We start from the raw sequence: 46,313 nt of genomic DNA on the forward strand, positions 1-46,313 counted from the left end.
TTGGGGAATCCCTGCGGCGCGAGTTGGAGATCTCGCTGGAAGAAAACTTGACTGAAGCCTATGCAGAAGAGATTTTTGGTTCGATCGCCCAGTCTACGCGGGACTTGGACAAAGCGGCCAAGGGCGCGGCAGAGTTGCGCGACGGCACCAGCAAAGCCCTGTCGGCTAGCGGCCAGTTGGCGGCGGCGCTGGGCAAATTGGAAGACGGGTTGTCGCAAATCACCAGCGGGTTGCAATTAGCTTCTGGCAAAGTAGATGCGACCAAAGTGAAGGTAGCGCAAGCAATGCCGTATTTGGAAGCTGCAGACCGGGTATTGAGCCGATTGGAGCAAGTGCTGAACCAACCTTTGGGTGAGACGGGTCGGCACATGGCCGATTGGGTAAGCCAATTGCGCTCCAGTCAATCGAACCTGGCACAATCAGGGGTTCAACTGGATCGCTCACAGGCTGCGTTAAATCGTCTGTTGGCGCGTCATCCCGAGCTTGCCGGTGATAAAGATATAGAAGCCATCCGCTCGGCGCTGGGGAATGCGGAAGGGTTGCAAGGACAGAGCCATCAAAAGATCGGGCAACTCGCTATTCAAGCGCCGGGGATCAAAGATAAGTTGGATCGGTTGGAACAGGCACGCCAACAGGTCGTAAATGAAGGGAAAGTACGTGAGCTGCATGCCAAAGTGAAGCAAGTGCAAAAAGATTTGAATCAAATCAATGTGCTTGCGTCAGGACTGAATCAGTTGGAAAATGGAGCGAATAAAGCCCTGTCAGGTACGCGCCAGATTCATGACGGGCAAAACGCCCTGCGAGACGGCCTGAAGAAAATCCACGCTGGCCAAGCTGAATTGGCGAAAGGGCTGAAAGAAGGTGTGACCAACGCCCAAGAGAAGCTCAAAGGCGTTGAACTCAAGGAAAATATGTTGGCTGATCCGATTGTGGTCAAAGAGAAGAATTTCCATGCTGTTCCCAACTACGCAACCGGTTTTGCGCCATACTTCATCTCCCTGTCATTATGGGTGGGAGCGATGTTGCTGTTTACGGTCGTCGACCTGTACCGCGCGATCAAGCGCCCCGGTGGAGAGCCGCTCAGCTTGGCGACCGGTGGCTTGATCGGCTCGGCACAAGCAGTCATCTTGTGTGGGATATTGCTTGTCGCCCTTAATCTTCAGCCGAAATTGACCGGATGGCTGTATCTGTTTACGATCATCATGGCGTTTACGTTTATTGCCATCAACCAGATGCTGGTTGCGCTCTTTGGCAATGTAGGCCGCTTTTTGGCCATCATTGTGCTGATGTTGCAACTTGCTTCCAGTGGCGGTTCGTATCCGGTGGAATTGCTACCTGAGTTTTTCAAGGCGCTACACCCTTATCTGCCGATGACGTACACGATTCACGGCCTCAGAGCGATCCTGTCCAATGGAAATGTGCAAGCGGTGTTGCATGACACCGGGATATTGCTCGGGTTCATGGCCGGGGCATACATGGTGACGCAAACCTTCCTTCTGGTTGTGCGACCATGGATGCAAAGCCTGTCTGCCAAATTGAAAACCAGAATGGCACAATCAAGCTGATGCTGTACAAAAGCCGTTTTAACTCCGATTTGGGGTAAAACGGCTTTTTTGTTGCACACAGCTACACTCAGGGTTGTGAAAGAGTGGAAATCGCTTCTCGTACCGCATCGACGAAGGTGTGGAAGCGTGGAGTGGGCCGTTTACGCCCTGCAAGCCCGCTTCCTTGGAAAAAGGTGCGGCGGAGTCCGCTGGTCAACTCCAGTTGCACCCCTTGCTTGCACCGACCGCGGTTGACGATGTTCTCCGGTTCTTTTCCGCCCAGGCGGGGAGGGGGATCGATAGCGGTGAATCCTTGCTGGGCCAGGCATTTTTTTATTTGTTGCCGCCACGTTTCATCCAATCCGCCTACATACACCTTTTCCTCGTTTCCTGCCGCTCCGTGCAGGGTGAGAATCCGTTCACACTGGCCCGCCAACAGGATAGCCAAGGGCTCATCAAAGCGAGTGGATGTCAGGTGCAGACAGTGGTTGCCCCGTGGTTTGTCACCACTGAACAGATAACAACTCCAGTCTCTGCCGGCGATTGCTAGGGCCAACTCACTCGTTCCTGTTTCGATTCCGCCGCCATGGATGGCAAACACGCCGAGTTGAGGCGAACGGACATGAAGGTGAATGGAGTAATCTTTTCCCACTTGTTCATGGCGGGATAAATCCTTGTAATTGACATAACGATCTTTCATGACTCGCTCCTTTTAAGCAGGATTGTTCACCGGACTTCCGGCGTTTTCCCCGTTCAAAGACGGAAACCGCCGTTAATTCTAGATGGAGAAGGATAAACTAAGATAGATACAAGAGATCAGACAACCAGAAAAGGGGATAGGTGAACCGCCTGGCTTAGAACAGAACATGTAGAACCCTCATTCCCCCTACTGGTCAAATCGTAATATTTACGATTTACAAGTTTGACAGCTGGGGCTATAATGAGTAGTAGAATCTTATGAAACGAAATCAATCTATTGTAGGTGATTAGAAGTGAACAAAGGGTTGATTTTTCTTGCGGCAATATTGCTGCTGTTGACTGGGTGCCAGCCAGGTAATGCCGCAAATCCATCAAGCAACGACCCCGGCAAGTTACAAGTATATACCAGTTTATTTCCGTTTGAGGATTTTGCCAAAAAAATTGGTGGCGACCATGTGCAAGTTACCAACTTGATTCCGCCTGGCGTAGAGTCACATGATTTTGAATTGACGGCAAGGGACATGACTGCCCTCAGCCATGCTGACTTGTTTATTTACAATGGTGCTGGCATGGAAGCGTGGGCTGAAAAGGCCGCAAAAAATTTGGATACCAAGCGGACATTGGTGGTGGAGACGACCAAGAAGCTGCCTCTGTTGAAAAGAGAAGAGCATGGTGATCAACATCATGGGAAAGACCACGGTGATCAGCACGACCATGGCGACATCGATCCGCATGCCTGGTTGGATCCTGCTTTAGCCAAAAAACAAGCGGAAGCGATCCGTGATGCGTTGATTAAGAAAGATGCCAAGCATGCAGCGGATTACCGCAAAAACTTTGAACAAGTGGCGGCGGAGTTGGACAAACTGGACAATGAGTTTCAATCCATGGTCAAACAAGCGCCGAAGAAAGAGTTTGCCGTTTCCCACGCCGCTTTTGGATATTTGGCGCATCGTTATGGCTTGAAGCAGATGGCGATCAGCGGATTGTCTCCCTCCGATGAACCGAGCCCGCAAGAATTGAAGCGCATCATTGAAGAAGTACGTGAACATGACATTCAGGTGATCTTGTTTGAGACCCTGGTAAGTAGTAAAATTGCGGAAGTGGTAAAACGGGAGGTCAAAGCGGAAGCGCTTGTCCTCAACCCATTGGAAGGTTTAACAGAGGAGGAAAAGGCCCAAGGCATGGATTATTTCCAAGTGATGCGTAAGAATAAGGAGCATCTTGCCAAAGCGCTGGGCGTGACCCAATGAAAGAACATGTGATTGAGATTAAAAATCTGCATTTTTCATATGAAGAGCAACCGGTTTTGGACGGGATCAATCTGGTGCTTGACCGCGGGCAATTCCTTGGCTTGGTGGGCCCCAACGGCTCTGGCAAATCGACGCTGATCAAATGCGTATTGGGCATGTTGAAGCCGGAGCGCGGGGAGATTCGCCTATTTGGCCAGCCTGTGCGCCATGCCCGATTGGGAGGCCGTATCGGCTATGTGTCACAAAAGGCGAACAGTTTCAATCTGGGCTTTCCGGCTACGGTCAAAGAAGTGGTCGCTTCCGGTTTGTACGGGCAACTTGGACTGCTGCGCCGGATGGGTCGTTCAGAATGGAGGAAGGTGGATCAAGCGATTGCCAAGGTTGGGCTTAGTGCGTTCCGTGACCGCAATATTGGCAAGCTATCGGGCGGGCAACAACAACGGGCATTTATCGCCAGAGCTTTGGTGGCCGATCCGGATCTGCTTATTTTGGATGAGCCAACGGTGGGGGTAGACGCAAAGTCGACCGAACAATTTTATGCGTTGTTGACGGAGTTGCATCGCCATCATGGCTTGACGTTGCTCTTGGTCACGCATGACATCGGCGTGTTGTCCACTTCTGTAGATCAAGTCGCCTGTTTAAATAAGCGTTTGTTTTTCCACGGTGACCCGGACGAATTTGCCCAACGGGAACAGGAGATTTTGACTCAAGCCTATGGGCATGACATACAAGTCGTCAGTCACCATCACCATTAAGACAGAGTGAGATGGGAGGGAGGCGCCATGTTTTGGGGCGCCCTTTCGTATGTTTGATTTGCTGATCCAATATGAGTGGATGAGAAATGCCCTGTACGCGGGCGTGATTATCGGTTTTATTTCACCCTTGGTGGGGGTGTATTTGGTGGTGCGCCGCCTATCCCTCATTGCTGATGCGTTGGCGCATGTTACGTTATCGGGTGTGGCGGCCGGTTTGCTGTTGCAAAAAGAAATCGCCTGGTTCCAAGGGGTAAATCCCCTATACACGGGCATGTTTTTTTCTTTGGCGGGATCGATGTTTGTTGAGAAGGTGCGCAGTTTATATCGATCTTATCAGGAGCTTGCCATTCCGATTCTTTTGTCTGGGGGGATCGGTCTGGGAGTGGTGCTGATCAGCGCGGCTGACGGATTTAATGTGGATATTGCGGGCTATTTGTTTGGTAGCATCCTGGCCGTGGATGAGGGCGAGTTAACCCTGATCGCGGGGATCGGCGTACTGGTTGTCTTGTTTTTCCTCTTTTTTTACAAAGAGATGTTCGCTTTATCTTTTGATGAGGAGCATGCCGTGTTGACGGGGATTTCGCGCAAAATCATCAATCTGTTGTTCATGCTGGTCGTAGCGCTGGTGATCGCCGCTTCGATCCGTGTGGTGGGGATTTTGCTGGTGTCGGCCCTGATGACGATCCCTGTCGCCGCCAGCCTGCAATTTACCAACAGCTTCCGCCAGACATTGATCTGGTCTGTAGTCTTCTCCCAATTGGCCGTGTTCAGCGGGTTATTCGCCGCATATTATCTCGACTGGGCCTCTGGGGGAACGATTGTCCTCGTTTCGGTGGCGATTCTGTTGCTGATCTTGGCAGTGAAGAGAATCGTTCGCATTTTCCGTCGCAACCCAGTATCATAGAAAAGTAAGGACCAGGCGATATAGGAGCGATAGCGATGGATATCAAACAAGCGCTTAATCTGTTGAAACAAAACGGATACAAGTATACCGGCAAGCGGGAAATGATGGTGCAGCTCTTCTTTGAAGAAGGACGTTACTTGACGGCCAAAGAAGTTTTGGATTTGATGCAGAAAGATTATCCAGGTCTTAGCTTTGATACTGTGTATCGTAACTTGGCCTTGTTTGAGCAGTTGGGGATTGTCGAAGGGACGGAATGGAATGGCGAGCGGCGCTATCGCATTCATTGCGGGGGCGATTCGCACCATCACCATATCATATGCACTGAATGCGGTCGCACGCGCGCGATTGAACTCTGTCCCATGAAGGCGATTTTTGGCCAACCGGAGAATTTTGAGATCACCGGCCACAAGTTTGAGATATATGGCATATGCGTGGAGTGCAAAGAATACGAGAAAAATGCGTAACATCTGGTTCCATACGGCTGATCGCCCTGCTTTCCCGGGCCGGGGAACGAACAGACACAATCGACGCATGATTGAGGCATGTCCACCCTTGTCGAGGGGAGCGGCATGTTTTTTTTGACGTCTGGTATGTATCCGTTCTTTCCTCCGGCAAATTGTTCTTGGTGAAAAGGAAAAAGGTAACCATTGTAGAAATTAACAATTCGCCCTGGTGGACGCAAAGGTCATGGCACGGTGAATATTTCCAGGGAAATAAACATAATGGCTTGGCAAACGCTTGGTATCTGAATATTCGGATCGAGGTGGCCGGAGATGAAAATAAAGGAACATATGGAAGGAAAGCGGTTGTTGCAAGCCTGCGATTATGTGATGGATTATGGGAAACAGGTTGCTGACCAGGTTGCTTGTGCGATTTTAGGCCAGTCGCATTATCTGTCGCGCCTTGATAACAATCAGATTGTGCAACATGTACGCAAACGTGAGTTGCAATTGGTCGTGCGGGTTATATTGGATGGCCGGTTGGGCATGGCCTCTTGCAATCAGTTGGATGAGGACACCCTGCGGATGACGGTGGAACATGCGGTGCGATTGAGTCAATATGCGGATGTTCAGCACTTGCGGACGAGCTTCGTCAAGCCGGAGCCGATCCCTCAAATCATCGGCTTTGACGAGGCGACAGAGCAAGTGTCACCGTTGGAAATGGCCAAAAAGGTGTATGTCATTGCGGAAGCGGCTAAAGCGAAGGGACTGATCGGCGCCGGTTCTTGCCAGGTCTCCATCCAAGATCATGCCGTTGTGAACTCAAAGGGCGTCCGTCTTTATGGACGGCGTAGCAAAGCGGAATTACATGCGGTTGTGACCGGGGAATCCGGCTCGGGATACGACTCGGACACCAAGCGTTCTTTCTATGAGCTGGAGGCGGAGCGTGTGGCGGAAACAGCCAGAAACAAGTGCTTGGCGAGCCGTCATCCAATCGTGGTGCAGCCGGGGACGTATCAAGTATTGCTGGAACCCAAAGCGGTGGCCGATCTGGTGACCAATTGGGCTTGCTACAGCTTTAACCCCGTTCTTTATCATGAAGGACGCAGCTTCGCTTCTACGCGTATGGGTGAACCGTATCTGTCTCCACTGTTGACCATCAAGGAAAATCCACTGGACGAGACGGGGTTGCCTTTTCCTTTCGATTGGGAAGGGCAGGCGAGGCGGCCTGTCACCTTGGTTGACCGGGGCAGAATTAGCGGCATGGTCTACGACGATTGGACGGCGCGGAAAGTGGGAACCCAGTCAACGGGCAGCGCTGTATTTCCCCTTGAAGATATGCGGGGAGTGGCACCTTCTTTCTTGGAAGTCGAAGCCGGGACCTGCTCATATGAAGAGTTGATTAAACGCATGGACAAAGGAATCGTGGTGACTCGATTCGATTATTTGGCCACTGTCCATCCCAAAGAGACGGTCATGACGGGAATCACCCGGGACGGCACCTTCCTCGTTGAAAAGGGAAAAGTGGTGGCGCCAATCAAGGACTTGTGCATGAGGGAGAGCGTCGTTCAAGCTTTGCAACGGATTGTGGCAGTAGGGCGAGAAAGCCGAATGATCAGCCATGCGCGGGGATATTGCCGCACGCCCGCGCTTTTGATCGACCGGTTTCGGTTTACTGATACGGCTGATCACTGATGGAGTCGGGAGACCTGACAAGGTTCCATGTGTTATAATCGCCGCAGAGGTGAATAGCGCATTGGAACATGAACATTGGATGGATGAAGCATTGCAGGAAGCCAAAAAAGCTGAAGCGATTGGGGAAGTCCCGATTGGGGCGGTTATTGTCAAAGATGGGGAAGTGATTGGCAGAGGTTACAACTTGCGTGAGACGCAACACGATCCCACCGCCCATGCAGAGATGATTGCCATTCGTCAAGCGGCGGAGCGCGTGGGAGGATGGCGACTGAATGACTGTGATCTCTATGTTACGTTGGAACCGTGTCCCATGTGTGCGGGGGCGATTCTGCAAGCACGCATCAGACGGGTGATATATGGAACGGAGGACCCCAAAGCGGGTTGTGCCGGTACGTTGATGAATATATTGACGGATGGACGGTTTAACCACCAGACAGAAGTGATCTCAGGTATAAGGAAAGATGCTTGCGGCGCCATTCTGACCGAATTTTTTCGGGCGCTCCGCCGGCGGAACAAAGAGAGAAAGCGACAACGGCAACAGGAAACCTCTTAAGCGGAACAAGAGGTTTCCTGTTTTTCAGTTTGCGGGAATCAATAATGTTAGATTATTCGGATGATTCGTGTATAATGTGTTTGCGTCTGTATGTGAGGAGGTGGATAAGCATGCAAAGGAGGATGGATTGGTTGTGGCTTATTGCCGTTGTCCTCGCAGTTCCGCTCGCGGGCGAATACAATGTGCATCCATTTCAAGATGATTATCGGGTGAGCATGAGCATTCCTATTTATTTTTTCGCCATCTTGTGGATTCGACGGTATTCCCCGTTGACGATTGGGCTGGCGGTCTCCATAGCCGTCGTGGCCTGGCGAAGCGGATTGCATGCTTGGTTTTATGGCGGAGTGGATTTGGATGTGTTCCTCGGTGACTACATGCCGTCTTTTTCCTACTATTTGACATACGCAGCTCTTTTGCATTGGGTGCGGGTGCGGGATTACCACGACCAACCCTTTGTCATTTTATTGATCGGCTTCGGCACTGAAGTGATGAGCGGCATGGTTGAATTGATGTTGCGCAAGCAATTTGGCCCCGCGGAATTCGAACTGAGGCGATTCACTTACCTGTGGATCATTGCTATGATTCGCAACCTGACTGTGATCGGTGTGTACGCGATGATTATGTTTAAGCGGGAACGGCAGGAGAAACAGCAAAAATTGATGATGCTGGCCGGTTTGTACGAAGAGGCGCATTACATGGACAAGTTGCTTGACCAAGCCAAACAGGTGTCTCATGACGTCAAGCAAGTGCAACAACTGTTGCAGGACGGGAATGCGGACCGGGATGAGATGATCCAGCAATTGCGGCAGATTTGCGTGCAATGCCACGAAATCCACAAGCATTTGGAAGTGATTGATGTGGGGTTATCCCGCTTGATGAAACGGGAGCATGTGCCAGATGAAGTAAATGTGCATGAACTGTTGGAGATTGTTTTCTTGGCGGGGCGCAACTATGCCGAGCGGAAAGGGCGGAGGATTGAGTTTATGCGCCATGTCTATGGGGAACATCCCCTTTATCCGACCAACATGATGCTGTCCATATTAACCAATCTTGTCAGCAACGCGGTTGAAGCGATTGAGCGGAGCGGGGTGATTAAAATCACCGCCATCTATGACAAAGATTGGGTACATTTTCAAGTGTGGGACAATGGGCCTGGCATCCGCCAACCGGTGGAGCGGGTGTTTGTTGAGGGCTACACGACCAAATGGGATGAACAAGGGAAACAATCGACGGGCATCGGCTTATTTCATGTAAAGGGCTTGGTTGAAGACGCCGGGGGTGAAGTGAAGGTGTGGAGCGATCAGCAAAAACGGGAAACCGAGTTCACCGTCTCCCTGCCCCTCCCCCTGCGTCGTCCGGAACGAAAGGAGGAGAACCATGCGCATTTACATTGTGGATGACGATGAGGCTGTTCGCTTGATGCTGACCGATCTGATTGAGGACTATGATCTGGGTGAAGTGGTGGGGGAAGCGGATGACGGGAAAGCGATTTCGACAGAGTTGATGATTAACAAGAGAGTGGATGTCTTGATTATTGATTACATCATGTCGGGGCGCGATGGTTTGGAAACGGTGGAGCGGTTGAATGCCGACGGATTTGACGGCAAGATCGTGATGATCTCCCAAGACCATCATATCGAGAGTATCTCGTTGACCAAAGACGAGATTTATTACCATTTTGAAAAGCCGCTGAACCGCCTGAAAGTGCAACGGGTCTTGAAAAACATCAAACGGGAGTTGGAATACGAAAACAAGCTGAAGAGCATCTACCAAATCATGTCCTCTTCGGAAGCCCCCGCGCCCCAAGCCGCATCCAACGCAGTGGAACGATTGCAGCGCGCAGGCAAGACGATTTTGACCGAGCTGGGCATCTGGGATGAGAGCGGAAGGGCCGATTTGATGGAAGCCCTATTGACCCTCCATGAGCGGGAACAGAGCGATCCTGGACACGAATTGCCGCAACTTAAAGAAATATGCCAAGCGCCGGTGATGAAGCGGATGGGAACGCAGGTGACGGAAGAGGAATTGCGCAAATTGGAAAAGTCTGTGCGGCAACGCATGCGGCGCGCCATCCGGGTGGCTTTTGGCAATCTGGCGGCGACGGTGGTGCATCAAGGATATGCGCATGAGCATGTGGTTCGGTATAGCGGGTTTTTCGGTGGGGCTGAACTGAGCAAGATGGTTCAGCATATGCGCCAAAACCAAGAGTACCATGTGCGGCTGGATACGCGAAAGTTTCTGATCGCCTTTTATGAATTGGCCAAAGAGGACAGCCAATGATTATCCGTATCCTGCTTAGTTTCTCTCGCCCTTTTTACAAAAAAGGGCATTTTTTTTGCCAACCCCTTGATTCTTTTTGAAGTTTTTTGAAGTGCACCAGTTACGATAAGGATACATTCCGGAAAAGGGGTGGATAAGATGGGAATCCTTACGCAATTGGTGCAATGGGTGCTGGGGTTGGGCATTGGGATGTTGGGATTGCAGATGATGGAAGAGGCGCAAGGGAAAGCTGCATCGTCGCCGCTGGAGGCATTGTTGTTTCAATTCTTGTCCGTCGTGTTTCCCGTCGTTTGGATGAGTGCCGTCGTGTGGTTTACCCGCCCCACGATAAACAAAAGATTGCGCCGCATTCGTCACGCCATCATTCTGGGATTGCAACTCCTGGTGATCATCGCCATCTTGATTGGTTGTGCCATTCCTAAGACAGTGGACACAATTGACCAATGGGAACCGATGTTCAAGGCGCAACTGCAGATGCAGGAATATGATAAGCCAATGAGAAAAAGGACAAGAGTGGAGAAGGGCTCGCATCAGCTCTTCTTTGCTTTTGTGTCGACGGGCAAATGAAAAGTGGGAGCGAAGGCTTGATTTTTTTTGGCATTTCGATATAATATATTAGTGTTAGTGTTTAACTTATGGAGAGATGTCCGAGTGGTTGAAGGAGGCGGTCTCGAAAACCGTTGTGCGGGAATTACCCGTACCGTGGGTTCGAATCCCACTCTCTCCGCCAAACTTGAGTGTTAAGGGCGTTATTTTAAACGTGTGCATCACGTTAAATTTAACGTAAACCGCGTGCAGGCGTTACTAATTTCCGTGTGCATAACCGGAAAGGGGTAACGCTTTTTATTATGCCTAAAAAGCCAATATTAGAACGCCGTGGGAAGACGCACATTAAAGAGCGTAAGGTTAGTAAATAGCGCAGTTGTTATGGATTTAACGTTTAAGGAAGCCCTTGCGTTATTTGTACGGGCTAAGGAAGCCGAAGGAATGCGGGCGCGAACGATACATGACTACCGCAAACACATCGAATGGCTAACTAGGTATTTAAGCGAACACCATCCAGACGTTAAGGTTATACGGCAATTAACGGCAGACGTTATCCGCGCTTATGTAGCGTATTTGAAAAACGAACGCAAGCCGTACCAAGGCGCGGGCAAAAGGGAACGGCAGACAAAGGGCCTATCCGTTAACACGATTAACATTCGATCAGCCTGAAAATAGGTAGCACTGCCCAAAAATTTACGGGGCAAAAAACAAAATTAAACTAACAGTGCCCAAACCGGGCAGGAGTGTTTTATGTGATTGAAAATGGGTTGGTAAAAGTTGAACAAACGGTTAAGGAGGCAGCAGAAAAGATTGAGGATGAGAAGGAACGGACTGTATTGGAATGTATCTTGGATGGAGAGCGAATAGGGATGATTGCTCATCATGTAGGATTATCCTGGCAAAAGGTAAACGAGATAAAGAGGAAGATTCTTAAAAAGATGGCTTGGGAAATTTATTGTGATGGGATTACGTAATTAGCATTCAGTCGATGTTACTTTTTAAAGTAGCATCGTTTGCTTATATACTTTAAGTTTCAGAAGCTGATTCACTAACACAATAAGTACATTGGCAAGTGTTTCTGTTGATATTAGGGGGATTAAATGTGTATGTTTTTTAAAATGAAATTGATAAAACTACAAATATATACAATCATATGAAAAATATTTGTAAAAATTCGTTGTTACTTTTGTAACGATTCGTTTTTACTATTGATAAAAAATAACTAAAAGTGATAGGAGATAAATATGAAAAAGAAGTTAATCCATTTTATATTAACAACCACTTTAACGGTAACTAGTGCATTTGGATTTGGTTCCATTGGTACATATGCTGCTGAGGAGCAACAACAGGAGTTAATAGAAAAAAATTTAACTAATTATAATGTATTAGATGGAAGCAAGCTTGTAGGGAACGAACCATCACCAAAAGAAAAATTAAATCAAGAACAAATTAGTTCCAAATATAATCTTCAGGATGTTAAAAATTTGCCTGAAGGATCGAATGTCATTAAATTTGATAAACTGGAAGACCTGCAAAAATTTCTGGAAATGGTTAATCGTGATGCCCAAATAGAAGACATCCAAGAACAACCTGTTACAAGAGGATATGGAACTCGACAGGTTAGATACCAAAGATTTGGATTTGGAAAGATTGGGTTGTGGGCTGATATTAAATGGAACTCTAGTAAAACGATTACCAGTTGTGATGCTTGGACTACACTGACGGGAATTACTTTTGCGGTTGATTGGCAAGAAAACGGAAAAGCAACAAAATGTGAAAAAGTTTCTCGTAACTCCACTATGATTAAGGGTCAAGGACAAGCTTCTTGGGTTTTGTTTTTTGAAGGAGCAGGGAAATTATATACTCAAACAGTAAATATGCATTACAAATATACTGTAAAGTGAGAGTGAAATAATGTTTTCAATTGGTACGATGATATGGCAAATTATAGCGTTTGCTGTTGTGATTAGTGTTGTATTTTTGCTTGTTCGTTTGTTGATAAAGAAGAGACGTGGCTAAGGTTTAAATATATCTAGTTAACAGATCTGACAAAACGGACAAAATGGACAAGCTATACATTTGTTGTATCAGCTTATAGTTACCTGCTAAAATAGGGGTATGCGAGTTTTATAGGAGGCTTCCTCCTTTTTGGTGAGCTACGGCTCGCCTTTTTTTATGCAATCGATTCATAAAAGATTAAATCATGTAGAACGAGTAAGTGCAGAAGTTAGTGGTGGGCTTGATTCTACTACTCTTGCTCTCGTGGCGGCTGATAAGCTGAAGGAAAGTAAGCGTAATTTAATTGGAATTACTTTAAAAGGTCTCTCACCACATGAGTTTGAAGATGTTAATTTAGCAATGGAATCCTGCCAAAGCCGAGACAATATTTATCATCTGATATTGGAACCTGGTGAGTATCCTCTCCCTTATGAATCAATGGACGAAGTTTCACTAACGGATGAACCAATTATCTTTTTAACAACATATGGATGGATTAACTCTCTTATAGAAAAAGCTTGTTCATTTAGTTCAGAATTGCATATAAGTGGAGATGGTGGAGATAACGTTCTTACTGACAGGAGATTTGTATTCCTGTGGTATAGGCTTTAATTCACGATTTTCTTTCATCTAGCAATTACCCCTCATGGGTATTAACCTTTTACGTTCACAATAGTTTAATTTAGTTTTAAACCATAGGACACTTATCTGTCAATTTTTAATAAATGTATTATTTAAAACTACTTTTAATATAATGTTAAAAGGTTGGCCTATGGCTAGCCTTTATTATAGTCATTTTTTTATGTAGGTAATTACGATGAATAAAAAAATGATTTATCAAGATATAAAAAATCTTTGGATTTAAACTTCCAAGGTTTTTTGTTGAGTGGCTGGACTACGTTGTTTTTGTATTCTGTTCCTTTAGTTTCTTTTCTTTTATTGATACTAATATTTGTGGCAATCACCGTTAATATCCCAGTTACCTACGAAAATTAGGCCATAGAATGACACTGATCCCGGTTCGATAATTAATACACGACATCCACTTGGACGTCAGACCATATCTCCTCTAAACGTTGATCATCTATTCTTATTTGATCTAATAGGTTCGATAGCGTTTGGAAATTTTCCGACTGATCACTATTAGATTTACAAAATGAAAAACCATCTGGTGTTACCGTAATGGAGTATTGTTCACCCTTGTAGGTAAACTCAACTTCTCTACCCATATTTAAGTAATCAATCAGTTTTTTATAAGTCAGTTCCACATGATTCACTCCAACTCTAATCAGTAACAGGGTCCACGGGAGAGCTTTCCATGTCCAATCATGGCGATGTGGTACTTTGGAATGTTGTTTGGGATTCCCATGATTAGTATAATCGATATCTAAATCTGCGTTACCATTTTCGTCATAGTTATTCGCTATTTCCGGTTGACATACAATGGGATAGTACACAAATCATCATTTGAAAGGTCGCTTTTTGAAAAGATTCTTAAGTAGAATGGCCAAGGTTCTACAGAGTCGTAAAGGGTCGCCAACAATGGAATATCTCATCATAATCGCCTGTGGTGTTGTATTGTTAAACCAAGTGATGGCCATTTAAACGGTGGGGCGTAATTAAAGAATTATGAACAACAATAGGAGATGTAAATTTTTTTAATCTACAAGGAGCACATGGCAGAAAAGGATCTACAAGGGCTCATAATAAATTATTAGAGATTATTGATTCTTCAACGGATTATAATATATTCAAGAGACGGCTCCAAAACTGGGCTAATTATAGGTTAGAGGGTGGGGCTCAATCATTACCAAGGGGACTTAGGCCGTAAAAGCTAAGGAGAGAGCATGATGGAGAAAAAAGGATTTGTATCATTGTTTATTGGTAACTCAAATTCTTATGAGGAACTTCAAAAATATGTTTTGGTTAGCTATACAGAAGACGGAGATTCAATACCTTCCAAATTTGAAAAGGACTTTGGTATTGAATACTATAATGAGGACTTTAGAGAAGTTGAATTTTACAGCCAATCATCGAATGACTTACGTTTTTTGCTTGAAGGCTTTTCTTATAGTGAGGAGATAGTTCCGGAATTTATTAATATTTGTGGTGAACGTTTAGATCAAGAAGTGAACTCAGTCATTTTGCTTTATGATTTTCAATACGATGGAAAGGTAGATAAAGCAAATCAGTTTAAGTTTTTGGGGACTGTACAATACAAATAGTAAAAACGAGCCAGAGGTGGTGCTTTTTTTTTGAGCTCTAGAAAGAATCCTAGCTATCTTTATGTTTTCACTTAGATGCCCCGGGGCATTATATGTTACACAACACTTTTTACAGGATAAAGCAGAAGTATTGCCATTGGCTCATCCTGAAAGAAATTTTTTTGCTATCCATGTTACAAATGCAATTGATGCTATTGATTATGATCGAGCAGTTATTAAAAAATTATCTACAGGATTACGCTTGGAATTTGAAAAATATGAAACATTTGTAAAAGAAAAAGTGGAAAGAGAGAATATCTTTCGTGTATATCTGGATGAGAGTTTAATGTGGATGGTTTTTGTATCTGATGCATTTAAAAAAGTAGTAGAGTCTCATAACCTGAGTGGATTTAAGTTTATCGAAGTTTGGGATTCAGAAATTTAATTTTTAATGTTTAACATTAATTTAGTTAAAGGGATACCATGAAAGTTTGGCAATTACAGAGCTTACTTAATGAGGATTTCCAATCTTTTCAACTAGGGTGTGTCAGGCAAATCAAGTTGGTGGGAAAGAAGCGGCGGAAAAACCTTTTCTCGAGGAGCGCCGATGCACAAGTGAAGCGAATGAGAAAATGGTTTTGGAGACGCTGGCCTAGGGCGTTAGGTGTTTTAGAGGACTTAGTTAAAGAGAAAGTAGAAGCATTACCTTTGGTTAAAAAGGGCTCCGCGATTACGGAGACCTTTTTCATTTTACAGAAATCGGGTGGCGTTTGGTTTCTTGCCGTTTCTTCCTGGTTTTCGCTGGCATACAGTGAGATGAATTTAGATTGAAAGGAGGAATCATTATGAAACGCAGTAAAACGTTATGCGATCGGTTTGCTAAAATTCTGGGAGGGACGGGGGAGATTGTAAACGGGGTTTGCGTGGTCACCCGTTTGCGCAATTTGTCACCCACGATTTTGGGGCGTCGGACGCGTTCCCCATTGGCTATTGCGGCACTCTTTTCCTTTGAAGGGCTGGATAATAGAGGAAGGGCGTTAAACTTGGGGGAGACGGTCATCTTGCAGAGAGAGATCAATCCGTTCATTAGTGAGCTTCGCAAACGGGGTCTTATCGTGACGGCAGTGCACAACCATTGGTTATTTGACGATCCGCGCTTGATGTATATCCACTGGGAATCGGTTGATCGCCCGCTCGATTTCGCGAGAAAGGTAAGAGAAGCGTTCCGAGTGCTGGAAAAATAGAAATGATTAAGGGTTCCGCGACTGCGGAACCCTTCTTTGTGCAAGCAACCTGATTAAGACATCGAATTTGTTTTGCGGGCTTTCAGCGGAAAAGTGACGCGGTTTCTTAATACGGGGCGGCCCTTTCTCAGTTTCTTGGGCATGGTTTTGGGCATTTGCCGCGGCACGGGCTTTTTGTTTGTAGGGTTTGTGGGCAAGGCGATTGTTACATTCTCCGATGATTTACGTTGACTACTGCTGACTCCGATCAGGTTTACTGTGTGGTTGAAGACAAAGTTGCCGACATCGACCCGGTTCATCCCTACATTTCGGCAGGTGGTGCACCCTACGTTCCAACACCAATGGAAAGCTTGAAAGGGGACTTGGGTGAAGTATGGACCTGACCACACCAGCCTGTCACTCTCAGCGTAGTAAAAGAAGGTGCGGCCCCCGGCGTATCCGCTCCACACTTCTCTGAGTTGTCCCGGGTCCAACCGGAACCAGCCAATCTTCGCATAGGTGACAGGCCGGCAGTCTGAATTTTGATAGGCGTAGGCTACATATACGGTAGAGTTGGTGCTGTTGCGAAATAAAAGACCCATCGTCTCACTCCTTTGTCATGATTTCAGCACTCAGATCATTATATGAACCAGATGAAAAGGGGTATTGGACGGCTCACCCGCGAGAGGCTTGATTAACAAAAGAAATGGCGGGAGCCCGGTTTTCCTCCAGTAGCACTCATCGGGGAAAGATGTTCTCGCCTCCTCAAACGTGTCCATATGCATGAAAAAAAGGAGCTGTCCGTTGTCGGAAGCTCCTTTTGCGTTGAAGTTCTTCATTTGCCTGCACATTATGAGGTTGTGTTCATCGGCTGCGCACTGGGCAGGCTTGAGTGTAGTGATCGGTTTTGCTTGGCTGGGTTGCGCCGTCCGATCTTTGAAAGCAACAAGTACATGATGGGAACGATGTACAGCGTGAGCAGAGTGGAGGAGATCAGCCCTCCAATGACCACAACGGACAAGCCTTGGGTGATCGCATTCCCTTCGCCAATTCCCAATCCGGCCGGAATCAAGGCAAACACGGTGGCGCAAGCCGTCATCATGATTGGGCGCAAGCGAGTGCCTGCGGCTTCCAACAACGCGTCTTCCAGTTCCAAGCCGTCTGCCATCTGTTGATGAACCCGGTCAAGCAACACGATGGCATTGGTAACAACAATTCCGATTAGCATCAAGGCGCCGATCAGAGAGGCGACACTGATAGGCAAGCCGGCGATCCATAAGCCGACCAATCCGCCGATCACCGCGAACGGAAGGGAGAAAAGGATAGTGAACGGGGTTGTCGCTTCCTTAAAGGTGGCCAGCATGACCAAATAAACAAGAAGGGTCGCGCCAGCGATGGCGATGCCGATCTGTTGGAAGCTATCACTCATTTGTTGGGCGTCACCGCCAATGGTCACTTCCACTCCGGGCGGCAATTTTATTTCGCTGATGATGTTGCGCAACTCTGCGGAGAGGGCACCGGTGTCTTGCGTGACAGCATCTCCGGAGATGGTGGCGTACTGTTGGCCGTTTTCTTTTTGGATTTTGAGAGGGCCATCGATTTCTTTGACAGTGGCGATGGAACCGAGCTTAACCATTCTGCCGGATGGGCTTAACAATTGTAGATCTTTCAACTTCTGTACGAGATTGATTTGTGGTTTTTCAAGGCCCAACCGAATTTCCAACGACTGGTTGCCTTGTGTGATTTCGTTCACTTTGTCCGCTTTTAGCAAGGCGCGCACAGACATCGCCACTTGGCTGGCGGTCAAACCCTCGCTGGAAGCCTTTTGTTGGTCAATATCCACGTTCAACAATTTTTTTTGTTCGCTGAGATTATTGGAAACATTGGTTAACCCTTTCATCTGTTTCATACGTTGGGTTAATTCAGCTGCCACGGCTTGGATGTCAGAGATTCGCTCCCCTTTCACTACACTGGTGATCTGATTGGTAGAGGGGCCAAGGTTTTTTAGTTCCAGCACTTGAAGCTCGGCGTTTCCTTTGTGCCGCTGAAGCCTATGTCGGATGCGTTCGGCCATCGCGCTTGTGTCTGTGTCAGGCCGGAGGTTGACGAGCATGGAGATGTGGTTGGTATCTCCCGCCATCGGACTGTTTAGATTGCCGATCGAAGCTGACACCATTTGCACTTCGGGATGCGACTTTAGCTGGCTTTCAATCTCTTTGGCCTTCTGGTTGGTTGCGGACAGGGATGTGCCAGGAGGCAATGTCAGATTCACTTGCAAGGTTCGGTTTTGATCTGCCGGAATGAAGCTGGTGCCCACAACGGGGATCAAGCACAAGCTGCCTGCAAGCAAAGCAGCAGCGGAGATGAGGATGATGGCTTTATGCTGGAAGGCCCAATCCAGACTCGCTTGGTAGAATAGTACCACTTGGCTTTTTTTTCGGCGTCGGCGCGATCGCTTCTCTCCTTTGAGCAGATATTTGGCCATCAGCGGCACAACCGTGATGGAAACCACCAACGAACACAAGAGAGAGAAGACAATGGTCAAAGCGAAGGGGGTGAACAGCTTGCCGACCACGCCATCGATGAACCCCAGCGGTATAAAGACGATGACAGTGGTAAATGTCGACGAGGTGATGGCTGAGGCCACTTCTTTGGTCGCCGTTTGGATGAGAGAGACGGTCTCTCCGTTTGACTGCAATCGATGGCGGTGAATGTTTTCGATGACGACCAGACTATCATCCACGATCCTGCCGATGGCGACAGCGAGTCCCCCCAGAGTCATCACGTTTAGGGTGAGATCCGCTTGATCCAGGAAAATCAATGTCGCCATAACGGACAGTGGAATGGAGACGATGGAGATCACCACAGTACGCAGGTTGCGTAGAAACAACAAAATCACAAGCATGGCAAACAAGGCTCCCAAGAGACCCTCGCGAATAATGGTGTGAATCGAAAGCTTGACCATCGCCGATTGGTCGAGTAAGACGGAGATCGCCAAACCGGGGTGTTGTTTCATGAGAGAGGCAGTTTTTTCTTTCACCTTGTTAGCCGCATCGACGATGTTCCCATCAGGGTTTTTAAGCAATTCGATGTTGACGGAGGGTTTTCCGTTGACACGCGTGATCAGCGGTGCATCTTCAATTGATTCCGTCACGTTGGCAATTTGTGAAAGCTTGATGGTTTTGAGACTTTGTGATTGGGATGGAGCGGCCGTCTGAGCAGGAGTGGCCTGTCCTTTGCCCGGCTGAAGTTTGCCCGTGTTCTGTTCAGGTTTTGGCATGCGGTTTTGCAGTTGCTTCAGCTTGTCGTTCATTTTTTCCAGCGTTTTGGTCTCCGCGTCGACTTTTGGCTTCAATGTGGCGACGGTGGCTTTGGCCTTCTCGTCTTCAGGATGTTGTTTAAGCCAGAGCTGGGCGGCGTTTAACGCCAGTTGATCAGCCAATAATTTTGCTTGCAACTGTTGGGCGGCTTGCATCAGTTGCATTTGAGCCTGAAGCAGTCCCAGGCCTTGGCCCACTTGCCCTAATCCTTGGCCCAATTGTCCGACTGATTGCCCCAATCCCTGAAACCCTTGATCGATTTGCTTCATTGATTTCTGGAGGTTTTCCTGTGGATTGGGATATAGGGGGATGCGCAGGTTTTTCAATTGTTCCACGGAAGTGATTTTCTGGTCTATTTGTACAGGGCGGATGACGTCTTCCGCATGCACATCGCCGACGGGAATGGTCACGTTGTTCCCCTGCAATGCTTGTTGCACTTGTTGCACGGACAAATTGTACTTTTTGAGTTGGTCTTGCTTTAAGCGGACATAGACCGCTTTGGAGCTTTGCCCCTGGATTTCCGCTTTACCAACCTCTTTAATGCGTTTGAGGGCCGGTGTCATGGTTTGTTTGACCCATTGTTCCAATTCGGTGATCGATTGGGTTTTGCTGGTGACGCTCAAAATCATGAACGGTTTGGAGTTAAAGCCAAAGCGATTAAAGCTGGTCGGAGTCGTTTCTTTGGGCAGGCGTGTCTGTTCGATGGCGTTCTGCATCTCTTGTTTGGCTTGATTCAAATCGGTGTGAAAACCGTATTCGACCGCAACCATGGACACACTGTCAGAAGACATGGAAGTGACTTTTTTGACACCTTCCAGATCCTGCAAAGCTTGCTCAATCGGCTTGGTCACCTTTTCGTCCACTTCTTGCGGGGATGCGCCGGGATAGCCGGTGACAGCAGCGATGACCGGGATATCAATGTCGGGCATTGACTCCATTTTTAATTGAGTTGCAGTATAGACTCCGCCGGCGGTGATGAGAACAACCAACAAAAAAACCATGGCTGCGTTGCGTAACGAAAACTGGGTCAGTCCATCCACAATACGCACATCATTCTCTCCTTTATGTTGAACGGCCAGTAGCCTCTTTAAGATTAAGCAGGTATGTGCGCAAACGGTCACATGGCCCATTTGCGTTGATGGGAGGGAAATTTTTATGTTGGAAAAGGGACTTGCTACCGGTGGGAGGGGATCACCGTGGATTGCATTGAGGTGGGGTGGACCAAACCGGCGGATAATGGCAAAAGGTATATACTCTCATACCACCAATCTGACCATATCAAACCGTCCGGTTTATAAATTTGCCCATTTTGTTGTATTTTACAAAAATACCACCTTGCCGAAAGAGAGTTGTTTCGGTAAGCTTGCTTTATAAAAAGGGTTTTATTCCTTTTGTATTTTAGATTAACATGAACAGACTAGGAGAATCATTATTTAATATTACAGTCATCTTACACTTTTGAAAGGAAGCTTTCCGGTTGGGGCCGAAGGGGCGCCACATCTGCCGTTTCCCATATTGGAGAAATGAATTTGTCAATATCTATTTCCTAAATCTTTTTCTAAAAAAGTAAAAACATTCGAAAACAATTTTGAAAACAACTCCCTATCATAGCGCAACATATCATATTCTAAAGTTATGATTTTATCACACCTTAGAAGGAAGGGAACACCGTGAAGAACAGAATCATGATTTCTTCTATTATGATTCTTGCATTGATCGCCAGCGGATGTTCATCGACTGATGCGCAACAGGGCCAGGAGACCAATAAACAACCAGTGGCTAAAACCACCCAGTCGAATGAATCCGAGTTGAGCCCAGTAGATGTAGTGGAAACGGCTTCGCAAGAGGTGGCCAAGAAAAGCGCACCCGTGAGCCAAAAGACCAAACCAAACAAGGAAGACCTAAAGCATTTGGAGAAAGTGAACTATTACCAGAAATCGATCAAACAAAAGCCGTCGGCTGAGCAAAAAGCGTTGGCAGCCATCGACCGTGTGGCTAAACAGCATAAAGTCAATGTGAAACCGGACGTAAACAACAGCAAGTTCCGCGAGATGGTAGTGGCGGCAGCCACGAATATCCAGTCTCTCACCCCGGACGAAGCGAAAGCGGTGATTGACTATGCTAAAAAAGTGGACGCCTATGAGAATAGCAAAAAGAATGAAATCATTAAGCAAATGAAGGAAAAGGTCAACATGGGTGTGCCGCTGACCCAAGAAGACAAGGCATTGTTAGACGCTGTTACTCCCATTAAGCCGGGGCAAAAGTTGCAAGGGCCTCCGCCATCGAAAGACAAGCCAGGACAAGGTGGCCTGGAATTTCCGGGACCACAACAACCCAAAGAAGAACAGTCTGACAAACCGGTGCCGCAAGAGCCTAAACCAGGGCAACCTGATCAGCCAGCACCGCAAGACCCCAAATCCGGTAACCAGTACGATCCTATCAAGGCTAGGGATTATGCTTACCAATGGTGGAACAAGCGTAATAATGAACAATACAATTATTATTCCCGAGTGAGCGGCGGTTGTTATGATTGCTGGGCAGACTGCACCAATTTTGTGTCACAAGCGATCAAAGCAGGCGGCATTGAGGAGAGAAGAAACGGCACGTATTGGTATTACAGCGATACAAAACCTTCATACGCTTGGGGAGTAGCCAACAGCTTCTACAAGCATTTTAAAGAGAGAGCACAAGAGGTGAAGAGTTGGAAAGACTTGTCGGTGGGGGATGTGGTGAATGTCGACTTTGACCATGACGGCGACATCGAGCATTCTGCTATTGTCACGAAAGTCGACATGTGGGAAGTCTATATCACCCAGCATACCAGCGATAAAAAAGATGCTCCTCTGTCTCCTTGGCTGAGAGCCGGGTATGATGTGTATGCTTGGAAGATGAGCACGGCAAATTTGAAATAAATGACAAGATATTAATGTTGCGAGATAGTCTTTAATAGATGTTCAACTATATGACGATCGGTCCTGATTTACAGGACCGATCGTTTTTAGGTTGTGATGTGTGTCAGTCTCTGCACCGGAACAAATTCCAAATAGAAGGCCGGCAAGCAGGGGGATTGTCTCCGGCAGGTGGCGGATCGTCTGGCTGGGGCGTGGTCGGCGTGGATGGTTCCTGTGGATTGGGCAGCTCCGTCGGTGTGTCAGGTGTTGTAGATGCCGAGGGCCCATCCGGTGTATTGTCAGCAAAGGGTAGGGGAGTGTCCGCCGTTGTCGACTGTTGCTGAGGCTGGTTGTTGGCATTGCCAGCAATAGCTACTAACGTATGTGGTTTGGATGATTGCTGTTCGTCAAGCTCTATTGCGATGTTCGGTTTGCTCCGAGAAATAAACATCCCTGTTGGAGAGGGTGACGCTTGGTAAGAAGCGGCGGAAGTCCGTTTGTCCTGGAGGAGGATGATCCAACAAACGACACCGACAAGGGACAAGGAACAGACCGCTATTAAAACAAACTGAGTTGTACGAGGATTCTGCCTTTTTGTGGCGGGGTCTTCTTTTTGTTTCTCTATATAATGGCTTTCCAAAAGGGTGTGCTTGATGGGTTTGCGATGGGGCGACAGCAAATGACTGCGCTTTCTTGAATGATTGTCCATGCGAACAAGCTCCTTCAGATGGTCTCTACGCCACCACATGGTAGCATAATTACACCGCTATTCCAATCATGTTGCTTATGTTTAACAATATCGTTATCTTATCAGTGGTCAAAAAAGGGTAATTTTGCTGTCGTTTGACGATTAACAAACAAAATGGCATATATTATTGACTGATATCTAATCATCGTAGTAAAATATTATATTTATTTGTAATCGATCCTCAGATGTGCTATGATTAATCATAGCGTTGAATTGGGGGTGGTTGCATTGTTTCAGGTTGGTGACAAAATCATGTATCCGATGCATGGCGCAGGTGTGATTGAAGCAATTGAAGAAAAAGAGATTTTAGGTGTGAAGCAAAATTACTACGTGCTCAAAATCACGACAGGAAGCATGCAAGTGATGATTCCGGTGGAGAAAGCAGAGGAATTGGGTATCCGAGCTGTTGTCGATGCATGCGAACTGGATGATATTTTGCGCAATGCAGCAAAACCGGATTCCGACCCATCCACCCAGTGGAATCATCGGCATCGTGTGTTCCTGGATAAAATTAAAACGGGCAACATTCATGACGGGGTGGAAGTAATTTGCGAATTGGCTTCCCGCAGTCTGACCAAAACATTGAGCCGCGGTGAAAAAGCAGTATTGGATCAAGCAAGGCAAATCTTCATCAGCGAGATGATGTTGGTGAAGGGGATTACTGAAGATGAAGCTAATGACTTGTTGGATCAAATGGTCAGCTGTTGATCAAGGCTGATGGGGAAAGCTGTTAGCTAAAACGCCAACAGCTTTGAACCATGGATGAGAAGGGGGAATTTTTATAATTTTTCTACGTTGGCAGCTTGCATCCGTCCTTGGTCGTTTTCGACGATGTTGAAGCTGACGCGCTGGCCTTCATCTAATGTTTTGAACCCTTCTCCCTCGATTGCGGAATAATGCACGAAAACATCATCATTTCCGGGAACCTCGATGAACCCATATCCCTTTTCAGCATTAAACCATTTTACTGTGCCAGTTGTTTTACCCATATGAATAACCCTCCCAAAAACAATCATGCGGACGATGAAATCTACATGTCTTAGGGTCTTTCCATCATCGCATGTTTAATATAAGTATCTCCTGATGAAAAGCGATTAACCCGAGAATTATTACCAATCTACAGCGTTACCTTGGTTAGACAATTGGTTTGGGTGCATAAAACGGAATATTCGGTCTTTTTATATAAAATGTTTACAAAAATCAAATACGTAATTTTCCTGATGAAAGTCGGGATGATGGACAATGGGAGAGAGAACGGGGGTTACCCCGGGATGCGAAAAGGAGATGAGCAAAGTGAAACGATGGCTGAAATGCGGTGTCATTGCAGTGTTGACAGTCGGCCTGATCAGCGCACTCCCTTTGGAGGGGCAAGCCATGACAAAGAAGCCCAATCCGTCGGATTCAATCTTAAACATTGCGCATCGGGGAGCATCCGGGTATGCTCCGGAACATACGATTCCCGCATATGCCTTGGGCCAGAAAATGAGAGGCGATTATATTGAAATTGACTTGCAGATGACCAAGGACGGCCATCTCATTGCGATGCATGATGAAACGGTGGATCGCACTACCAACGGCACCGGCTGGGTTAAGGATATGACGCTGGCGGAAATTAAAAAGCTGGATGCGGGATCTTGGTTCAATGAAAAATACCCCGCCTTGGCCAATCCTGCCTATGTTGGATTGAAAGTGCCTACTTTGGAGGAAGTGATTCATCGGTTTGGCCGCAACGCACGGTATTATATTGAAACAAAAGCGCCAGAAGTATATCCAGGAATGGAAGAGGAGTTGCTCCGAGTGCTTAAACAGACAGGACTCATAAACGGGCGCGGGCGTACGAACAAGGTGATTATTCAGTCGTTTAGTCAGGAAAGCCTGTTGAAAGTGCATCAGCTCAATCCGCGAATTCCGCTGGTTCAATTGCTCTGGTACGAAACGGCGGGCACGGCGCAAATCACGGATGAAGAGATTAAAAACATCAAACGGTACGCGGTAGGCGTGGGGCCAAACTACGACAAAATTGACCAAGCCTACGTTAGCAAGGTGCGGCAGGCCGGTTTGGAAATCCATCCATATACAGTGAATGAACCGTCGGAAATGAAGAAATTGATTCGCTGGGGCGTCACGGGCATGTTCACCAACTATCCAGACCGCCTACATCAGGTGTTATGCGAAGAGCAGAAAGACTAAAGTCCAATAAAGCTTCCGGGCCACTCCACTACAGGATTAAACCGCCGTTATGGCGGTTTTTTTGATGGAGGAGGGATGGTTTCCAAATGTAAAAATTTGTTCGCATTTTATTCTTGAAAATAGCAGTAATCTATTTTAGTATATAAATCATTCGTGAGACGAAGTATTAATAAGCCTAATGATTATTTAGAGGGTGGAAACCGATGGACGATGGCAAGATCGGGGAGCACCTGCTAAGACTGGTGCAACTGTATCGAGATGGCCTTTATCTTTATCACCAGATATTGCAATACCAATATAAAGAGATGGGCCTCACCATGTTGCAAGCGAAGATCATTCATCTGTTGAAGCGAGATGGTCCCCAGCCATTGGGCCAAGTGAGTCGAAGGTTGGATATGCCCAACAGCTCACTTAGTGAAATTGTTGACCGGTTGGAGGATAGGGGATTGTTGTGTCGCGAGCGGGATCAAAAAGACCGGCGGGTGGTACGGGTTCATTTGAGCCCGGCTTGCCTAAAGTGCTTAGAAGCGCTGGAGGAAAGGGAGGTCCAAATGTTGCGTCAGATGTGGCCTCATGCGGAGTTGGATGATATCTTCCTGTTGACTGAGAAATTGAGTCGGTTTGTGAAGATACTAAGCAAAACCATAGACAAGGGAGTAACAGTGAGATGAAACGCCTGACGATCCATTTGGTTATATGGACTTTTGTGCTTGTGGCGTTTGGCGGCGGGGGGTATTACTTTCAACAGCAAGCGCGATATGTGATTACCGATCGTGCGCAAGTGTGGACGGATACCGTTCCCGTGGTGCCGCCGGCGGTTGGCAAGCTGACGGAGTGGACGGTTCACACTGGGGACCGGGTGGAGCGCGGTGCCCGGCTGGGCATGCAAGAAGCGACCCAACCGGGCGTTGCTGCCACTCCTATCACCTCACCCATTTCTGGTGTGGTGTTGCTGACGCATGCTGTGCCGGGGCAAGTGGTGCCAGCTGGCCGTCCCCTGGCAGTGGTGGCAGATTTGTCCCAAACCCATGTGTTGGCCTATGTGGATGAAAAAGATGTGACTGACATCCGCCTAGGGCAATCCGTGGAGATCAAATTAGCCTCTGATAGAGGGCAAACAATGACCGGCCGTGTCGCAGAAATAGGCAAAAAGGCTGGCGACGATTCGGCCGGTAGATCAGAGCAAACCGAAGGAAAAACCGTTCAGTACGTGCCGGTTAAAATCACGGTGGATCAAGCCGTGGCAATGAAATTGATTCCAGGCGTGAATGCCAGCATCAAGCTGGAGCGCTCTTAAATATTACAAACGGAAGGTGAACAGATTGAAAACCGGGAGATTATTATTATTGAATGCCGTAATCTTCATTGTGATCGTGGCATTGGGCATTGGTGGATACAACTATTATTATAACGCCACCCATTTCATTGACACTGAAGACGCTCGGGTAGCGGGAGATATTGTATCGGTAGCAGCTCCGACCAGTGGCGTACTTGCGAATTGGAAAGGGAAAGAAGGAGAGCAAGTCACAAAAGGACAAGTGCTAGGCAATGTAATGGTAGGGAATCGGGCGACGGAGATTGTTTCTCCGATTGCAGGCACGATTGTGCAAAGCAAAGGAATCGATGGACAAATGGTAGCCCCAGGTCAAGTGATGGCTCAAGTCGTTGATTTGGGTCAACTGTATATTCAAGCCAATATTGAAGAAACAGAGATCAAAGATATACAGATTGGGCAAGAAGTAGATATTGTAGTCGATGCAGAAAAGGAAACGGAAATCGACGGGAAAGTCGTGCAAATTGGGAAAGCGACCAATTCGCTGTTTTCTTTGATGCCGCAACAATCGGCCAGTGGTGACTACACCAAAGTGGTACAGCGAATTCCGGTGAAGATCGAGATGGAGCGGTATCCGGATTCGTTGGTTCCAGGCCTGAGTGCGACGATTCGTATTCATAAGTGATATGGCCAAACGGTGCAGAAAGGAGGGAAACGATGGAAGACAAAAATAAATCAGGAATTGCCCAACATATCCCTTTGTTGTCGGTGTTAATGTTGGGGATGTTTTTGGCAGTGTTGAACCAAACCCTGCTCAATGTGGCGATCCCGCATTTGATCAATGAGTTTCATGTAGAAGCGACGACGGCGCAATGGTTGTTAACCGGATATATGTTGGTCAATGGGATTTTGGTTCCCTTGTCCGCGTATTTGATTGAGCGCTTTGGAGTTCGCGTCCTGTTTTTGGCAGCCATGGTGTTTTTCACTGGAGGTGCGCTGTTGTGCGGGATTGCCCCCAACTTTTCGACCATGTTGTTAGGGCGTTTGATCCAAGCCGTGGGCGGTGGGATTTTGATGCCGCTGGTCATGGTGATTATCTTGTCTGTCTTTCCTCCCGAAGCACGGGGGAAAGGCATGGGGATTTTTGGTCTGGGGATGATGTTCGCCCCCGCGGTGGGCCCCACATTGTCCGGTTGGGTGATTGAACACTACAGTTGGCGCATTTTGTTTAATGGCATGGTGCCTTTAGGGACGCTGGTAATTGTGTTGGCGGCCTTCATGTTGCGTGATCCCCGCAAGCGGGAAAAACCGCGTTTCGATTTGTGGGGAACGCTTACCTCTTCACTCGGATTTGGTTTGTTGCTGTATGGGTTGAGCGAAGCCGGTACCAAGGATTGGGATCATCCGCTGGTGGTGGGATCGCTGGCGGTGGGGGCTTTTTCGATCTTTTTGTTTGTGGTGTTCCAGTTGAAATCCTCAACACCTATGCTTGACTTTCGCGTGTTCACATACGATATGTTCACGTTGTCTACGGTGATCAGTGTGATTGTCACGATCGCGATGTTCGCAGGGATGTTTCTGTTGCCGATCTATCTCCAGAATCTACGCGGCTTCACACCCCTGGAATCCGGCCTGCTCATGTTGCCGGGGGCGATCATCATGGGTGTTATGTCCCCTATTTCGGGATCGATGTTTGATAAGATTGGACCACGGCCCCTGGCGGTGTTGGGACTGTTCATCACCACAGTCACCACCTATGAATTTACCCATTTGACGTTGCAGACGAGTTATACCTTTATTTTGATTCTCAACATGGTGCGTTCGTTTGGGATGTCATTGTTGATGATGACGATCATGACTGCCGGATTGAATCAGTTGCCACCACAGTTGAACAGTCACGGAACGGCGATGTCCAATACATTTCGGCAAATAGCCGGTTCGATGGGGATCAGTGTGATGACCACCATTTTCTCGATGCGCACCCATTTCCACTTGGGCAAGTTGGGCGAGCAAATGAATGGGATGGATCCGGTGTTCAGCCAGGCTTTTTATGATAAGGCGAGTGAAGTGGCTAGCGCGACAGGTTTGCCGATCGCTAATGCTCAGGAAACAGTCGCCTCGCTTTTGGTGGGGAAAGCCAACCAGATGGCGGCGGTCATGGGAATCAACGACGCTTTTTGGTGGGCAACTGGATTTGCTCTGATTGGAATGATTTTGAGCTTTTTTATGAGGGATGTACGGAAAGATCAGCACAAGACAACATAGTCACATCAGAGAAAGGTAAGCGGCGGATAAAGAGAAAGACCGCATTTACAAAATGCGGTCTCAGTAAGAGAGGCTGACTGAGGTGTCTGGGTGAATCTGTTCTAGACAAACGAATTTTATATAAAACTTGTTACAAATGTTATACAAAAGCTTATAAAAATGTGCATAAATCAAGAAACCTACCCGTTTATTGGATGGGGGCTTGTGTGTTTACATCCTCTTCATTTGCCGGTTTCAATGGAAAGATGAGTCGGATCACGGTCCCCTCCCCCACGCGGCTTTCCGCTTTCACTCGACCCCCCATGGCTTCCACCATGTTTTTGACCAATGCGAGGCCTAGTCCGGCGCCTTGTGAGTGGCGCCCGGATTTTCCCCTGTAATACCGCTCAAAGATGTAAGGGAGATCTTCCTCGGGGATTCCGCTTCCTGTATCGATCACTTCAATTGTCAATTCGGTGCCGTTTGTCTGGCAGGACAGCATGATCATCGCTCCTTCTGGGGTGTGGCGCAAAGCGTTGCGCAACAGGTTTTGCAGGATTTGTTCCAGAATCTTGGCATCGGCTTGGATCGGTGGAAGATTTGGTCCCAGATCCAATTCCATAGCGATTTTCTTTTTTTGCCAAGCGATACGGGAAAATCCGGCGTGCAATTGCTTTAAGAGAGGCGGAATCTCGCACGTTTCGATCTCCAACGTTGATTCCAGTGATTGTTTGTCATCTTGAATCGCAGCAGAAAACAGTTCATCAATTAATTGTTTTAGGCGAATGGTTTCCCGTTTCAACAGGGCGATGTCCACCGGCTCATTCCCTTCCGGTTGCTGATCCAGTAGCTCCAAGTAGCCGAGCAGGATGGCAATAGGATTCCGCAATTCATGGGAGACATCAGCTACAAATTCCCGTTTCCCCATCAATAAATTTTCCACTTGCCGTTTCTCTTTTGCCAAATGGTTCGTCGTTTCTTCCAGGCTGGCGGCCACTTGATTAAGTTGCTGGCTTAACACGCCTAATTCGTCTTGTTGTTGGTCTTTGATCCGGGCTGATAATTTGCCAGTAGACCAAGCGTGTGCCGCCAACGCCACCTCGCCGATGCGGAGTGTAAGCGGTTTGGCACGCAGATAGGCGAAGGGCAGCGCAAGCAGAAAAGCGACGCCGATCGTCAACAAGATCAATGGAATAGAGAGCAATAAAAAGAGAGACATGACCAATACTACTGTGTCCACATAAAAGAAATCATCAAACTTAATGATTTGGCACACCACGCCGACGACGGTTCCTTTATCGCCGCGCACGGGTGCTCCGGTCATATGTATGCTCCCGCTTTTGATGGGAATGCTGTCCATCTTCCCTTTGCGCACAATTTGTTTCACAAATTTCTTTTCTTCATCGGAAACAGGCGGAACTGCCGGTTCTTTGGATGGTTTGTGGTGGCAGTTTGAGGCTAACAATCGGCCTTGCCTGTCGTAAATTCGCCAGTGCCGTTCCAGTTTGTACGTGGTGTACTTGAAGATCACCTGATCCCAAGCGGTTTCCGGAACGTGTTTGATCCACTCGGGGAGTTGGGCGATTAAGCGAGTTGAACTCATCATGGGTGCTGCCATGGTTGCCATTTTTTCCGTTTCTTGCTCGCCGCGGACCACTTGTGGAATGAAAAAAGAAAGGATGTAGAACAAAACCACGCAGATCAACAGGATGACCAGAAACAAGAATAACGAAATGTGAGACAATGTCATCTGTCTGACTAAGCGGTTGGAAGCCCATTGCCACAGCCGATTGAGCAACAGGAATAAGAGTCGAAATGTAAGAAACATAGCAAATGCTAAAAACAACACAAATAGAATATCTTCAAGCGGCTCCTGGTTTTGGTAGAGCAACTCGGAGTATTGCCGGTAGATGGAGGAGCGGGCCAACAGCTGTTCCATGATCCATTCGGTGACGATGACCATCCCCAAGTAGGGCAAGAGGAAGTTCAACCATTTCCGCGCGCCGTCCAGCCCTCTGCCCCCGCTCCGCAGGCGGTAAGCAGGCCACATGCTCATCCATAATTCAGGTATGAAGGTCAGTACATAGACAATAGCTAATTCGTTCAGCGTATCGATATTCCATATGATTAAAATGAGATATAGCAAAATAAAAGGGCAAAAAGCTTCGATCAGCGTGCGCTTGACCGTGGCTGTTTTAAATCCTCTCGGCTGCAAAGGGTTCCCTCCCTTCGGGCTGTTTGCGTCTCTGGTCATTCCTTGGATCAAGAATCGTTTTTGTCGGCAACGAATTTATACCCGGTTCCCCATACAGTTTGTAATGAAGCAGAGTAAGGTTTCAATTTGCTTCGCAGACGAGAAATGTGCGTGTCGACGGTGCGGTCGAATCCCTCATATGTAATGTCCCACACTTTCTCCAACAAGTACTTGCGGCTGAACACACGTCCTGGATGCTTGAGGAAAAGGTAGAGGAGCTCGTATTCTTTAGGAGTGAGATCAAGCAGACGTTGATCGATGGATACTTCTCTTTTTTCCGGATCAAGTTGGATGAACCCATAGTCCAATTTCTGCGGCGTATGAATAGGAGAGGTTCCTGGCTGGTGCATCATGGCCATCCGCCGCAATAAAGACCGCACCCTTGCCCGTAGTTCCCCCATGCTAAACGGTTTTGTCATATAATCATCCGCTCCGACATCCAGTCCCCAAATTCGCTCCATTTCATGTCCCCGCGCGGTGAGCATGATCACGGGAACGACCGAAGACTCACGCATTTTCCGGCAGATTTCCACTCCTTCCATATCAGGCAGGTTCCAATCCAAAATCACTAAATCAGGCTGTTTCTTCTGCCACAACTCCATTCCCGCTTGACCATCGGAGGCAATGAGGGTGTCATGCATATCCAGATGCAAATGCCGGGCGATCAGATGGGACAAATCGCTTTCGTCTTCCACTATCAATATGGTCGCCATTTGTTTCCACCTCCTGTAAACCGTGATCGGTCAATTAATTTCAGAAAATTGGACAAAGGGGTTTGCCGAGTCATTAAAGTTTGTTTCTTTCCTCATGGTACCGGAGCAGAATCGGATATTCAATCATTAATGGTATGTTTCCCTTTTTATACAACAGTTTCTATAAGCATTAGAAAAAGTTTTGTAATATGTAATGAATATAATGGGTTGGTTACGCAAGGAGGGCAAACTGCCCACATTTAGATAGATATGGGAGGGAAGCCTAGTGCAGTTTATCGGCTGGGCATTGAGCTTGATCTTGATTTCAACCGCGTTATCGCCTGTGCCGCAACAAACGTATGCAGCGGGAAAGGATGACTACACCCTGATGGTGTACATGGTGGGGTCTGACTTGGAAAGTGGTAGCGGTTTTGCAAGCAAAGATCTGCAGGAAATGATGAAAGTCGGATCGACACAAAAAACTAACGTGATCGTAGAAACCGGAGGTTCCAACCAATGGAGACAAAAGGGGATCAGCAATAAATACAATCAACGTTGGTTAGTCAACAAAGGGAAGCTTCAACTCTTAAAGAAATTGGAAAATCGGGACATGGGGAAATCGAGCACATTGAGCGATTTTATTACATGGACGGTAAAAAATTATCCAGCTAAAAAGTACGCCATCGTCTTTTGGAACCACGGTTCAGGAGCGGTGCAGGGGTATGGTGCGGATGAATTGCACAATTACAACGCGCTGAGGCTGAACGAATTGCGACAGGCATTTGAGACCGCCCGCAAAAAAACAAATGTCCAATTTGACTTGATCGGATTTGATGCTTGCCTGATGGCCAGCTTGGAAATCGGTCAATTGCTACAGCCGTATGGAAAATATTTGGTTGCTTCTGAAGAGTTGGAACCGGGCCATGGCTGGAACTATACTCCCATTGCTAATGCCATTGCAAAAAATGGTGCCATCACTGGGGACCGATTGGGAAAAGTGATCTTGGACGGCTTTAAAAAGCAGGCGCAAGCAGAAGAGACGGTGGAAGATATCACTTTATCAGTGGTTGATTTGGCCAAGCTAAACCCGGTGGTCACTGCGTTCAGAGACTTGGTAAAAGCGATGAATGCAGATGTTGGGAAAGTGGAGCAAGTGAAATGGATCGCAAAGCAACGTTACATCACTGAGGACTATGGGGATGTGGGAGGAGAGGGCAGTTCTGATATGGCTGACTTGGCCGATCTGGCGGCTAATTTGTCCGCGCGGTATCCGAAACAATCGGCTGCGGTGGCCAAGGCTATCAAGAATGCGGTGAAGCATAACCTCAACAGTCCGGGAAATGCCAAAGCTAAAGGCATTTCCATCTATTTTCCGTCCAAAGACAAGACACATTTCAAACGCAATCTGAATATATATGACAAATATGACATCAATCCCACTTATGAGACGTTCTTAGGCTCTTACATCAACCACTTGTTGAAAAAGAAGAGTGGTATCAAATTCAACAACGCCACCCCGCGGGCTAAGAAAGAGGTGTCTCCGGCCGGGTATGGGCCCACAGTGGAAGTAAAAGTAAACCAAGAGCAAGCCACTTCCATTGTGGATGTGCGGGGTGTGCTGAGCCTAGCGGTGTCAGGTGCAAAAGACAAAGTGCGCCTTTTGGGGATCCAGGGAGATCAAGTTGGGTTGGATGACAAATCAGGAACCATCCGTGGGCGCTGGGCGAATGCTTGGCCTACGCTGGGTGGGGAGTATGTGCCCATGAAAGAGTTGAATAAACAAGGAAACTATGTCATTTATGCGATTCCGGCCGAATTGAACGATGAGGACATGGAGCTGATTGTTCTGTTTAACCAATCGGGACAATCATATGAAGTGTTGGGTGGATGGCGCGGCATTGACGCGGAAACAGGCGTGGCCGACCGCAATTTGACCCCCATCCAATCAGGAGACAAGTTGACCCTCATGTATCTAGAATATGATAAGAAGACAGCCCAAACCAAAATGGTGGCAGGCAAAACATTTGTTGTGTCGCAAGGTTTGCAGGTGGAGACCAAGCCATTGCCCAAAGGGAAATACGCCTACGGGTTTTATCTCACTGATTACACGCAACAATCAGTTTTGTCCGATCTGACGCCAATCAAATAAGTGAGCGATGGAGATAAGCTCCCTGATAACCCAGGGAGCTTTTTATATGGTTATAAGTGATCATCGCGTGATTTGGGTAGTGGCCCAATTGACTTTACATTAAGTAATCGGTCCAAGCCTATTTATCCCTCGCCCATGGCACGTTGCCCCATCTATCCCTTGATACTTAGGGGATAAAACCGGGTGTTGCCTTTATTTCTGCCACCCAAAATATGGAGGGATATTTCCTGTTTAATTTACCTTATTAAGGTATCAATGTATTATTTTCGGCACCTTTCATCCTCATTTGCTCGTTTTTCAGGGTTAATAAGCACAATAAAACACCAAATAACAATCATAAAAATATACATATTATTTAGTTATTTTATCAAATAGTATACTTTTCATATTTTAAGTTGATAGTTTTGTCATCAAAATGGGGAGATCAAGTTGGAGACGAACCCATCGCGAGCGATATGAAGCGGGTAACGTTCTTAATTTATATGGTTTTTGTAGAGATAATTCAGATGAGATTTTCTCAGGTGGTGAGTTCGCCTCAGGGTGGGTATTCAGTTGAAGTTCGTGATGTATTTAAAAATTAATTTTATTATTAAATAGCATATTTTATCCAAGGTGCTTTATAGAAGTGATGGAAATTCATTTCTTAAAGTGTGTATTTTTCCTTATCAAAGCAGAATGTTGAAAAAGCCACGGATGTTAAGTATCCGTGGCGTCATGATTTAGATGTGTGTAGTGAGGGTTGTTGGGCGGCAATGCCGCTATGTGGTTAAAAAGGTGTCTGATCAAGTTGCCGCGCCTGGGCACCGGAAAGGCACGGAGACAGCTCGACGAGGTCGATTGCGATGCCCAGTTTTTCATATAAGCGCCGGAAGTAGGATGCCGCTTGTTGGACGTTTTCGCAGGCGGCCAAGAGTGTTGGCCCGGCACCGCTCAAGGCCACGCCATACGCCCCGTGATGCCGTGCTTCTGCAATCGCTTCTTGCAATCCAGGCACGAGCGGAAGCCGATAAGGCTGATGAAACAAATCATTCATCGCTACGGAAAGGAATTCCCATCGTTTTTGTAACAAGGCGGCTACCAGCAGATTGGCCCGGCTACTTGATAGGATGGCATCTTCTTTGGAATAGGACTCAGGCAACACGCGGCGAGCCTGTTCGGTGAAGAGCATTTGTTGCGGGATGACGGCTAAAAACGGCAAATCAGGGGGAGGGCAAGGGAGGATGTGAGCCTGTTCTTCGTCCCAGGTGCCGACCACCATTCCACCGTAAAGGGAGGCCCCCACATTGTCGGGATGCCCCTCCCACCGTATGGCGCGTTGTAACAACTCCTGTTTGGACCACTTTTCACCTAACATCCGGTTGGCGGCCAGGTAAGCGCCGACGATGGCTGCCGCGCTACTGCCGAGTCCCCGTGCCAAAGGGATTTCGTTTTCGATCTCCAATGTGAAGGGGGGAAGTTCTGTCTGGGCTTCCGCAAATGCCTGTTTCATCACGTTGATGATCAGGTTGTTCTCATCCAGGGGAATATCCTTTCCTGCTCCGGAGACGACACGAATGTGTAAGTGGGTGGCAGGCGAAAAACGCAAACGCAGATAACGATTAAACGCCAACCCGACTGAGTCGAACCCGGGACCTAGATTGGCGGTGCTACAAGGAACAGATACTTCAAAAGGAGCGAACGACATCATCGCGTAAGACCCCTCTCCATGACGACATGCTGAAGAATCGCTTCTTTGCTACAGGGGATGACTTCCAGTTTGACATCGAGTGATTCCAAGGCGGTGGTAGGATCTTTCAATCCATTTCCGGTCAAGACGCATACAACGGTAGATCCAGCGGGCAAGCAGTCTTGACGGTGTTGTTTTATCACCCCGGCAACGGAGGCGGCGGAAGCCGGTTCGCAAAACACTCCCTCCATGCGGGCGATCATACGGTAGGCGTCCAAGATTTCCTCATCTGTCACACTGCCGATCAATCCTTTGGATTCTGTTGCGGCGGCCACGGCTGTTTGCCAGCTGGCGGGATTGCCGATACGGATGGCGGTAGCGATGGTTTCCGGATCTTCAATCGGCACTCCACGCACGATCGCGGCGGAACCTTCGGCTTCAAAGCCCCACATGTTAGGCAGATGTTGGATGCGACGCGCTTGGGCGTATTCGTTAAAGCCTTTCCAGTATGCGGTGATGTTGCCGGCGTTGCCAACCGGGATGGCCAAGATGTCCGGGGCTTGTCCCAGTTGGTCGCACACTTCAAAAGCAGCCGTTTTTTGCCCTTCGATGCGATAAGGGTTGATGGAATTCACCAAGGTGATGGGATATTCATCAGTAATTTCGCGCACAAGCTCCAACGCCTGATCAAAATTTCCTTCCATCGCCAACACTTTGGCTCCGTACATGACAGCTTGGGATAGTTTCCCTAAGGCAATATGTTGATGGGGAACCACAACGTAACAGTCAAGCCCCAACTTAGCGGCATAGGCAGCGGCCGAAGCGGATGTGTTGCCGGTAGAGGCGCACATGACTGCCTGACTCCCTTCTTCTTTGGCCTTGGCTATGGCCAGAACCATGCCGCGGTCTTTAAACGAACCGGTGGGATTGGCCCCTTCAAATTTAAGGTACAGTTGAACACCGAGTTCCTGGGAGAGTCGGGCCGCGTGATAAAGCGGGGTTTCCCCTTCATATAAAGTCAAAGCGGGCGTCTGCTCTGTGACTGGCAAAAACGGACGGTATTTTTCCAAGATTCCTTGTCTCATTGCATCGATCCCCTTTTTTGATTGTGATCTGGTTGACATGGGCGATGTGACAATGTTCTTCTAGAAAATACATATGTTCATTCGTTGCGAACATTTTACCTTTGCTTGCATACTTCTTCAAGATATTTTTTGATAAAGATTTGTTGTGTTGTTGTTGCGTTTGGGGATAGGATAAGCAGCTTTTTATATTTGGGAACGTGTTACAAATAAGCGGGGAAGGAGTGCAACTTAGACCGGTTGAAAGGAGTCATATGAGGAAAGGGATAAATATCTGTTAGTAATTAGAAGTATGCGGAATAGAAATGGAATAAAGACTTATTGAATGAACAGGCAGAATTAGGGTTTTTACTGGGAAAATAGGGATGGTTTAGTGAGTGATTCCACATTAGGGTGTAAACTGGGCACAATATATTGTGGATAATGTGGATAAGTATGTGGATATGTTGATTGAGCTGGGGATAAAGTTATGTTGTTTGTGGATGAATTTATTCTTTAAAGAACAAAACCTTCGGCTGGGGGGCAGGGAACATGGAGTCGGACGCAATCATTGAAAAAACGGTTGACTATGTGAAGGAAACACTGCGGCAACAAGAGGGAAGCCATGATTGGTTTCATATTGAACGGGTGTGGAAAAATGCGATCCGGTTGGGAAAGGCGGAACAGGCGGACATGTTGGTGGTTCAGTTGGCGGCACTGTTGCATGATATCGCTGACCACAAGTTTCACGGTGGAGATGAAACAGTGGGGCCCCGTATGGCTGAGGAATGGCTGACTGGATTAGGTGTGGATGAGGAAGTAGTAAGGCACGTTTCGCAGATCATCGCTGATCTCTCTTTTAAAGGTGCTCATGTTCAAACGGAGATGAAAACCAAAGAGGGCATGGTTGTCCAAGACGCGGATCGGTTGGATGCCATTGGGGCTATTGGGATCGCCCGCGCTTTCGCTTATGGGGGGTACAAGGGACAACCCCTGTATGATCCGGAGATCCAGCCGACACTCCATGCCTCGTTCGCGGAATACAAACAGGCTCAAAGCACATCAGTCAACCATTTTTATGAGAAACTCCTGCTGTTGAAAGACCGGATGAATACGGAAACGGGAAGGAAGTTGGCTGAAGAGCGCCATGCGTTTATGGAACGGTTTTTGGAGGAATTACAACTGGAATGCGGAGTGTCTTTCGTTCAGCCGAAGAGCGAAAGATCAGGCTTGGTTTGATGAAACGGGCCGCACGTCGGCCGATCGGGAGGGATCACCTTGAAAAAAGCGGTTTTGTTTTGGAGTGCAGGCATATGCGCTGTCGGGCTGTTGCTGTGGTGGGGGAATGAAGCGTTGCGTCCCTCGAAGCGGGGAATTACTATCATGGCGGAACCGATTGTAGCACAAACTCTGAAACAGATGACTCAGGATGCCGCCCTGATCGTGGTAGCAGTGCATCAAGGCGAGGTGGAGCGGCCATCGACTGGTTCTTCCATGCAGACCAAAGTATTTTCGTTTGAGGTTCGGGATACATTGAAGGGGGATGCGCCGGATAACATTTATGTGCGCGTGCCTTATCGCCATGTCGAGACATTGAGTGTGGATGGGGAAAAAGTGCAGGTGGCGCTGAAAAGACCGAAGTACATCGCACCCAAGACTGGCGAATCGATGGTATTGTTTTTGTCCCGGCGCGATGCTGACGGAACTTACTTACCGGCTTTTCAACCATTCATGATTGCACGGGATGGGCGAGGAGTGGCAAATCTTATGATCGGCAGAAACAACCAGTCCACTGTAGAGCTTTCAGATGGCACCCGTGTGACATTAAAAGAAGAGGTGCAGATTAAGGATGAGATAACGGGCCGATCCTTTGCAGAAGTGATCGAGGAGATTGAACAGTTGACAAAAAAACAGCCTGGTTCATAAAAACCAAGCCGTTTTTTGTCTTTAATCATCAAATTCTACTTCGAGCTCGAGGCCGTCTTCGTTTAGTTCCAACTCCACTTCGACACCGCCGATTTCAATTTCCAACTCGTTCTCATCCACTTCAATTTCAACATCGAACGGTTCAAATAAGCTCATCTTGTCGGCTCCTTCATCGTTGGAATTTGATACACTTCTATTATAGGTGATCAGTAGGGCGAGAGAAGAGGAGAATATTTAAAAATAAGCGAAAAGAAGCAGGCGGCGTATGACGGATATTACGCTACCAGTGAACGGTGATAATTTACGGCGTTAGGCTGTCCTAGTATAATAGGAAAAGAAATGAAACCATACTAATAGGGAGCCCTTCGGCCTGGGCTCCCTATTAGTATGAACAAGAGGGGGAGAGAAACGATATGAGCCCAGCGGTGATAGCGGTTACGGTCTTTTTAATTGTTTATGCATTTATTATCACTGAAAAATTGAATCGGGCTGTTGTGGCCTTGCTTGGTGCTTCTGCCGTCATTGTGTTGGGGATCTTGGACACGGAAAAAGCGTTTCACGAGTACATCGACTGGGAGACGATCATCCTTTTGATCGGGATGATGATCTTAGTGGGGATTATCAATAAAACGGGGATATTCCAATATCTCGCCGTGAAAACCGCTAAGCTGTCTGGAGGCAATCCGGTGCGCATCATGATTATGCTGTCGGCACTTACGGCGCTATTGTCAGCCTTTTTGGACAATGTGACCACCGTGCTGTTGATTGTTCCGGTGACGTTCTCCATCACTCGCATGCTGAAAGTGGATGTGATTCCCTTTTTAATCATGGAAGCGGTTGCGTCCAATATCGGGGGTACCGCTACGTTGATCGGCGATCCGCCCAACATCATTATCGGCTCTGCCAACAAGCATTTGACCTTCAATGATTTTCTGTTGAACTTGGCGCCGGTCGTGATCGTGATCATGGCGGTGGTGCTGTTGCTGGTGTACCTGATTTACCGTCGCCGGATGAAGGTAGATCAAGCGATGGTGACTGAGTTGATGAAATTGGATGAGAAGGCTTACATCACGGATCAGAAGTTGTTGACCAAATCCCTGATCGTGCTGGGCTTGACCATTTTGGGGTTTGTGCTTCACTCGGTCATTCACATCGAGGCGGCTGTGGTGGCTATGACTGGTGCCACGCTGTTGTTGCTGATCAGTGTGAAAGATGAAGATGTAGAAAAGGTGTTTGAATACGTGGAATGGCCCACCATCTTCTTCTTCGCTGGATTGTTTGTGCTGGTGGGAAGCTTGCAAGAAGTGGGTGTGATCAAGTTATTGGCTACCGAACTCTTGCGAGTGACTGGCGGAGATGTGTCGGTTGCCTCAGTGTTGATCTTATGGGTATCTGGTATTGCTTCCGCTTTTGTTGACAACATTCCGTTTGTGGCTACGATGATTCCGCTTATTCAAGATATGATTTCTGGTCTTGGATTTGCCATCGACGGTCCGCAAGCTGACGCCTTGTGGTGGTCTTTGTCCTTGGGTGCTTGTCTTGGTGGGAACGGAACGATTATCGGCGCTTCCGCCAACGTGGTGGTGGCGGGCCTTGCCGCTAGGGAAAAACAGGGTTTCAGCTTCTGGCAGTTTATGAAAATGGGTATGCCCATCATGTTGCTTTCCTTGGCTATTTCGCATCTGTATATCTATTTGCGTTACCTGATCCATTTTCAATAAGCCAAAACCGGTTTTAATTCGTTCGCAAACGGAAAATCCCGTACCTGGGCAAGTTGTGGTAAAATGCACGAATACAGGAAAATGTGGCGCCGGCACAATCCTTCGGCGGCTCAAGGGAGGATAAGAACAATGGAAGAGCGCAAAGCACGTGTTCGGGAACAGGCCAAGCAGTACCATGCTCAATTTAAAGGGCGACTCGATATGGAAGAGTATGCGGTAAATACGCAAGCTCGTTGCGAATTTTGCGATAAAAATGTGAAGCCGTGGGAGATCCGGATTGTGGCCGCGTCAGAAAAAGAACGATGGGCATGCCAGCCGTGCGTCGACCGAGAAGGTCTCACGCTTTCAAACAGCGATCAAGCGATCCAGTTCGAGGCAATCCGATTGGCCACCAAGTGGATTAGCATCCGGGGTTAAAAGTGTTTTTTCGTCACTTCAACCCACCAACTTGATGCATCAGAACGCTCTAATAGTAATTGCAAAATAAAAACAGCGCAATCAAGATTGATTCTATATACTTGAATTATATATTCGTTGTATTTCAGTAAAATATATCCACCCGTTGCGATGTCAAGGCTCCTTGTGTTATGATAGAAACACCGCGCTAGATGGGGAGCTGGCGGTGCCCTGTAACCCGTAATCCGCCTTAACGGGGTTGAATTCCTATCTGAGGCGCATCTTGTGCGAGGTCTGGTCTGGATGATCAGTGTTGATAATTGGGTCCTACGCAACGAGGCCTTCCGAACCGTGTCAGGTCCTGACGGAAGCAGCACTAAGGGAGAATCCTCGTGTGCCGTAGGGGTGCCTGGTTTGAGCTGATGATCCAGTGCCCGCTCGGGCTGGGTGCGTCAAGGATAGGTGCGCGGCTACATAAGATGACGATAAGTCCAAGTTCCATTTTGGAGCTTGGGCTTTTTTGCGCTTTCCACCCTTCTTCGGCAAAAGGCAAAAAAGACTGATTTTTTTGAAGGAAGAAAGTGGAAAATGGCGAATTAAAAAATATCACAATTTAGACAAAAAAGTTCCAACATAAAAAGTGTCAGCCAAATGGAGGTGACTCGTGCCGATCGGGGCTCGTCCTGTTTTTCTGATTTTCATGGAGAGCGGGGAACCTTCCCTTGTCGGAACGTTGCGCATCCGTTGGGATCGGCGGCGACCATGCTAAGTAGCTGGTCCGAGGCGAAATCTTTCGAGAGAACCGTGTTCACGTAGGAAGAAGTTCAAGAGAAGAAGGGAAGCGACGATGTGGCGGTGCGATTATGATTAATATGAACATGAAATCTTTAACAGACCATGCTGATCCATCTTGCCAGTACCTTACTTTTTATCCGATGATAACGGTTGAGCGCATGGCCGCCCAGATGATGGCGAACATTCATCTTGGGGTGATTGTGCTGGATGAATGCAGCCAAGTGTTGGAACTCAATCCTGCGGCCGCCAAGCTGTTGAGATTGGATCGGGCGCGGGTGGTTTATCGATCATTTGAGGAATTGGTTGCCCAGTTGGGCTTGCAGGCACAAGAAAAGGAGCAATTGACTTCATTTGTGTACTCAGCCTGGGACGGACAGGAGATGGACTGGGTGTGGCATGATGAAGGGGAGGAGCGGTACTTTACGTTGCGTATGCAAGCGCTCAAAGATTATGAGCAACGGTTGGCTGGCTATATGCTGGTGATTGAAGATGTGACCGCACTCCGATTGTTGGAATTGCAAGTTCGGCGCAACAGCCGTTTGGCCACCATTGGGCAAATCGCAGCCGGTACGGCTCACGAGATTCGCAATCCCTTGACCGCCATTAAAGGATTTCTGCAAGTGATCCGGCATAAGTTAAAAGACAGCGGCCAAGGCAAAGAATGCGGCTATATCGATATCATGTTGAAAGAGATTGGGCGGATCAGCAATCTCGTCGGTGAGATCCTGCTCTTGAGCAAACCCCGCCAAACGGATTTGCGGGCTGTGAATGTGATCAAAGTCTTGAGAGAGATATTGCCCATCATTAAAAATGAGGCCTTATTGCATAATATAGATGTTTCTTTTGAAAAAAGCGTCTCTGCTCTTCCTGTCGTCATCGCCGACGGAGAGATGCTAAAGCAGGTTTTTCTTAATTTGAGCAAAAACGCCATCGAAGCGATGAAACGGGGTGGAAAGCTAAGCATCCGTTTGGCTACGATGGCAGAGGAACGGCAATTGCGTGTGGAGATCATCGATTCGGGGCCGGGGATTCCCGAAGAGGTACAAGAGAAGATATTTGAGCCTTTTTTTACCACGAAAGAGAATGGCACGGGGTTGGGGCTGCCCATTTGCAGGCAAATCCTGATGGAGTTGGGCGGGACGATCGAGCCGGATTCCAACGAGTCAGGCACGACGATGCGCTTTTATTTGCCTCTGGCTTGATCTGTGACGCTGTCAGAAGCACGACCAATGCTGGCGTGCTGGTGACCCCTTCCTATCCTGCTGTTACGGTTGATGACTGAACCCACTTGACGGTGGGTTTTTGTTTTTCCGAAGATGCCTTGTCTTTTGGAAAAAAGAGAATCGGTGTAGTATGATAAAAAGGATCATCAGATTTTGCCCCACATGGGGAAGGCTGGAGTGTTGGGTGTGTCCTATCGGGCATTATATCGGGTATGGAGATCGCAACGTTTTGAAGACTTGGTTGGGCAAGAACATGTGACAAAAACGCTGAAAAACGCTTTGAAGGAAAAGCATCTTTCGCATGCTTACCTCTTCAATGGCCCACGGGGGACAGGGAAGACCAGTGCCGCCAGGATTTTGGCTAAAGCGGTTAACTGTGTGCACGGCCCAGCACCTGAACCGTGCAATGAGTGCGAGGCGTGCAAGCGGATCACCGAGGGCGCGATGATGGACGTGGTGGAGATTGACGCCGCTTCCAACCGTGGAGTGGAAGAAATCCGCGAATTGCGGGATAAAGTGAAATATGCCCCGACGGAAGTTCGATACAAGGTGTACATCATCGACGAGGTTCATATGTTGACGACAGAGGCGTTCAATGCCTTGTTGAAGACATTGGAAGAACCTCCAGCGCACGTCATTTTCATTTTAGCTACGACGGAACCGCACAAACTCCCTCCGACGATCATTTCCCGTTGCCAGCGTTTCTCTTTCCGCCGCATTTCTTTTGAGCTGATTGTCGCCCATATGAAAGTAATCTGTGAGTCGATGGGAGTGTCCTATGACGACACAGCCCTGTACGCAGTGGCGCGAGCGGCGGACGGCGGCATGCGCGATGCCTTGAGCTTATTGGATCAGGCCCTGGCTTTTGCTGAAAACCGTCTGGACGAACAAGCTGTTTTGGCTGTGACCGGAGCCGTTTCCAAAGAAATCATGTTGCGCATGCTCCAAGCAGTGGTAGACGGCTCCGTTTCGGAAGCGCTGAAGGCGTTGGATGAAGCCGTCACGGGCGGGATGGAGCCGGAGAAGCTGATTCAGGATTTGATTCAGGCGGTTCGGGATGTCATGCTGTTTAAAACGGCACCGCAGTTGGATGTTGTCAAATCAAGCCTGGGATACAGTGATTTGCTTCCCCGTTTGGGCCAACAGTTGTCCATAGACCGTTTGACGCAGATGTTGGATTTGTTGCTCCATTACCAGCAGCAGATGAAATGGGTCGCCCATCCCCGGGTTGTGCTGGAAATGGCGATGCTTCGCCTCAGCGATACGGGTAGGCAGGAGCAGAAAGCGGTTGCTTCGGCTCCACTTGCCCAATTGGAAGAGCGGATTCGTGAGTTGGAGCAAGCCTTGCGCACGTTGCAAACGGTTCCCCCCGCACCCGTTGAACGGGCAACGCCAGCTCCGGCAGCACATCCCAAACCTGCTGCCGCGGCCAAAAGCCAACCGCGGTTGACTGCTCTGACTGAACAGTGGGTCACTTTGCTGTCTTCTGAGAAACTGAAAGAAATCAAGCGCGCTTGGCCGGAAGTGTTGTACCGGGTCAAAGAAGAGAAAATCATGGTGCATGCCTGGCTGGTGGACGGCGAAGTAGTGGGGGCGACAAAAGACACGGTTGTGTTGGCTTTCCGTAGCAAGATCCATTGCGAGACGGTGGAAAATAAGCACAAAGATTTGATTCAGCAGGTAATGGCGCAAGTGTTTGGAACGCCAATGCGGTTGAAAACCATCATGATGCCGGAATGGCAGGAATTTGTGGCCCGCCATGGCAAACAACGGGAAACACAGCCGAATGAATCTGCGGAATCCGGCGGAGAAGATGATATTATTAAGAAGGCCATCGACTTGTTTGGTGAGCGATTGGTAAAGGTAATTGACCAAAACTAGTGTGGGAGGAACAGTCCTTATGATGCGAAACAACATGAATCAAATGATGAAACAAGTAAAAAAAATGCAACAGGAAATGGCTAAAGCGCAACAAGAACTGGAGCACAAAGAAGTTACCGGCACTGCAGGCGGCGGTGTGGTCAAAGTGACTGTGAACGGGCACAAACAGTTGCGGGGGATTGAAATCGCGCCGGAAGTGGTTGATCCCGATGACGTGGAAATGTTGCAAGATCTCATTACGGCCGCTTTTAATGATGCGATGAAGCAAGCTGACGAGTTGTTGGCGAAAGATCTGGGTAAGTTTACTGGTGGAATGAACATTCCCGGACTGTTTTAGTAAAAGCTAGGGGTGGCGAACGTTGTATGTGCCTGAACCAATATCAAAACTGATCGAAGGATTCATGCGGTTGCCGGGGATTGGCCCCAAAACAGCGCAGAGATTGGCGTTTTACGTATTGACGATGGAAGAGGATGACGTGTTGGATTTGGCCAAAGCCTTGGTTCGGGCCAAACGCGATCTGCATACTTGTTCGGTCTGCGGAAATATTACTGATCATGACCCATGCTATATATGTTCGGATAAACAGCGGGATCGGTCGGTCATTTGCGTGGTTCAGGACACCAAAGATTTGATGGCGATGGAACGCACGCGTGAGTTCAATGGGATGTACCATGTGTTGCATGGAGCGATTTCCCCCATCGAGGGAATCGGGCCCGAAGAATTAAAAATTCCTGAGTTGTTGAAGCGCTTGGAAGATGACAACGTGCAGGAATTGATCTTGGCGACCAACCCCAACATCGAGGGGGAAGCCACGGCCATGTATTTATCACGACTGATTAAGCCGTTTGGTTTAAAAGTGACGCGAATCGCGCATGGGTTGCCGGTTGGCGGCGATTTGGAGTATGCAGATGAGGTGACTCTGACCAAAGCTTTGGAAGGACGGCGTGAGGTTTAATCTGACAAGCCGATGCATATAGTAGAGCGACACTCTTTTTCAAAAAAGGGGGTCGCTCTTATTTTGTTAAAAAGCGGGTGAGTAGTGATTGAGTGAGATGATAAGAACGGGTTGGAGGCGATTAAACCAACTTCGTCTGGGAGCGGCCTGGCTGTTATGCGCTTCGTTTTTTCTCATGGTTCCTCTTGAATTTTCACTGCTGGATTGGCAGCGGACGCCGCACGGTACGTGGTTGATTGCACCGGTGGAACCCCTTTCTGCTGGGCAGATGGCGGTGCTTGCGGTGTGGGGAATCATTTTGATGGCTGGGAGCATGGTGTTTGTGTTGTGCGGCTGTCTATTCCGTTTTTCCCATGAGCGGAGGTTGCTGGGATCGGAGCTTGAAGCGAGGGATATTGTTTATTTTACGGCGTGGGTGCAAACCTTTCAGATCGCCTTGCCCCTGTTGCTTGTTTTGTTGCCCGAACAGGGGGAGACGGAAGCTTTGTCATTGTTGGCATCGTATTTTCCATTTATGTGGATATGTTTGGTGTCGCTATTTTTATTGCGGGGTAAATGGCGACAGATCGGTTGTGTCCCCGTGGATGCCGCCTTTTGGGTCAAGGTTCCCTTGGTCATCGTCGGATTGTATTTGTTTTTTGTGTTGGCGGTTGACCGCCATTTGACAGAATGGTTTGCTGATCTCTGCTCATTGGAACTGTCCTCGTGGCGTGAAGAAAGCATCAGCCGCGGTATAGAACAGGCGGGTCAAACGCATCCCGTCTTACTGCTTTTGCAGTGGATCACCATTGGGTTCATCGGGCCGATCGCGGAGGAAATCCTGTTTCGCGGGTATT

General features: G+C 47.9%; 46 protein-coding genes, 1 tRNA gene and 1 other RNA gene (2 of these 48 only partly in view). 37 read left to right on the forward strand and 11 right to left on the reverse strand.

All coding sequences use genetic code 11. The features are described 5' to 3' along the window. Positions 1-1,565: the 3' portion of a YhgE/Pip domain-containing protein gene (locus tag EDC32_RS10220; protein WP_158283327.1), read on the forward strand. It extends 460 nt beyond the left edge of the window; 1,565 of the gene's 2,025 nt are visible here — the last part of the coding sequence; the start codon falls outside the window, past its left edge; it ends in the stop codon at positions 1,563-1,565. A gap of 67 nt (positions 1,566-1,632) precedes the next feature. Here the strand turns inward: EDC32_RS10220 and EDC32_RS10225 are convergent, their stop codons facing one another. Beyond that, positions 1,633-2,244, reverse strand: a complete 612-nt coding sequence (locus tag EDC32_RS10225) for a poly-gamma-glutamate hydrolase family protein (RefSeq protein ID WP_132221920.1) — start codon at positions 2,242-2,244, stop codon at positions 1,633-1,635. A gap of 292 nt (positions 2,245-2,536) precedes the next feature. On the opposite strand from EDC32_RS10225, the gene EDC32_RS10230 reads away from it, so the two are divergent. From EDC32_RS10230 to EDC32_RS10295, 14 genes are all read left to right on the forward strand, one after another. Continuing rightward, on the forward strand, positions 2,537-3,493 hold the full coding sequence (locus EDC32_RS10230) for a metal ABC transporter substrate-binding protein (RefSeq protein ID WP_132221922.1): 957 nt from the start codon (positions 2,537-2,539) through the stop codon (positions 3,491-3,493). After that, positions 3,490-4,248, forward strand: coding sequence for a metal ABC transporter ATP-binding protein (locus EDC32_RS10235; RefSeq protein WP_132221924.1), 759 nt, complete (start codon positions 3,490-3,492; stop codon positions 4,246-4,248). The genes EDC32_RS10230 and EDC32_RS10235 overlap by 4 nt, the downstream gene beginning before the upstream one ends. Before the next feature lie 49 nt (positions 4,249-4,297). Further along, positions 4,298-5,152, forward strand: coding sequence for a metal ABC transporter permease (locus tag EDC32_RS10240; protein ID WP_132221926.1), 855 nt, complete (start codon positions 4,298-4,300; stop codon positions 5,150-5,152). A gap of 35 nt (positions 5,153-5,187) precedes the next feature. After that, the gene (locus EDC32_RS10245) at positions 5,188-5,616 is read left to right on the forward strand and encodes a Fur family transcriptional regulator (protein WP_022738588.1); all 429 of its coding nucleotides are present in this window, start codon (positions 5,188-5,190) and stop codon (positions 5,614-5,616) included. 309 nt (positions 5,617-5,925) lie between these two features. Beyond that, positions 5,926-7,287 (forward strand): TldD/PmbA family protein, encoded by a 1,362-nt coding sequence (locus EDC32_RS10250; RefSeq protein WP_132221928.1) that lies wholly within the window; start codon positions 5,926-5,928, stop codon positions 7,285-7,287. Positions 7,288-7,348: 61 nt separating this feature from the next. After that, complete coding sequence (tadA, locus tag EDC32_RS10255; protein WP_281275226.1) at positions 7,349-7,840, forward strand: tRNA adenosine(34) deaminase TadA; 492 nt, start codon at positions 7,349-7,351, stop codon at positions 7,838-7,840. Between the two features lie 110 nt (positions 7,841-7,950). After that, the gene (locus tag EDC32_RS10260; RefSeq protein ID WP_158283328.1) at positions 7,951-9,240 is read left to right on the forward strand and encodes a sensor histidine kinase; all 1,290 of its coding nucleotides are present in this window, start codon (positions 7,951-7,953) and stop codon (positions 9,238-9,240) included. Further along, entirely contained in the window at positions 9,218-10,120 is a 903-nt protein-coding gene (locus EDC32_RS10265) for a DNA-binding domain-containing protein (protein WP_132221934.1), read from the forward strand. The genes EDC32_RS10260 and EDC32_RS10265 overlap by 23 nt, the downstream gene beginning before the upstream one ends. Positions 10,121-10,258: 138 nt before the next feature. Continuing rightward, positions 10,259-10,687 carry a hypothetical protein gene (locus EDC32_RS10270; RefSeq protein ID WP_132221936.1) on the forward strand — a complete coding sequence of 143 codons (429 nt, stop codon included), beginning with the start codon at positions 10,259-10,261 and terminating at the stop codon, positions 10,685-10,687. Between the two features lie 70 nt (positions 10,688-10,757). Further along, positions 10,758-10,850: transfer RNA gene (locus tag EDC32_RS10275), tRNA-Ser, on the forward strand. A 257-nt stretch (positions 10,851-11,107) separates the two neighbouring features. Beyond that, positions 11,108-11,335: a hypothetical protein gene (locus tag EDC32_RS10280; protein ID WP_158283329.1), complete on the forward strand. Its 228-nt coding sequence runs from the start codon at positions 11,108-11,110 to the stop codon at positions 11,333-11,335. A gap of 83 nt (positions 11,336-11,418) precedes the next feature. After that, on the forward strand, positions 11,419-11,640 hold the full coding sequence (locus tag EDC32_RS10285) for a LuxR C-terminal-related transcriptional regulator (protein ID WP_158283330.1): 222 nt from the start codon (positions 11,419-11,421) through the stop codon (positions 11,638-11,640). Between the two features lie 270 nt (positions 11,641-11,910). Beyond that, positions 11,911-12,570 (forward strand): hypothetical protein, encoded by a 660-nt coding sequence (locus EDC32_RS10290; protein ID WP_132221942.1) that lies wholly within the window; start codon positions 11,911-11,913, stop codon positions 12,568-12,570. Positions 12,571-12,817: 247 nt separating this feature from the next. Next, positions 12,818-13,276, forward strand: a complete 459-nt coding sequence (locus EDC32_RS10295) for an asparagine synthase-related protein (RefSeq protein ID WP_246026928.1) — start codon at positions 12,818-12,820, stop codon at positions 13,274-13,276. Positions 13,277-13,692: 416 nt separating this feature from the next. Here EDC32_RS10295 and EDC32_RS10300 read toward each other — a convergent pair whose 3' ends face one another. After that, the gene (locus EDC32_RS10300; RefSeq protein ID WP_132221946.1) at positions 13,693-13,932 is read right to left on the reverse strand and encodes a hypothetical protein; all 240 of its coding nucleotides are present in this window, start codon (positions 13,930-13,932) and stop codon (positions 13,693-13,695) included. A gap of 582 nt (positions 13,933-14,514) precedes the next feature. Between EDC32_RS10300 and EDC32_RS10310 the strand changes: the two genes are divergently transcribed. The 4 genes from EDC32_RS10310 to EDC32_RS10325 all read left to right on the forward strand — a co-directional run bounded on the left by EDC32_RS10310 (position 14,515) and on the right by EDC32_RS10325 (position 16,112). After that, on the forward strand, positions 14,515-14,889 hold the full coding sequence (locus tag EDC32_RS10310; RefSeq protein ID WP_132221948.1) for an immunity 22 family protein: 375 nt from the start codon (positions 14,515-14,517) through the stop codon (positions 14,887-14,889). 136 nt (positions 14,890-15,025) lie between these two features. Next, the gene (locus EDC32_RS10315) at positions 15,026-15,313 is read left to right on the forward strand and encodes an imm11 family protein (RefSeq protein WP_132221950.1); all 288 of its coding nucleotides are present in this window, start codon (positions 15,026-15,028) and stop codon (positions 15,311-15,313) included. A gap of 38 nt (positions 15,314-15,351) precedes the next feature. Further along, positions 15,352-15,699, forward strand: a complete 348-nt coding sequence (locus EDC32_RS10320) for a hypothetical protein (RefSeq protein WP_132221952.1) — start codon at positions 15,352-15,354, stop codon at positions 15,697-15,699. 14 nt (positions 15,700-15,713) lie between these two features. Further along, entirely contained in the window at positions 15,714-16,112 is a 399-nt protein-coding gene (locus EDC32_RS10325) for a DUF1259 domain-containing protein (RefSeq protein WP_132221954.1), read from the forward strand. Between the two features lie 53 nt (positions 16,113-16,165). Here the strand turns inward: EDC32_RS10325 and EDC32_RS10330 are convergent, their stop codons facing one another. Further along, positions 16,166-16,693, reverse strand: coding sequence for a DUF1036 domain-containing protein (locus EDC32_RS10330; RefSeq protein ID WP_132221955.1), 528 nt, complete (start codon positions 16,691-16,693; stop codon positions 16,166-16,168). Between the two features lie 248 nt (positions 16,694-16,941). Continuing rightward, on the reverse strand, positions 16,942-20,460 hold the full coding sequence (locus tag EDC32_RS10335) for an efflux RND transporter permease subunit (protein WP_158283331.1): 3,519 nt from the start codon (positions 20,458-20,460) through the stop codon (positions 16,942-16,944). 621 nt (positions 20,461-21,081) lie between these two features. Here EDC32_RS10335 and EDC32_RS10340 point away from each other — a divergent pair. After that, positions 21,082-22,323, forward strand: a complete 1,242-nt coding sequence (locus tag EDC32_RS10340; RefSeq protein WP_132221959.1) for an amidase domain-containing protein — start codon at positions 21,082-21,084, stop codon at positions 22,321-22,323. Between the two features lie 103 nt (positions 22,324-22,426). Here the strand turns inward: EDC32_RS10340 and EDC32_RS10345 are convergent, their stop codons facing one another. Continuing rightward, positions 22,427-23,011, reverse strand: coding sequence for a hypothetical protein (locus tag EDC32_RS10345; RefSeq protein WP_132221961.1), 585 nt, complete (start codon positions 23,009-23,011; stop codon positions 22,427-22,429). A gap of 258 nt (positions 23,012-23,269) precedes the next feature. On the opposite strand from EDC32_RS10345, the gene EDC32_RS10350 reads away from it, so the two are divergent. Next, the gene (locus tag EDC32_RS10350) at positions 23,270-23,758 is read left to right on the forward strand and encodes a CarD family transcriptional regulator (protein ID WP_375163187.1); all 489 of its coding nucleotides are present in this window, start codon (positions 23,270-23,272) and stop codon (positions 23,756-23,758) included. A gap of 71 nt (positions 23,759-23,829) precedes the next feature. Here EDC32_RS10350 and EDC32_RS10355 read toward each other — a convergent pair whose 3' ends face one another. Continuing rightward, complete coding sequence (locus tag EDC32_RS10355; protein WP_022735726.1) at positions 23,830-24,039, reverse strand: cold-shock protein; 210 nt, start codon at positions 24,037-24,039, stop codon at positions 23,830-23,832. Between the two features lie 295 nt (positions 24,040-24,334). On the opposite strand from EDC32_RS10355, the gene EDC32_RS10360 reads away from it, so the two are divergent. The 5 genes from EDC32_RS10360 (at position 24,335) to EDC32_RS10380 (ending at position 28,778) form a co-directional block, all read left to right on the forward strand. Continuing rightward, positions 24,335-25,240, forward strand: coding sequence for a glycerophosphodiester phosphodiesterase (locus EDC32_RS10360; protein WP_132222064.1), 906 nt, complete (start codon positions 24,335-24,337; stop codon positions 25,238-25,240). Between the two features lie 203 nt (positions 25,241-25,443). Beyond that, positions 25,444-25,911 (forward strand): MarR family winged helix-turn-helix transcriptional regulator, encoded by a 468-nt coding sequence (locus EDC32_RS10365; protein WP_132221963.1) that lies wholly within the window; start codon positions 25,444-25,446, stop codon positions 25,909-25,911. Beyond that, entirely contained in the window at positions 25,908-26,537 is a 630-nt protein-coding gene (locus EDC32_RS10370) for an efflux RND transporter periplasmic adaptor subunit (protein WP_132221965.1), read from the forward strand. Before EDC32_RS10365 ends, EDC32_RS10370 begins: the two co-directional genes overlap by 4 nt. A 49-nt stretch (positions 26,538-26,586) precedes the next feature. Beyond that, positions 26,587-27,198, forward strand: a complete 612-nt coding sequence (locus tag EDC32_RS10375; protein WP_246026910.1) for a biotin/lipoyl-containing protein — start codon at positions 26,587-26,589, stop codon at positions 27,196-27,198. A gap of 32 nt (positions 27,199-27,230) precedes the next feature. After that, the gene (locus EDC32_RS10380; RefSeq protein WP_132221969.1) at positions 27,231-28,778 is read left to right on the forward strand and encodes a DHA2 family efflux MFS transporter permease subunit; all 1,548 of its coding nucleotides are present in this window, start codon (positions 27,231-27,233) and stop codon (positions 28,776-28,778) included. 187 nt (positions 28,779-28,965) lie between these two features. On the opposite strand, the gene EDC32_RS10385 is transcribed toward EDC32_RS10380, so the two are convergent. Together EDC32_RS10385 and EDC32_RS10390 are read right to left on the reverse strand one after the other, a co-directional pair. Continuing rightward, positions 28,966-30,972: a sensor histidine kinase gene (locus tag EDC32_RS10385; protein WP_158283332.1), complete on the reverse strand. Its 2,007-nt coding sequence runs from the start codon at positions 30,970-30,972 to the stop codon at positions 28,966-28,968. A 47-nt stretch (positions 30,973-31,019) separates the two neighbouring features. After that, complete coding sequence (locus EDC32_RS10390) at positions 31,020-31,724, reverse strand: response regulator transcription factor (protein ID WP_022735719.1); 705 nt, start codon at positions 31,722-31,724, stop codon at positions 31,020-31,022. Positions 31,725-31,989: 265 nt separating this feature from the next. Here EDC32_RS10390 and EDC32_RS10395 point away from each other — a divergent pair, with 265 nt between their 5' ends. After that, entirely contained in the window at positions 31,990-33,852 is a 1,863-nt protein-coding gene (locus EDC32_RS10395; RefSeq protein WP_132221973.1) for a clostripain-related cysteine peptidase, read from the forward strand. 766 nt (positions 33,853-34,618) lie between these two features. Here EDC32_RS10395 and thrB read toward each other — a convergent pair. Together thrB and thrC are read right to left on the reverse strand one after the other, a co-directional pair. Beyond that, positions 34,619-35,539, reverse strand: a complete 921-nt coding sequence (gene thrB / locus EDC32_RS10400) for a homoserine kinase (RefSeq protein ID WP_132221975.1) — start codon at positions 35,537-35,539, stop codon at positions 34,619-34,621. After that, the gene (gene thrC / locus EDC32_RS10405) at positions 35,536-36,603 is read right to left on the reverse strand and encodes a threonine synthase (RefSeq protein WP_132221977.1); all 1,068 of its coding nucleotides are present in this window, start codon (positions 36,601-36,603) and stop codon (positions 35,536-35,538) included. The genes thrB and thrC overlap by 4 nt, the downstream gene beginning before the upstream one ends. A gap of 528 nt (positions 36,604-37,131) precedes the next feature. Between thrC and EDC32_RS10410 the strand changes: the two genes are divergently transcribed. Then, the gene (locus EDC32_RS10410) at positions 37,132-37,818 is read left to right on the forward strand and encodes an HD domain-containing protein (protein WP_132221979.1); all 687 of its coding nucleotides are present in this window, start codon (positions 37,132-37,134) and stop codon (positions 37,816-37,818) included. A 39-nt stretch (positions 37,819-37,857) separates the two neighbouring features. Continuing rightward, positions 37,858-38,505 (forward strand): hypothetical protein, encoded by a 648-nt coding sequence (locus tag EDC32_RS10415; RefSeq protein WP_132221981.1) that lies wholly within the window; start codon positions 37,858-37,860, stop codon positions 38,503-38,505. Positions 38,506-38,526: 21 nt separating this feature from the next. Here the strand turns inward: EDC32_RS10415 and EDC32_RS16750 are convergent, their stop codons facing one another. Further along, on the reverse strand, positions 38,527-38,661 hold the full coding sequence (locus EDC32_RS16750) for a hypothetical protein (RefSeq protein WP_259436099.1): 135 nt from the start codon (positions 38,659-38,661) through the stop codon (positions 38,527-38,529). Between the two features lie 257 nt (positions 38,662-38,918). Between EDC32_RS16750 and EDC32_RS10420 the strand changes: the two genes are divergently transcribed. The 8 genes from EDC32_RS10420 to EDC32_RS10455 form a co-directional block, all read left to right on the forward strand. Further along, positions 38,919-40,226, forward strand: coding sequence for an ArsB/NhaD family transporter (locus EDC32_RS10420; protein ID WP_132221983.1), 1,308 nt, complete (start codon positions 38,919-38,921; stop codon positions 40,224-40,226). 129 nt (positions 40,227-40,355) lie between these two features. Then, positions 40,356-40,643: a hypothetical protein gene (locus tag EDC32_RS10425; RefSeq protein WP_132221985.1), complete on the forward strand. Its 288-nt coding sequence runs from the start codon at positions 40,356-40,358 to the stop codon at positions 40,641-40,643. A gap of 182 nt (positions 40,644-40,825) precedes the next feature. Further along, an RNA gene (gene ffs / locus EDC32_RS10430) (signal recognition particle sRNA large type) lies at positions 40,826-41,092 on the forward strand. Positions 41,093-41,500: 408 nt separating this feature from the next. Continuing rightward, complete coding sequence (locus EDC32_RS10435; protein WP_158283333.1) at positions 41,501-42,619, forward strand: two-component system sensor histidine kinase NtrB; 1,119 nt, start codon at positions 41,501-41,503, stop codon at positions 42,617-42,619. Positions 42,620-42,826: 207 nt separating this feature from the next. Next, entirely contained in the window at positions 42,827-44,521 is a 1,695-nt protein-coding gene (gene dnaX, locus EDC32_RS10440; protein ID WP_132222066.1) for a DNA polymerase III subunit gamma/tau, read from the forward strand. A 22-nt stretch (positions 44,522-44,543) separates the two neighbouring features. After that, on the forward strand, positions 44,544-44,858 hold the full coding sequence (locus tag EDC32_RS10445; RefSeq protein ID WP_132222068.1) for a YbaB/EbfC family nucleoid-associated protein: 315 nt from the start codon (positions 44,544-44,546) through the stop codon (positions 44,856-44,858). Between the two features lie 22 nt (positions 44,859-44,880). After that, on the forward strand, positions 44,881-45,477 hold the full coding sequence (recR, locus tag EDC32_RS10450; RefSeq protein WP_022735706.1) for a recombination mediator RecR: 597 nt from the start codon (positions 44,881-44,883) through the stop codon (positions 45,475-45,477). 97 nt (positions 45,478-45,574) lie between these two features. Then, positions 45,575-46,313 carry the 5' portion of a CPBP family intramembrane glutamic endopeptidase gene (locus tag EDC32_RS10455; protein WP_246026929.1) on the forward strand. It continues 242 nt past the right edge of the window, so 739 of the gene's 981 nt are visible here — the first part of the coding sequence; its start codon is at positions 45,575-45,577; its stop codon lies off the right edge, out of view.

The organism is Laceyella sacchari (assembly GCF_004343255.1).
Lineage (GTDB): Bacteria > Bacillota > Bacilli > Thermoactinomycetales > Thermoactinomycetaceae > Laceyella > Laceyella sacchari.

Coding starts and splice junctions, on each gene's coding strand:
- EDC32_RS10370 (WP_132221965.1), top strand. CDS start 25,908: ATGAAACGCCTGACGATCCATTTGGTTATATGGACTTTTGTGCTTGTG.
- EDC32_RS10325 (WP_132221954.1), top strand. CDS start 15,714: ATGAAACGCAGTAAAACGTTATGCGATCGGTTTGCTAAAATTCTGGGA.
- EDC32_RS10225 (WP_132221920.1), bottom strand. CDS start 2,244: ATGAAAGATCGTTATGTCAATTACAAGGATTTATCCCGCCATGAACAA.
- EDC32_RS10270 (WP_132221936.1), top strand. CDS start 10,259: ATGGGAATCCTTACGCAATTGGTGCAATGGGTGCTGGGGTTGGGCATT.
- EDC32_RS10425 (WP_132221985.1), top strand. CDS start 40,356: ATGGAAGAGCGCAAAGCACGTGTTCGGGAACAGGCCAAGCAGTACCAT.
- EDC32_RS16750 (WP_259436099.1), bottom strand. CDS start 38,661: ATGAGCTTATTTGAACCGTTCGATGTTGAAATTGAAGTGGATGAGAAC.
- EDC32_RS10420 (WP_132221983.1), top strand. CDS start 38,919: ATGAGCCCAGCGGTGATAGCGGTTACGGTCTTTTTAATTGTTTATGCA.
- EDC32_RS10280 (WP_158283329.1), top strand. CDS start 11,108: ATGCGGGCGCGAACGATACATGACTACCGCAAACACATCGAATGGCTA.
- EDC32_RS10435 (WP_158283333.1), top strand. CDS start 41,501: ATGAAATCTTTAACAGACCATGCTGATCCATCTTGCCAGTACCTTACT.
- EDC32_RS10260 (WP_158283328.1), top strand. CDS start 7,951: ATGCAAAGGAGGATGGATTGGTTGTGGCTTATTGCCGTTGTCCTCGCA.
- EDC32_RS10235 (WP_132221924.1), top strand. CDS start 3,490: ATGAAAGAACATGTGATTGAGATTAAAAATCTGCATTTTTCATATGAA.
- EDC32_RS10330 (WP_132221955.1), bottom strand. CDS start 16,693: ATGGGTCTTTTATTTCGCAACAGCACCAACTCTACCGTATATGTAGCC.
- EDC32_RS10365 (WP_132221963.1), top strand. CDS start 25,444: ATGGACGATGGCAAGATCGGGGAGCACCTGCTAAGACTGGTGCAACTG.
- EDC32_RS10245 (WP_022738588.1), top strand. CDS start 5,188: ATGGATATCAAACAAGCGCTTAATCTGTTGAAACAAAACGGATACAAG.
- EDC32_RS10345 (WP_132221961.1), bottom strand. CDS start 23,011: ATGGACAATCATTCAAGAAAGCGCAGTCATTTGCTGTCGCCCCATCGC.
- EDC32_RS10310 (WP_132221948.1), top strand. CDS start 14,515: ATGGAGAAAAAAGGATTTGTATCATTGTTTATTGGTAACTCAAATTCT.
- EDC32_RS10265 (WP_132221934.1), top strand. CDS start 9,218: ATGCGCATTTACATTGTGGATGACGATGAGGCTGTTCGCTTGATGCTG.
- EDC32_RS10290 (WP_132221942.1), top strand. CDS start 11,911: ATGAAAAAGAAGTTAATCCATTTTATATTAACAACCACTTTAACGGTA.
- EDC32_RS10445 (WP_132222068.1), top strand. CDS start 44,544: ATGCGAAACAACATGAATCAAATGATGAAACAAGTAAAAAAAATGCAA.
- EDC32_RS10250 (WP_132221928.1), top strand. CDS start 5,926: ATGAAAATAAAGGAACATATGGAAGGAAAGCGGTTGTTGCAAGCCTGC.
- EDC32_RS10390 (WP_022735719.1), bottom strand. CDS start 31,724: ATGGCGACCATATTGATAGTGGAAGACGAAAGCGATTTGTCCCATCTG.
- thrC (WP_132221977.1), bottom strand. CDS start 36,603: ATGAGACAAGGAATCTTGGAAAAATACCGTCCGTTTTTGCCAGTCACA.
- EDC32_RS10410 (WP_132221979.1), top strand. CDS start 37,132: ATGGAGTCGGACGCAATCATTGAAAAAACGGTTGACTATGTGAAGGAA.
- EDC32_RS10360 (WP_132222064.1), top strand. CDS start 24,335: ATGAGCAAAGTGAAACGATGGCTGAAATGCGGTGTCATTGCAGTGTTG.
- EDC32_RS10355 (WP_022735726.1), bottom strand. CDS start 24,039: ATGGGTAAAACAACTGGCACAGTAAAATGGTTTAATGCTGAAAAGGGA.
- thrB (WP_132221975.1), bottom strand. CDS start 35,539: ATGATGTCGTTCGCTCCTTTTGAAGTATCTGTTCCTTGTAGCACCGCC.
- EDC32_RS10240 (WP_132221926.1), top strand. CDS start 4,298: ATGTTTGATTTGCTGATCCAATATGAGTGGATGAGAAATGCCCTGTAC.
- EDC32_RS10380 (WP_132221969.1), top strand. CDS start 27,231: ATGGAAGACAAAAATAAATCAGGAATTGCCCAACATATCCCTTTGTTG.
- EDC32_RS10320 (WP_132221952.1), top strand. CDS start 15,352: ATGAAAGTTTGGCAATTACAGAGCTTACTTAATGAGGATTTCCAATCT.